At 44.7% G+C, this 56,097-nt stretch carries 65 protein-coding genes and 1 pseudogene (2 of these 66 only partly in view); 12 read left to right on the forward strand and 54 right to left on the reverse strand.

Annotated elements, in window-relative coordinates; translation table 11 throughout:
- From B5G11_RS03405 to B5G11_RS03435, 7 genes and pseudogenes are all read right to left on the reverse strand, one after another.
- Positions 1–195 carry the 5' portion of a MobA/MobL family protein gene (locus B5G11_RS03405; protein WP_204229564.1) on the reverse strand. The gene continues 1,317 nt to the left of window position 1, outside the view, so only the first 195 of its 1,512 coding nucleotides appear in the window; it begins with the start codon at positions 193–195; its stop codon lies off the left edge, out of view.
- 343 nt (positions 196–538) lie between these two features.
- Positions 539–766: a DUF5348 domain-containing protein gene (locus B5G11_RS03410; protein WP_087252184.1), complete on the reverse strand. Its 228-nt coding sequence runs from the start codon at positions 764–766 to the stop codon at positions 539–541.
- A gap of 174 nt (positions 767–940) precedes the next feature.
- Entirely contained in the window at positions 941–1,183 is a 243-nt protein-coding gene (locus B5G11_RS03415; protein ID WP_087252185.1) for a complexin-2, read from the reverse strand.
- 91 nt (positions 1,184–1,274) lie between these two features.
- A complete protein-coding gene (locus B5G11_RS03420; protein WP_087252186.1) occupies positions 1,275–2,429 on the reverse strand; it encodes an AAA family ATPase in 1,155 nt (384 codons plus the stop codon).
- Positions 2,426–2,749 (reverse strand): mobilization protein, encoded by a 324-nt coding sequence (locus B5G11_RS03425; protein ID WP_087252187.1) that lies wholly within the window; start codon positions 2,747–2,749, stop codon positions 2,426–2,428. Before B5G11_RS03425 ends, B5G11_RS03420 begins: the two co-directional genes overlap by 4 nt.
- A pseudogene (locus B5G11_RS03430) lies at positions 2,727–3,827 on the reverse strand (site-specific integrase). Before B5G11_RS03430 ends, B5G11_RS03425 begins: the two are co-directional and overlap by 23 nt.
- A gap of 21 nt (positions 3,828–3,848) precedes the next feature.
- Positions 3,849–4,031, reverse strand: a complete 183-nt coding sequence (locus tag B5G11_RS03435) for a helix-turn-helix domain-containing protein (protein WP_022250156.1) — start codon at positions 4,029–4,031, stop codon at positions 3,849–3,851.
- Between the two features lie 232 nt (positions 4,032–4,263).
- Between B5G11_RS03435 and B5G11_RS03440 the strand changes: the two genes are divergently transcribed.
- The gene (locus B5G11_RS03440; protein WP_087252188.1) at positions 4,264–4,788 is read left to right on the forward strand and encodes a helix-turn-helix transcriptional regulator; all 525 of its coding nucleotides are present in this window, start codon (positions 4,264–4,266) and stop codon (positions 4,786–4,788) included.
- Between the two features lie 365 nt (positions 4,789–5,153).
- Here the strand turns inward: B5G11_RS03440 and B5G11_RS03445 are convergent, their stop codons facing one another.
- The 13 genes from B5G11_RS03445 to B5G11_RS03505 form a co-directional block, all read right to left on the reverse strand.
- Entirely contained in the window at positions 5,154–5,702 is a 549-nt protein-coding gene (locus B5G11_RS03445; RefSeq protein ID WP_087252189.1) for a hypothetical protein, read from the reverse strand.
- A 54-nt stretch (positions 5,703–5,756) separates the two neighbouring features.
- Positions 5,757–7,313, reverse strand: coding sequence for an ATP-binding protein (locus B5G11_RS03450; RefSeq protein ID WP_087252190.1), 1,557 nt, complete (start codon positions 7,311–7,313; stop codon positions 5,757–5,759).
- Positions 7,314–7,334: 21 nt separating this feature from the next.
- A complete protein-coding gene (locus B5G11_RS03455; RefSeq protein WP_087252191.1) occupies positions 7,335–7,979 on the reverse strand; it encodes an MT-A70 family methyltransferase in 645 nt (214 codons plus the stop codon).
- On the reverse strand, positions 7,918–8,646 hold the full coding sequence (locus B5G11_RS03460; protein WP_087252192.1) for a BglII/BstYI family type II restriction endonuclease: 729 nt from the start codon (positions 8,644–8,646) through the stop codon (positions 7,918–7,920). Before B5G11_RS03460 ends, B5G11_RS03455 begins: the two co-directional genes overlap by 62 nt.
- 6 nt (positions 8,647–8,652) lie before the next feature.
- On the reverse strand, positions 8,653–8,871 hold the full coding sequence (locus tag B5G11_RS03465; protein ID WP_087252193.1) for a helix-turn-helix transcriptional regulator: 219 nt from the start codon (positions 8,869–8,871) through the stop codon (positions 8,653–8,655).
- A 111-nt stretch (positions 8,872–8,982) separates the two neighbouring features.
- A complete protein-coding gene (locus B5G11_RS03470) occupies positions 8,983–9,318 on the reverse strand; it encodes a TnpV protein (RefSeq protein WP_158099201.1) in 336 nt (111 codons plus the stop codon).
- A 40-nt stretch (positions 9,319–9,358) separates the two neighbouring features.
- A complete protein-coding gene (locus tag B5G11_RS03475; RefSeq protein WP_087252195.1) occupies positions 9,359–10,651 on the reverse strand; it encodes a plasmid recombination protein in 1,293 nt (430 codons plus the stop codon).
- A gap of 172 nt (positions 10,652–10,823) precedes the next feature.
- Complete coding sequence (locus tag B5G11_RS03480) at positions 10,824–11,063, reverse strand: hypothetical protein (RefSeq protein WP_087252196.1); 240 nt, start codon at positions 11,061–11,063, stop codon at positions 10,824–10,826.
- A gap of 74 nt (positions 11,064–11,137) precedes the next feature.
- Positions 11,138–11,371, reverse strand: a complete 234-nt coding sequence (locus B5G11_RS03485; RefSeq protein WP_087252197.1) for a complexin-2 — start codon at positions 11,369–11,371, stop codon at positions 11,138–11,140.
- A gap of 66 nt (positions 11,372–11,437) precedes the next feature.
- Positions 11,438–12,394, reverse strand: a complete 957-nt coding sequence (locus B5G11_RS03490; RefSeq protein ID WP_343215470.1) for an AAA family ATPase — start codon at positions 12,392–12,394, stop codon at positions 11,438–11,440.
- 147 nt (positions 12,395–12,541) lie between these two features.
- Positions 12,542–12,871: a hypothetical protein gene (locus B5G11_RS03495; protein WP_087252199.1), complete on the reverse strand. Its 330-nt coding sequence runs from the start codon at positions 12,869–12,871 to the stop codon at positions 12,542–12,544.
- On the reverse strand, positions 12,862–13,971 hold the full coding sequence (locus B5G11_RS03500; RefSeq protein ID WP_087252200.1) for a site-specific integrase: 1,110 nt from the start codon (positions 13,969–13,971) through the stop codon (positions 12,862–12,864). The genes B5G11_RS03495 and B5G11_RS03500 overlap by 10 nt, the downstream gene beginning before the upstream one ends.
- A 2-nt stretch (positions 13,972–13,973) precedes the next feature.
- Positions 13,974–14,168 carry a MarR family transcriptional regulator gene (locus B5G11_RS03505; RefSeq protein WP_087252201.1) on the reverse strand — a complete coding sequence of 65 codons (195 nt, stop codon included), beginning with the start codon at positions 14,166–14,168 and terminating at the stop codon, positions 13,974–13,976.
- Positions 14,169–14,350: 182 nt separating this feature from the next.
- On the opposite strand from B5G11_RS03505, the gene B5G11_RS03510 reads away from it, so the two are divergent.
- A complete protein-coding gene (locus B5G11_RS03510; protein WP_087252202.1) occupies positions 14,351–14,863 on the forward strand; it encodes a helix-turn-helix transcriptional regulator in 513 nt (170 codons plus the stop codon).
- A gap of 202 nt (positions 14,864–15,065) precedes the next feature.
- Here B5G11_RS03510 and guaA read toward each other — a convergent pair whose 3' ends face one another.
- The 15 genes from guaA to udp form a co-directional block, all read right to left on the reverse strand.
- A complete protein-coding gene (gene guaA, locus B5G11_RS03515; protein ID WP_087252203.1) occupies positions 15,066–16,613 on the reverse strand; it encodes a glutamine-hydrolyzing GMP synthase in 1,548 nt (515 codons plus the stop codon).
- Between the two features lie 112 nt (positions 16,614–16,725).
- Positions 16,726–17,199 carry a YbaK/EbsC family protein gene (locus tag B5G11_RS03520; RefSeq protein ID WP_087166864.1) on the reverse strand — a complete coding sequence of 158 codons (474 nt, stop codon included), beginning with the start codon at positions 17,197–17,199 and terminating at the stop codon, positions 16,726–16,728.
- A gap of 193 nt (positions 17,200–17,392) precedes the next feature.
- Positions 17,393–18,025 (reverse strand): hypothetical protein, encoded by a 633-nt coding sequence (locus B5G11_RS03525; protein ID WP_087252204.1) that lies wholly within the window; start codon positions 18,023–18,025, stop codon positions 17,393–17,395.
- A gap of 14 nt (positions 18,026–18,039) precedes the next feature.
- Positions 18,040–18,711 (reverse strand): deoxyribose-phosphate aldolase, encoded by a 672-nt coding sequence (deoC, locus tag B5G11_RS03530; protein WP_087201259.1) that lies wholly within the window; start codon positions 18,709–18,711, stop codon positions 18,040–18,042.
- 1 nt (position 18,712) lies between these two features.
- A complete protein-coding gene (gene add / locus B5G11_RS03535; protein ID WP_087201260.1) occupies positions 18,713–19,678 on the reverse strand; it encodes an adenosine deaminase in 966 nt (321 codons plus the stop codon).
- 36 nt (positions 19,679–19,714) lie between these two features.
- Positions 19,715–20,527 carry a purine-nucleoside phosphorylase gene (locus tag B5G11_RS03540; RefSeq protein ID WP_087252205.1) on the reverse strand — a complete coding sequence of 271 codons (813 nt, stop codon included), beginning with the start codon at positions 20,525–20,527 and terminating at the stop codon, positions 19,715–19,717.
- 15 nt (positions 20,528–20,542) lie between these two features.
- Complete coding sequence (locus B5G11_RS03545; RefSeq protein ID WP_087252206.1) at positions 20,543–21,274, reverse strand: Crp/Fnr family transcriptional regulator; 732 nt, start codon at positions 21,272–21,274, stop codon at positions 20,543–20,545.
- 54 nt (positions 21,275–21,328) lie between these two features.
- On the reverse strand, positions 21,329–22,597 hold the full coding sequence (locus B5G11_RS03550; RefSeq protein WP_087252207.1) for an amidohydrolase family protein: 1,269 nt from the start codon (positions 22,595–22,597) through the stop codon (positions 21,329–21,331).
- A gap of 32 nt (positions 22,598–22,629) precedes the next feature.
- Positions 22,630–23,571: an ABC transporter permease gene (locus B5G11_RS03555; protein ID WP_087252208.1), complete on the reverse strand. Its 942-nt coding sequence runs from the start codon at positions 23,569–23,571 to the stop codon at positions 22,630–22,632.
- 17 nt (positions 23,572–23,588) lie between these two features.
- Positions 23,589–24,680 (reverse strand): ABC transporter permease, encoded by a 1,092-nt coding sequence (locus B5G11_RS03560; protein WP_087166856.1) that lies wholly within the window; start codon positions 24,678–24,680, stop codon positions 23,589–23,591.
- Positions 24,681–24,683: 3 nt separating this feature from the next.
- Positions 24,684–26,210, reverse strand: a complete 1,527-nt coding sequence (locus B5G11_RS03565; RefSeq protein WP_087252209.1) for an ABC transporter ATP-binding protein — start codon at positions 26,208–26,210, stop codon at positions 24,684–24,686.
- 25 nt (positions 26,211–26,235) lie between these two features.
- Positions 26,236–27,423 (reverse strand): BMP family ABC transporter substrate-binding protein, encoded by a 1,188-nt coding sequence (locus tag B5G11_RS03570; RefSeq protein ID WP_330680112.1) that lies wholly within the window; start codon positions 27,421–27,423, stop codon positions 26,236–26,238.
- A gap of 34 nt (positions 27,424–27,457) precedes the next feature.
- The gene (locus tag B5G11_RS03575) at positions 27,458–28,648 is read right to left on the reverse strand and encodes a phosphopentomutase (RefSeq protein WP_087252210.1); all 1,191 of its coding nucleotides are present in this window, start codon (positions 28,646–28,648) and stop codon (positions 27,458–27,460) included.
- 7 nt (positions 28,649–28,655) lie between these two features.
- The gene (locus B5G11_RS03580; RefSeq protein ID WP_087252211.1) at positions 28,656–29,081 is read right to left on the reverse strand and encodes a cytidine deaminase; all 426 of its coding nucleotides are present in this window, start codon (positions 29,079–29,081) and stop codon (positions 28,656–28,658) included.
- Positions 29,082–29,095: 14 nt separating this feature from the next.
- Entirely contained in the window at positions 29,096–29,881 is a 786-nt protein-coding gene (gene udp / locus B5G11_RS03585) for a uridine phosphorylase (RefSeq protein WP_087166937.1), read from the reverse strand.
- A 290-nt stretch (positions 29,882–30,171) separates the two neighbouring features.
- Between udp and vanR the strand changes: the two genes are divergently transcribed.
- The 3 genes from vanR (at position 30,172) to B5G11_RS03600 (ending at position 32,987) form a co-directional block, all read left to right on the forward strand.
- Positions 30,172–30,885, forward strand: a complete 714-nt coding sequence (vanR, locus tag B5G11_RS03590) for a VanR-ABDEGLN family response regulator transcription factor (RefSeq protein ID WP_087166852.1) — start codon at positions 30,172–30,174, stop codon at positions 30,883–30,885.
- Positions 30,878–31,987: a HAMP domain-containing sensor histidine kinase gene (locus tag B5G11_RS16955; RefSeq protein ID WP_087252212.1), complete on the forward strand. Its 1,110-nt coding sequence runs from the start codon at positions 30,878–30,880 to the stop codon at positions 31,985–31,987. Before vanR ends, B5G11_RS16955 begins: the two co-directional genes overlap by 8 nt.
- Positions 31,988–32,147: 160 nt before the next feature.
- Positions 32,148–32,987: a C39 family peptidase gene (locus B5G11_RS03600; protein ID WP_087252213.1), complete on the forward strand. Its 840-nt coding sequence runs from the start codon at positions 32,148–32,150 to the stop codon at positions 32,985–32,987.
- 191 nt (positions 32,988–33,178) lie between these two features.
- Here the strand turns inward: B5G11_RS03600 and B5G11_RS03605 are convergent, their stop codons facing one another.
- From B5G11_RS03605 to B5G11_RS03680, 16 genes are all read right to left on the reverse strand, one after another.
- On the reverse strand, positions 33,179–34,108 hold the full coding sequence (locus tag B5G11_RS03605) for a carbohydrate kinase family protein (RefSeq protein ID WP_158099202.1): 930 nt from the start codon (positions 34,106–34,108) through the stop codon (positions 33,179–33,181).
- Between the two features lie 89 nt (positions 34,109–34,197).
- On the reverse strand, positions 34,198–35,421 hold the full coding sequence (locus tag B5G11_RS03610) for an ATP-binding protein (protein ID WP_087166848.1): 1,224 nt from the start codon (positions 35,419–35,421) through the stop codon (positions 34,198–34,200).
- Between the two features lie 291 nt (positions 35,422–35,712).
- Positions 35,713–35,970 (reverse strand): sporulation transcriptional regulator SpoIIID, encoded by a 258-nt coding sequence (gene spoIIID / locus B5G11_RS03615; RefSeq protein ID WP_087166847.1) that lies wholly within the window; start codon positions 35,968–35,970, stop codon positions 35,713–35,715.
- Positions 35,971–36,061: 91 nt separating this feature from the next.
- Positions 36,062–36,376: a type II toxin-antitoxin system RelE/ParE family toxin gene (locus B5G11_RS03620; RefSeq protein ID WP_087166846.1), complete on the reverse strand. Its 315-nt coding sequence runs from the start codon at positions 36,374–36,376 to the stop codon at positions 36,062–36,064.
- Positions 36,366–36,626 (reverse strand): type II toxin-antitoxin system prevent-host-death family antitoxin, encoded by a 261-nt coding sequence (locus tag B5G11_RS03625; protein ID WP_087166845.1) that lies wholly within the window; start codon positions 36,624–36,626, stop codon positions 36,366–36,368. Before B5G11_RS03625 ends, B5G11_RS03620 begins: the two co-directional genes overlap by 11 nt.
- A 196-nt stretch (positions 36,627–36,822) precedes the next feature.
- The gene (thpR, locus tag B5G11_RS03630; RefSeq protein WP_087252214.1) at positions 36,823–37,308 is read right to left on the reverse strand and encodes an RNA 2',3'-cyclic phosphodiesterase; all 486 of its coding nucleotides are present in this window, start codon (positions 37,306–37,308) and stop codon (positions 36,823–36,825) included.
- 34 nt (positions 37,309–37,342) lie between these two features.
- Positions 37,343–37,852 (reverse strand): YkgJ family cysteine cluster protein, encoded by a 510-nt coding sequence (locus B5G11_RS03635; protein ID WP_087166843.1) that lies wholly within the window; start codon positions 37,850–37,852, stop codon positions 37,343–37,345.
- Between the two features lie 60 nt (positions 37,853–37,912).
- On the reverse strand, positions 37,913–38,404 hold the full coding sequence (locus tag B5G11_RS03640; protein WP_158099203.1) for a plasmid pRiA4b ORF-3 family protein: 492 nt from the start codon (positions 38,402–38,404) through the stop codon (positions 37,913–37,915).
- A gap of 10 nt (positions 38,405–38,414) precedes the next feature.
- Entirely contained in the window at positions 38,415–38,909 is a 495-nt protein-coding gene (locus tag B5G11_RS03645) for a hypothetical protein (RefSeq protein ID WP_087252216.1), read from the reverse strand.
- Positions 38,910–39,088: 179 nt separating this feature from the next.
- On the reverse strand, positions 39,089–40,384 hold the full coding sequence (locus tag B5G11_RS03650; protein ID WP_330677532.1) for an ATP-binding protein: 1,296 nt from the start codon (positions 40,382–40,384) through the stop codon (positions 39,089–39,091).
- A gap of 226 nt (positions 40,385–40,610) precedes the next feature.
- Positions 40,611–40,931 (reverse strand): multidrug transporter, encoded by a 321-nt coding sequence (locus tag B5G11_RS03655; RefSeq protein WP_087252218.1) that lies wholly within the window; start codon positions 40,929–40,931, stop codon positions 40,611–40,613.
- Positions 40,932–41,128: 197 nt separating this feature from the next.
- Complete coding sequence (locus B5G11_RS03660; RefSeq protein ID WP_242958905.1) at positions 41,129–42,013, reverse strand: hypothetical protein; 885 nt, start codon at positions 42,011–42,013, stop codon at positions 41,129–41,131.
- 113 nt (positions 42,014–42,126) lie between these two features.
- On the reverse strand, positions 42,127–42,840 hold the full coding sequence (locus B5G11_RS03665; protein WP_087166838.1) for a metallophosphoesterase: 714 nt from the start codon (positions 42,838–42,840) through the stop codon (positions 42,127–42,129).
- 283 nt (positions 42,841–43,123) lie between these two features.
- The gene (locus B5G11_RS03670) at positions 43,124–44,998 is read right to left on the reverse strand and encodes an SEC-C metal-binding domain-containing protein (RefSeq protein ID WP_087252265.1); all 1,875 of its coding nucleotides are present in this window, start codon (positions 44,996–44,998) and stop codon (positions 43,124–43,126) included.
- A gap of 9 nt (positions 44,999–45,007) precedes the next feature.
- Positions 45,008–46,030: a hypothetical protein gene (locus tag B5G11_RS03675; protein WP_087252219.1), complete on the reverse strand. Its 1,023-nt coding sequence runs from the start codon at positions 46,028–46,030 to the stop codon at positions 45,008–45,010.
- A gap of 60 nt (positions 46,031–46,090) precedes the next feature.
- Complete coding sequence (locus B5G11_RS03680; protein ID WP_087252220.1) at positions 46,091–46,765, reverse strand: metallophosphoesterase; 675 nt, start codon at positions 46,763–46,765, stop codon at positions 46,091–46,093.
- Positions 46,766–46,842: 77 nt separating this feature from the next.
- Between B5G11_RS03680 and B5G11_RS03685 the strand changes: the two genes are divergently transcribed.
- The 7 genes from B5G11_RS03685 to B5G11_RS03715 all read left to right on the forward strand — a co-directional run bounded on the left by B5G11_RS03685 (position 46,843) and on the right by B5G11_RS03715 (position 54,108).
- Positions 46,843–47,184, forward strand: coding sequence for a hypothetical protein (locus B5G11_RS03685; protein ID WP_087166834.1), 342 nt, complete (start codon positions 46,843–46,845; stop codon positions 47,182–47,184).
- Between the two features lie 99 nt (positions 47,185–47,283).
- The gene (locus tag B5G11_RS03690) at positions 47,284–48,108 is read left to right on the forward strand and encodes a hypothetical protein (protein ID WP_087252221.1); all 825 of its coding nucleotides are present in this window, start codon (positions 47,284–47,286) and stop codon (positions 48,106–48,108) included.
- 182 nt (positions 48,109–48,290) lie between these two features.
- A complete protein-coding gene (locus B5G11_RS03695; RefSeq protein ID WP_087166832.1) occupies positions 48,291–48,680 on the forward strand; it encodes a YbaN family protein in 390 nt (129 codons plus the stop codon).
- A complete protein-coding gene (locus tag B5G11_RS03700) occupies positions 48,677–49,027 on the forward strand; it encodes a nitrous oxide-stimulated promoter family protein (RefSeq protein ID WP_087166831.1) in 351 nt (116 codons plus the stop codon). The genes B5G11_RS03695 and B5G11_RS03700 overlap by 4 nt, the downstream gene beginning before the upstream one ends.
- A 1-nt stretch (position 49,028) precedes the next feature.
- Positions 49,029–50,762 carry an ABC transporter ATP-binding protein/permease gene (locus B5G11_RS03705; protein ID WP_087252222.1) on the forward strand — a complete coding sequence of 578 codons (1,734 nt, stop codon included), beginning with the start codon at positions 49,029–49,031 and terminating at the stop codon, positions 50,760–50,762.
- On the forward strand, positions 50,759–52,414 hold the full coding sequence (locus B5G11_RS03710) for an ABC transporter ATP-binding protein (RefSeq protein ID WP_087252223.1): 1,656 nt from the start codon (positions 50,759–50,761) through the stop codon (positions 52,412–52,414). The genes B5G11_RS03705 and B5G11_RS03710 overlap by 4 nt, the downstream gene beginning before the upstream one ends.
- Before the next feature lie 362 nt (positions 52,415–52,776).
- Entirely contained in the window at positions 52,777–54,108 is a 1,332-nt protein-coding gene (locus tag B5G11_RS03715) for a hemolysin family protein (RefSeq protein WP_087166828.1), read from the forward strand.
- An 89-nt stretch (positions 54,109–54,197) separates the two neighbouring features.
- Here B5G11_RS03715 and B5G11_RS03720 read toward each other — a convergent pair whose 3' ends face one another.
- From B5G11_RS03720 to nspC, 3 genes are all read right to left on the reverse strand, one after another.
- Entirely contained in the window at positions 54,198–54,620 is a 423-nt protein-coding gene (locus tag B5G11_RS03720) for a hypothetical protein (protein WP_144289668.1), read from the reverse strand.
- Positions 54,621–54,634: 14 nt separating this feature from the next.
- On the reverse strand, positions 54,635–55,228 hold the full coding sequence (locus B5G11_RS03725; protein WP_087166827.1) for a TetR-like C-terminal domain-containing protein: 594 nt from the start codon (positions 55,226–55,228) through the stop codon (positions 54,635–54,637).
- A 75-nt stretch (positions 55,229–55,303) separates the two neighbouring features.
- Positions 55,304–56,097: the 3' portion of a carboxynorspermidine decarboxylase gene (gene nspC, locus B5G11_RS03730; protein WP_087252224.1), read on the reverse strand. Its footprint extends 328 nt past the window's final position; only the last 794 of its 1,122 coding nucleotides appear in the window; the start codon falls outside the window, past its right edge; the stop codon is at positions 55,304–55,306.

Here is a 56,097-nt window from a genome sequence, read left to right on the forward strand (position 1 = left end):
CAAAGCAATGATCAGTTCTCTTGCCTCAATACATTTTCCTTCTGTTCCACTTTTTGCAAATTCTTCCTGATTACATTTTGCAAGTTCCTGCCAGAATTTCCGTTCTGTGGTTTCATAAACTGCATAGAGGTTTTCCTGTTTTGCATGACTGGATATATAAGTGATCCTGCCTTTTACATTGCTTAGTTTTGTCATTTGAATAAATGAATTTCTTCCGATAGGCGCTCCCTCCTTGTCTTCGGCAAAATAAATTCCGCCATTTCATTTGTGAGTGGATGCATCGGCATCCGTTTACGAACTTACTGCCGTTTCTGGCTATAATAGCCCCCTGCAAGGGCGAAATACGCAGAGCATAAACGAAGTTTGTGCGATGGGTATATTTCGCTCTCAAACGCCGAGGGCTTTGTGAGATGCTTCTTACATCTACCACAACTTGGCTTTCGCTTTTCATTTCGGGCGTATCCGCCCTCTTTTTCTGCCCGTATCCGGGCTTATTTTTTCACTAACAACAAACCGACTATTACTCTTCCTGTCTGCTTTATTCCGGTATCCTTGCCCGTACATATTCCAGATCTCCACAATATGGTGTTCCAACCAAATACCATTCTCTCTCCAGATTCATTTCCATTCGTGTCTTTACCCACTGATCATCAACTAGAACTTCCAGACATTCTCCGCAGTGAAATCCTGGATCAATCCATAAGTCTGATGACAATAATCCATATCTTTTGTTATAACTGTTGTAACCTAATCTTCCTTCTCTCATGGTGTCACTCTCCCTTCATTTATCATTTCCGCAGGGACGCCCTGAATCAGGGCTCCCTTTTGAAAAGTTTTTTCTTCGCTAATCAACTACCGGCTACACCTTACAGACCTTCTCTTTGTTTGCTATCTACAGGTGCGTGGCACGCTCCTGTCATAAGGTCATCAAGCAGAATCCTTACCAACGAAAGTCCTCATGCATTCCACACTTATCCAAGTACTCTTGTCTTGCCTTTTCCCGTTCTTCCTCGGTTGGTGCTGTTTTGAATGTTGTATATAACTGACGTTTTACCATACTGTCTAATTTTTCCATCAATGCTTTTTCTATCTCCGGCAGATATTCTTTGTTCCCGGCAAGATGATACTGGAACAATGCCAGTAATAAATCTTTTGGTATCTGTACCTGTAATTTTCTTTCCATGTTTCTCCTTTCCGTGACGGTCGTGACGATAGTGACGATATTTTCACTACCGTCACACTATATAAAATACCGTCACAACCGTCACATATCATCACGCTTGTTTTCCGACAAAGGTTAATCTAATTTTTCTTCCGTCGTGTCCCCGCTCTGTTTTATACTGGATTCCATATTCTAGAATCAGACGTTCCAGGCTGACATTTAATTTTCGTGATAATGCGTTCGGCTGCATTTCCACCTGCAATACTTCCACAAGATCTGTTGCTGTTCCTACCCACTCTGGCGTAGTTTCTGTTACAAGTTCTTTGATTTTTTCCAACACTGGATCTTCTGGTTCTTTCCAAAGCTCTGTCTCTGTTTTGGTAAGTTCCCAGACACATCTCTCACGGTTAAAGTTCAGCCACAATTTCTGATCCTGCTGGTCTCGCCCTGCCACTTCCAGAACTGCCTTATTATCTGTCCGTTTTTCTTTCTGCATGACGAATGCTCCATCCGCAGCTCCCAGCAATCCATTCGTGCCAGAAATCATATCAAAGCTATCGGAAGATTCCATTTTTCTTGTATGATGCACAACCAGAAAGCAGATACCATATTTATCACTGAACGCTTTCAGCTTCGTTACAATCTCATAATCACTGGCGTAACTGAATTTATCTCCACCAACCTCACGCACTTTCTGAAGAGTATCAATGATAATCAGTCTTGCGTCTTTATGCTCCGTCACAAATGTTACAAGCTGCCTTTCCAGTCCGTCATTGAGCGATTTTGATTTTGTAGCGAAATAAAAATTCTCACTGCCTTCCATTCCAAACATCTGTGATAACCGCTTTTGCAACCTTGCATAATCATCTTCCAGTGCCAGATAAAGAACCGTTCCCTGTCTGACCGAAAAGCCCCACAATGGAAGTCCTTTACTGATGTGATACCCGATCTGTGCCATAAAGAATGATTTTCCAATCTTCGGTGAACCGACAAACAGGTAAGTTCCGTTATACAGAAGTCCATCTACAATTGGCAGTTTTGGTGGATATGCGGTATCGTATAATTCCATCATAGAAACTGTTTCCAAATCATCTGGATTCTTTTTATTTGCTGATTTTGCTGTATTTTCCGCATTATTTGTGGCTTGCAGATTGCCCTTACCGGGCAAATCTGCTATACTTTGGTTGGTTTTTAAATTTTGTAATGGCTGTTCCACATCTGCGCCAACAGATGCAATCGGAGCAGTCTTTTTTTCTTTTACTGTCATTCATTATCCCCTTTCAATCCATACAGTGTCTCTGCAACCAATCTCAGGGTACTCAGCAACTCTTCGTTTTCCTCACTGCATTTTTCCAGACGTTTCAATTCTTCATAAATCTCTGCCATCTGATTTCGCAATGCTTTATACACTCTTGGATTCCCCTGTACCACAATTTCCCGATCAGTTAATCGTTTTGTGATATAGTCCTGCTTGCTAAGTCCTGACAATCGGACACATACATCAATCTGCTCTGCTTCTTCCGGTGATACCCGGAATGCTACGATTTTGTTTCTCCATCTTCCTTTACTGTCCAGATTTTTCTCCATTTAATTTTTCCATCCTTTCAATATCCAGCTGTTCTGCCATCTGTGTCTGCTCACTTGGAAACAAATGTGCATATCGGTAAGTGATATCAATGCTCTCATGTCCCATTCGGTCTGCGATTGCTAATACCGTAAATCCCATATTGATTAATAACGATACATGGGAATGTCTCAAATCATGCACACGAATTCGCTTTACCCCAGGCACTTTTGATCCTCTGTTCATTTCATGATGCAGATAAGATTTGGAAATTGTGAAAATCCGTTCGTCCTCTTTCGGCTCATACAGCATTTTCAGATAATCCTGCATCTCATCACACAAAAACTGCGGCATCTTAATGGTTCGATTACTTTTTAATGTCTTTGGTGGTGTAATCACATCTTCCCGGTGCAGTCTCTGATAGGATTTGTTAATCCGTAGTGTATGCGTTTCAAAATTGAAATCTGCCGGTGTAAGTGCTAATAACTCGCCCATGCGAAGCCCACACCAGTAAAGTATTTCAAACGCATAATAGGAAACAGGCTTGTCCATCATGGCATCTGCAAATTTCAGATATTCTTCTTTTGTCCAGAACAGCATTTCCCTGTGTTCCTCTTTTCCCATATTTCCTGCTTTCTGCGCTGGATTAGATGGAAGATGGTAAAAATTAACTGCATGGTTGAAAATAGCACTTAACTGACTGTGAATTTTCTGCAGATAAGAGGCGGAATACGGTTTTCCATTTGGCTGCCGGATCGCAAGCAGTTCACTCTGCCATGCAATAATATCCCTTGGCTCAATTTCCCCTATCTTACGCTTTCCGAAATAAGGAAGAATTTTGGTTCTGGCAATATTTGTCTTCGTTCCCTAGGTATTATCACGAATTCGATTTTGCATATCCTCCACATAAATCTCATAAAAACTTTCGAAGGTCATATCCAGTTTGGCTTCTTTCTTCAGCAATAGCTCTCGTTCCCACATCTGTGCTTCTCGTTTTGTAGGAAATCCTCTTTTGGATGACTGGTGCGTTTCTCCTGTCCAATCGGTATAACGATAGACTACTCGCCACTTTCCAGTGGCATTATCTTTATGAATACTCATACAAATTCTCCTCTCTTTCTCTTACATTTCGCTGTAACATACTTTTTTGCGGAAATAATTGGTGTTTACTCTGCCAGCTACCGTAAGATAACCCAGCTTCTGTAATTCTTCATTTAGCTGTTTGACAATCTTATAAGCATAAGACTTAGAAACACCCAGTTCCGCTGCAACTTCTTCTACTGTCATAAAAGTTCTGTTCGTCACATCGCATCTCTCCTTTCTTCTTAACGCAATTTGTTTAGGTTTCTACATTTGCATGATACTAAACATTTTTATTTAAGTCAAGTAGTTTTATGAGGATATTAAATTTTTTTGTTTAAGTTCTTCTTGCTATCCGAAATTGCTCATGCTATACTGAACCTAAACAGAATTGTTTTATTTTCTATCACAATTAATTACGGCAACACGAATGACCACTATAAGGAGGCAAACAAGAATGGCAATCGGACAACGTATCAAATTTTTTCGCAACCGCAAAGGCATGACACAAAAGCAACTGGGAGAACAACTGGGATTCATGGGAAAAACCTCAGATGTCCGCATGGCTCAGTATGAATCTGAAGCCAGAGTTCCTAAAATCGATCTTGTAAAACAAATGTCTCAGATCTTCGATGTCAATACTCATGCTTTAACAGTTCCGGATATTGATACTTATATAGGTCTGATGCATACACTGTTTGCACTGGAAGATATGTATGGTCTGAAAGTACAAAATATAGACGGGCAGCCTCATCTCTGTCTTGACGCTTCCATATCTGCTCCCAGCTCCTCTGTCGATGAAATGCTTCGTGCATGGATGGAACAAGCTGACAAACTGGAAAACGGTGAAATCAGCAAGGAAGAATATGATGAATGGAGATATAAGTACCCGGAACTGGATACTTACCAGAAACGTGCCAAGGTACCATCTCAGGAACTGAGTGATTACCTCGTAAAAGAATTGACTAAAAAAGAAAAATAAAAGAAGAAAATAGAAAAACCTTACCGATATTCAGTTTTTTACTTCTGAAAATCAGTAAGGTTTCTTTATATACATTATGAAATAAAATTTTTATCTCTTGAATAATCGTAAAATGTTGCCATTTTGTTGCCAATCACTAAACAAATTTGCTTGCAACCCGCATAAATACTTGGTTCTTGTGATTGTGTGGATTATTCGAACTCGCAAAATCAAATTTAGTTCTATACAGTTTTGTATAGGATATTTGATTCCATTTGTTTCTATTTGGTTCCAACTGTCATGTTTGCATGGTCTGTCTCTGCTAGTGTTATCAATTTGTTATCATGAAATTGTTATCATAGTTAAATTTATACTACTTTATCCCTCTAATCCTTTATCTTCCTTCTCGCTAATTCACGCATTTTCATAATCCATTCATTTCCATAATGCGCATAAAACTCATTTTTACATTTTTCTAGGTCAGCCAATTGATGAGAGTAGAACGCATCAAAATAACCCTCTGGTATGCACAAAATAGTAGCGAATTGTTTTTTACGTTTTGGTATAGTTCCTCTACAAACCGCATATCCTATCACAGATGTCTTAACGCCTAATATTTCTCCCAACTCCCACCAAGGAATATTATATACTTTTGCTATCGCATCATAAATGTTAATTTGCGTTCCTTTTGGCGTTTCATCTTCTTCTAGCTTTCTTAATGCATCTTCAAAATATATTTTCCCTCTATCGTAAGCATCTTTAATATACCACGGCATTTTTTCGGTTATTTCTGTGAAATAATCAAAGGAAATCCCCCAACCATCACATTCTTTATTGAAATCCTGAATTTTTTGTCCGTAACTATAATTTCCCTCGCCAGTACATACCCCTTCAACATTAAACTCACATGTTTCGCACGTTTTATTAATCCGCATTTTTCCCTCATACAATAAACAACTGTTTATGTTGCTTTATTATCAGTTTTATATCTATGGCTCATTTATTCCACTGGTTTGAAGAGTAACTTGAATAAATTGTCGCATTTCATCTATGGATTTCTTTAATTCATCTCTAGTATACCTTACATTATTTTGGTTTTCAGGATGATGAATTTGATGCCTGATATATTCCGTCAAAACTTTTTGCTCATCAACCACTCTTCCGTCTTTTAATTGCCTCTTATACAGTCTCGTCTGCTTTCCAGAAATATAATTATTTTTCCAGCCCTGAAATTCAATGAAAGAGTATAATTCGTCATGGTATTCCTCCGTAGCCTCACCAAATGCCACGTAATTAACTTCATTTAAAGATGGATATTGAAGTTGCCCCGGTAATACCCCTAATACTTCCTTTTGATGATTCTCCCCATTTTTTATTAAACGAAGATTTGCAAAATCAAGTTGTTTTACAATAAAAGAACTATGCGTTGTTAATATAACTTGTGTATGCTCTGTTGCTGCCAGAGTCTTAAAGGCTTCTATTAATAATCTCTGATTATCCGCATGCTGTGATGTTTCGGGTTCTTCTATTGCATATATTACACCAGCATTATCATCTTCATTTAGTCTGCGCTCAGCTTCAGCTCTGAAAAAACTTAACAATACTAGCCTTTTTACTCCGCTTCCTCTTTTATTAATAGGAATATTACTATCACCAGAAATAGAAACATTCTTGAATACATCCTGCCATTTCAAACTCTCTGGTGATGGGATTACTGGCATAAGGCTATCTGCAATATCAGGATCAATTTCTCTTAATTTTTGTAAAGTTCTGCTTGATACCTGCTGTAATTTTTCCTTAACCTCATTAGCAATTTCGCTTAATGTTTCTTGTAGCTGAGTTTCCCCCAATATCTGTTTTACCGCTTCCTTTAATGGATCTTGTACCTCGTTATCGCCATCACTATTCTTTCTATCGGACTGGAATAAAGAATAGACCGGCAAATATCCTGAAATCTTTTCCCATATTTTTTTAGCATCTTCCTTTGAAGCATCAATTTCAACATCTGTTAACTGCAAATCATCCTTATATTTGTCCCAAATACTCTTTCTTAATATTGCATTAACAGATTGGTTTTCACAATCTATCGCTTCATTATTTACTATTTTTTTAAGATCACTATTTTTCTTTAAAAGCAGATCAGAGCACTTCGGATTACATGGGTGATTAGCTTTTATATATACCTTAGGTGATCCGCCATTTTTATACTTTTTAGCAATTTCTAATTGTCCCTGAGAATTAAGCATGTACTCGTCATGTAAAGTTGTTTCTACAGATGAATCTATAACAATTCTTGCAGGTAATTCTGTAAAACAAACGGTAATGATAGAATCTTGACTTCCACTTTGCTGTTCATACACGTTTACATCTGTCTTATCAATCTTAACAGCTCCTTTTCCCTCATTAAAAAAGATGTCCAATGCTTCTAATATTGTAGATTTCCCAACATCATTTTTCCCAACTAACACTGTTAAATCATCAAACTTTATTTCTATTTCTTCTTTATATCCTCTAAAATTCTTTAATTTCAATGATTCTATTTTCATATGTAAACCTCTTTTTCAAAATCATTTTGCAGGAGCAACTGTATGATTAGCATATGTATCCCAAGTTGGTTCATAATCTTCTGTGGCTTGATTTCCCCACATATCCCAGCCTTCTCTGACTCCTCTTGCAAACAATTCAATTCTAGGCCCCTGACTGCAAGCCTCAATAATTGGTATGATTTCATCTGGTTTACGGCTGTGCTCCCGTTTCATTGCTCTGATAATATTCACCTGTGAGCGAGCAGGCTGAAGAGTTCTATTTGGGGCACTTTTTTTCTTAATTCCAAACAAAATCAACTCTGTAACATTTCTAAAGTAAAAACCAACTCCACGACCATCCGGGCCTCCGTCTTTTCTCACTTTTTCCCACACAAGATTCCCCTTGTACTCAAATCCCCATGCATCCATTACAGCTAAACCATCTGGAAGTAGCGCATTAGGAACCCATAAATATAAATGAGCTTTATCACCTGTAATATCAGCAATAGGCAATGCCTTGATGTCCTCTATTGTCATAGTTTCATATCGAGTTAACCGTTTATGCTCTGGAGCAACCTTCCCTGTTCTATTCTGGAACTGCCATGGCGGATCTGCATAAATTGTATTATATTTCTTCCCGTTTGTGAATTTCTGTAAGTTTTGTATAGTACTCGCTAAGTCTGCCATATTCTTCAATACATTCCTTTCCAATCCCTATTGCTAAAATAGGACAACCACCATTTCGCCGTGAATCAAGTCTATATGTCAGTTTCCCCATCCATGTAGTACTTGCACCATATTTCTTAATCAGCGGCTGTCCATTATTGTCTTTTTCTTGCTTAAAAATGTCATTAAGCGCCTCTGCTCTTGTTACGATAACTCCTACATCAATTAAGCCACAATCAAAATACGTTCTCATAGCCAGCAAATCACGATCAAAAGTTTGATCTTTGCTATTCCATTCAAGGTCAAAAGCAACTCTATTTTTCAAAAAATCAATATTATGGCCGTCAATATATCCTTCGATTGTCTCAACTTCATATGGTTCATCTGCGAAACGCCCCCTACGCTGTGCTGTCTGCCGAGGATATTTCTTAACAATCAAATCACCGCTTATTCTGATTTCTCTCCATCCGTAAGGATATAACACATCATCAAACTTCTTTGGTATCGGCGATTCATTCCCACCTGCTTTTTTGATATCTGCCAGCGTAAGCTTCAGTTTTCTTAAGCATTCCTGCAATTCGTCCCATTCCACTGGGAAAGCATCATGAAGAATTTCTAAAGCGTGTCCATAATTATAAAACTCAAATCGATCCAAAAGATCGCTGTCTATGTACTTTTCTATATCCATATAGCATTATCCTTTCACTGTTTTTTCTGGAAGTACTTCGATTATTTCATCCATTGAACACCCCAGTTCTAAGCATATTCTAGTCAAAACTTCTACTCGTACATCTTCATTCCTGCCGAGTCTCGCCATAGCATTAGTACTGATTTTGGCTCTTTCACATAACTGAGTCTTATTCATTTTCTTATCAATAAGCAACTTCCAGAGTTTATCATAGCTGACAGCCATATATAACCTCCCTATTTCACGCATAAAATCTTCTTTATTATATTACCATGAGTTAATATCTGGTTCAAGATGTTCTTGAGTTTCTCAAGTACATCTTGAACTTATTACTGCTTAAACTTTTGGAAGGATATAAACAAATTCTTTCTTTACAATTTTTTCTGCTTTATCTGTCACCGCTTTCATAGCTGCTCTCCATTCCATTGGAGAAATTTGCTTCATATCATCACTCAATCCCTCAGCTTGTCTGATTTCTTTAATCAAAAAACGATACCTACAGTCTGCCCGTTTATCTAAAACTGTTAAATATTCTCTCAGCTCACCATTTTGTATCATTTTCAATAATGCTAAAGGATATTTCTGCTTTAAATATTCTCTATGGAGCATCCCCCATTTTCCTATATGTGTACTATTTTTTATCTCCTCAGAATAAATACAACTTATTACCATTCCTATCCAACTCCTTTTCATCTAACAACTAACAACACATTTACCTTGCCCCTCTGTCCATTTTTCGTCTTTTCACCCGTTTCTGCTCCTTCTCCGCCTGCTCCAACATTCTCTCCCTCTGAGCTATATTCTCAATCATATCCTTTCCTAACGCCCGTTCTATCCGATTAAAATCTCCCAGCCTTTCCTTTAGTATTCTATTCTCATTCCAAAGTTCTTCTACACGAGCTGTAAGAGAATTAACCTTACTCCATGCCCTCTCATATGACCTCTGCATATCGTTAAATCTTCTGGAAAGATCGAGGTAAGCCCGGTAGACTGACCGCAGTACCGTCACGACCTTCTTAATCAATGGCTTTGCCTTTTTCTCCCGGTAGGATTTCCCTGTTTCCAGCGTTCCCGCCTCCGGCAATACCTCTTCTGGATCAGCAGAATATTTCTCTGCAAATCGCTCCATCTCTTTTATCATAGGAGCAATCTCTGTCAGCTTTTTCTCATATTGCGCCGCCTTTTTCTTTGCCTGTTCTGCCTGCTTATTGGCTTCTTCCTGGCTTTCCTGCGCTGAGAAGATATCTTTCTCAAAGTTCTCCAACTGATCAAGATATTTTGCATTGACTTCCTGCATAATAGCATTGTGCTCTTCTAACTCAGCTTTTTGTTTCTCAAGCGCAGACACTTCCTTTGCCCGTTCTTGTTTTTCAAAATCCAATAGAGACAGATGCTTTTCATGCGTGCCTTTCTGCTCCCATTCAATCCCATGCTCCAGCATAATTGAGGCAAGCTGCTTCTTTTCAGCCGCCACCCACTGATTTAATTCTGTCTCATGCCTCGTTCCACCTTTGAAACCAAGAGCTGACAACGCCTGTTTCAAGGATACTCTTGTATCCAGTCCACGCTTACTTCCTGTCGTATATGGCACAAAATCTATATGCAGATGGGGCGTTGCCTCGTCCATATGGAGATGAGCTGAAAACACCCTTAATGTAGGATTTCTTCTCTGGAAATCCTGCATATATTCATCCAGTATCTTTGCCGCCAGCCGTCCTTCTTCTGTTTCCGCTCCCATTGTCTCCCTGTCGCCAATCTGCAGAATGATCTCATGAAATGGCTTCTCCTGTTTCCCAGCGTGGATTTTTTCATAATAGTCATCAATCCGGCGGTCATTCCTCGTCTGTTTTTCATTATAACGGGCTAAAGCTTCATCAAATAATTCATGATAAACGTCTTTGATATTTTCATTGCAGTATTCCACATTCAGATAACTTCTCTCTGGATCTGTATTCTTTGCATGGAATTTTCTGCTATTGTGATTGACAGAACCTTTCCCTGTCATAAAGCTGATTGTCCTCTTCAATAACTCTCCTTTCTCCCTCTTCGGGTAGTATTCAGCGCCGGATACGGCGCATAAGCTTTGTTACTTTCGTCGAAAGTAACGCAAAAGCACTTTTGACAGCCGTTCCGTCCATCAAAAGCTGCCTTTGCGCCCTGCCGGGAGCTTATCCGTCCTATGGACGGAGCGGCTGTTCCAGCCGCTTTGTTTCCGCTGCTATCGCTTTTCTCATTGCAGATACCACATTTGCCACTGTGCTTTCCTCCCATCCCGCAAGCCATACCAACGTCTGCATTTCTCCTTTTGTCAGCTCTACCTCTCCAAAAATTTCATTAAGCATAGCAATCTGTCTCATCTCCATCTCATAAAATTTTTCGTTAATATTCCGTGTCCCACGTTCCGGCTGGATAATCATAAAATTCCTCCTTCCGCCTTGTCCGCTATCACAGGAGCGTGCCACGCTCCTGTCCTATATCCCCAAAGAAATCTTTACCAACGAAAGCTGTCCGGTATCCCCCTCCTGTCCAGATATTCCTGCCGGGCTTTTCCCCGTTCTGTCTCTGTCAGTGCAGTCTTAGACTTACCATATAATTCACGCAGTACCATCGCATCCAGTTTTTTCTCCAATCCTATCCGTATCTCATCCACATGGCTGTCTTCCTCCATCAGATGATAGCGGAGCAATAATATGAATAATTCCTGCGGTATCTGAACCTGCTTCATCCAAATCTCCTTTCAAGGTGGCAACATTACCTATTCTTAAAGAAATGGTAATCTTGCCATGTTGACTTATTGTTCCGGCAATCCCCACGACCAGTGTCCGCCGGTTTTTATCGACTGAACGCCAAGAGCCTTCTTCGCATTCCAAAGCGTTTTCCCTTTAATGCCATAGCTTTCTGACTCCCTAATAATCAGATTCTGTTCGACTGCTCCATCCGCCAATATCTCTAGCAGGAACTCTTTTGCCTCTTTTATCTTCTGTCCACGATTATTGCCGCTCAGCAGATCATCCGCACTGATGTCATATTCCCCGATCCACTCAAATCCGTTGTCTTTATCCAAACGGAAAGCGATTGATTTTCCTTCTGGCGCAAGGGAACTTTTTACATGGCATACTACTCTAATCTCCGGCTCGTTCTTCACACGCCCTACGATCAGAACGCTCCTTGCCGCCGCCTGAAAGTCGATAGAACCAAGCCCTCTATATGAAGATTTCCCAGTGCTGTTCTTATTCATATGACCGATCAGTACGATCGCACAGTGGTATTTTTCTGCCAGCACAGATACCCGTTTCATCAGTGGACGGATTTCATTTGCCCGGTGCATATCTACTTCCGCTCCAACAAAACTCTGAATCGGATCTAAGACTACAAGACGGGCGTTTGTCTGCCGGATTGCCTGTTCCAGACGTTCATCTAACATTGTTAACGGCTGTTCACTATCGTCAATGACAAGCACTTTAGAACAATCCGCGCCTGCCGCCAGAAGACGGGGCTTTATGGTATCACCCAGCCCATCTTCTGCGGTCTGGTAGATCACATTGACTGGCTCACCTATCTGTTCTGTTGGTTTTTCCTCACCATCTTTTTCTGGCAGCACAGGCTCCCCTTTTGTCAGTTTTGCTATGATCTGCAATACCATTGTTGTTTTGCCTTCTCCGGGATCGCCCTGTATAATCGTCACTTTCCCATAGGGAATGAATGGATAGAGCAGCCATTCCACCTGCTCCACCGCAACATCTTCCATATTGATCAGCCGGAGTCCCGGCTCTGCTTTTCTGTTTTTCAAAATTACCTCCATTTCTGGTTGAAAGTATTATGGGACTCTGGTAGAATACAGATAGATTGAATTTGGTATTTTACCAAGTCTCTGCCTTTAGGTGTTTGCCGACACTTAAAGGCTTTTTTCATCTTTCATACCCTGCATTGTATTTGTGATTAGTTCAATTGTATCTAATAAATCTCTGGAAACGCCGACGCCTGCCTCTATGCGTTCCAATTGTTCCAGTACTTTCGCTAATTCATTTTTCAAAGCCTTGTACACTCTGGGATTTCCGACCACTACAATCTCTTTCTCCTGCAGACGGCGGATAATATAATCCTGCTTTGTTAATCCCGACAGCCGTACAGCCGCTTCGAGCTGCTCATCTTCTTCCGGTGATACCCGGAAAGCCACAATCTTATTTCTCCAACGCCCTTGCCTATCCAAAACCTTTACTGACATACTTTGTTTTCTCCTTTCTCTGTCTCACTTCCAATCCGTTCAATATTGAGCTTATCTGCCATTTCTGTCTGCTTTGAAGGAAACAGGTGGGCATATCGGTAAGTAATCTTTTCGCTTTCATGCCCTACCCGATCTCCAATTGCTAATGCTGTAAATCCCATATCTATCAGCAGGGAAACATGGCTGTGACGAAGGTCATGGATCCTGATCCGTTTTACCCCGGCAGCTTTACAGCCTCTATCCATCTCATGAGATAAATAGTGTTTTGTAACCGGAAACAATCGATCTGTGGGTTTCAAACTGTAATACAATTTCATACAGTCCTCCATTTCCTCCGAGAGAAACTGGGGCATTTTTATTATTCGGTTACTTTTCTTTGTTTTTGGACTGGTAATTACATCCCTGCCCTTTAATCGCTGATAGGATTTATTGATCGTTACTGTCTGGTTATCGAAATCGAAGTCCGCTGGTGTCAATGCCAACAGTTCTCCCTCCCTGATGCCACACCAGTACAACATTTCAAATGCATAGTAGGAAAGAGGTTTATCCATCATCTCTTCTGCAAATTTCAGATATTCTTCTTTCGTCCAGAACAACATTTCTTTGCTTTCCTCCGTCCCCATGGTTCCTGCCTTTCTCGCCGGATTGATATTCAGATCGTAATAACGAATCGCATGGTTGAAAATAGAACTCAACTGTCCATGAATCGTTTTCAGATAGGTGGGAGATACGGTTTTTCCTGTTTTCCCTTTTTGGCTCCGCATTGCATTCTGCCAATCAATCACATCTTTTGCCGTGATCTCAGACATTTTTCTCTGCCCCAAATAAGGAAGAATTTTGCTTTGAATAATGCTTTCCTTTGTAAGCCATGTGTTTTCTTTTAATCGTGGACGCACATCTGCCTCATACAACTTGCAGAAACTTTCTAACGTCATATCCATATTTGCCTGTTTCTGCAACTGAAACTGCCGTTCCCACTCCTGCGCCTCTCGTTTGGTGGTAAATCCCCGCTGGCATTTCTGCTTGCGTTCACCTCTCCAGTCCTTGTAACGAGCCATCACATACCACGTTCCGTTTTTCTCATTTTTGTATACCGGCATTTTTAATCCCTCCCTTCATATGACTGTGTACCGTAAAACTGTTCGTAAAAGAACTTGCGGTCAATCCTGCCGGGGATTGTAACACACCCTGTCTTTTCCAGTTCTTTGTTAAGTTTTCGGATCAATTTGTAAGCATAAGACTCGGAAACATCCAGAGCCTCCATAACTTCGCTTACTCTCATAAACATTTTCTCCATAGGCTACCTCTCTTTCTTTGTTTTCTATACTTTTTTGTATAGTCACATATTACTATACATTTTTGTATTGGTCAAGTGGTTTTACAGAAATTATTAAACTTTTTTGTATGGGTTTTTCTTGATTGTTTCTATACTTTTATGTTATACTCAACCTATCAATAAACAGATAGGAGAGCATGATTATGGCTATTGGCGAAAGAATCCATTATTTTAGGATACTCCGTGGCTTTACGCAAAAGTATTTAGGGAAAATGCTCGGTTTCAGCGACTCTCAAGCTGATGTCCGAATCGCCCAATACGAAAAAGGCACCCGCAGTCCCAAAGAAAAATATTTAAATGCACTGGCACAGATTCTTGAAGTATCTCCCCATGCATTAGATGTCCCGGACATTGATAGCAATATAGGATTGATGCACACTCTCTTTACCCTGGAAGATACCCGTGGTCTGAAAATCGGAGAGATTGACGGTGAACTCTGCCTCCGACTGGACAAAAGCACTGGGATGGACTATGTGGAACTCTACGACATGCTTTATCAATGGTTTCAACAGGAGCAAAAGCTCCAATCCGGCGAGATTACAAAAGATCAGTATGATCAATGGCGTTATACCTATCCCAAAATGGAAGTCGAACGAACTCGCCGGGAACGGGCAGCGCTGCGCGAAAAACGAAAAGCTGAACAAGATATGCAATAAAAATACCAACAAAAAAGGTCTTGCTAAATTGATTTCACTCAATTCAGTAAGACCTTTTCTATTGGTTTCAGTTGGATTTTACCTGATAACCTCCGGCGAAATATGAATAAACTCTTTTCAGCCAGTGTTATCAATTTGTTATCAAATAGAACCTTGATAGGCTTCAAACGCCCTGTTTATGCGGGTTCTCAAATTTTTTTACTTACTCAAACTCAATCGTTCCTGGTGGTTTGCTTGTCAAATCGTAGAATACTCGATTGACTCCTTTCACCTCGTTGATGATTCTGCTCATGACTTTCTGCAGTACCTCAAACGGGATATCCGCTGCTTCAGCTGTCATGAAGTCGATCGTTTTTACTGCTCTAAGTGCTACTGCGTAGTCATAGGTTCTTTCATCTCCCATAACTCCTACAGAACGCATATTTGTGAGCGCTGCAAAGTACTGATTGACTTCTCTTGCCAGTCCTGCGTTTGCAATCTCTTCTCTGTAGATTGCGTCTGCATCCTGCACGATCCGTACTTTCTCAGCTGTAACTTCTCCGATGATACGGATTCCAAGTCCCGGTCCCGGGAATGGCTGACGGAATACCAGATCTTCCGGAATGCCAAGCTCCAGTCCTACTTTACGAACTTCGTCTTTGAAAAGATCGCGGAGCGGCTCGATAATTTCTTTGAAATCAACAAAGTCCGGAAGTCCTCCTACGTTGTGGTGAGATTTGATCACTGCGGATTCTCCGCCAAGACCACTCTCTACAACGTCCGGATAAATCGTTCCCTGTGCGAGGAAATCTACGGCTCCGATTTTCTTTGCCTCTTCCTCAAATACACGGATGAATTCTTCACCGATAATTTTACGCTTCTGTTCCGGTTCTGTCACACCTGCAAGTTTGTTGTAATATCTTTCCTGTGCGTTGACACGGATGAAGTTCAGGTCAAAGTTTCCTTCCGGTCCGAATACCGCTTCTACTTCATCTCCTTCGTTTTTACGAAGAAGTCCATGGTCTACAAACACGCATGTCAGCTGTTTTCCGATCGCTCTGGAAAGCAGTCCTGCTGCTACGGAAGAGTCAACACCTCCGGACAGTGCCAGCAGAACTTTGCCGTCTCCCACTTTATTTCTGATATCTGCAACTGCATTTTCAACAAACGCATCCATCTTCCAATCGCCTGAACATTCGCAGACACCGCGTACGAAATTGTACAGCATCTCTTTTCCACGAACTGTATGAAGTACTTCCGGATGGAACTGAATTGCGTACAGCTTTTTCTCTGCATTTTCAGCTGCTGCAACCGGGCAGTCTGCTGTGTGCGCTGTGATCTCAAATCCCGGCGCAACCTGTGCGATATAATCAAAATGACTCATCCAGCAGGTCGTAGCATCTTCTACACCTTCAAACACTTTGGAATCTTTCTTATCAATCAAAACCTCGGTCTTTCCGTACTCTCTGACTTCTGCTTTTGTTACCTTTCCGCCAAGCACATGCATCATCAGCTGTGCTCCGTAGCAGAGTCCGAGAACCGGGATGCCGAGTTCAAATAATTCTTTTGTATATGTCGGAGAATCTGCCTCGTAGCAGCTGTTCGGGCCGCCGGTCAGGATGATTCCCTTTGGATTCATTGCCTTGATCTTTTCAATATCAATACGGTAGGAATAGATCTCGCAATATACATTACATTCACGAACACGTCTTGCCACCAGCTGGTTGTACTGTCCGCCGAAGTCAAGCACAATTACTAATTCGTTTTTCACGGGTTACCCTCCTTCTTTTCCTTTGTGGTTCTTCTATTATAGAATAGCACCCTCTGATTTACAAGTGAATTTTCCGAAAATGGGCGAAATGGGAAGTTTACTCTATTTTCTCTCACTCCCCGCTCCTTTTCCCCACATCAATCCATTTTTCACACCCCGAATACTTCTCCAGCTCCTCCACCGTCAGATCCACGGCGCTGTGTCCGCTTCCTGCCGCCGGATACACCCGCTCGAAGCGTTTCAGGGATTCATCCAGATAAACCGGGATGCCCGGTTTGGTCACAAACGGGCAGACGCCGCCCGGCTGATGGCCTACAGCCTCTTCCACCTGATCCCAGGGAATCATTTTGGCTTTCTGGTGGAACTGGGCTTTGTACTTCTTATTATCGATTTTTGTGTCGCCAGCCAGGACAATAAGAATCGGGGCGTCATCCACGAAAAAGGACATGGTCTTTGCGATCTGACATGGTTCACAACCGATCGCCTGTGCCGCCTCTTCCACAGTAGCACTGGACTGTGCAAGATCCATGACCCGTTCTCCCATTCCATCCTCTTCAAAATATTGCTTAACCAGTTCAAAAGACATTGGTACTCACCTACTTTTCCTTTTCTTTTCCTCTCTTCATTATAGCCAATCCTTGTCCGGAAGTAAATCCGCTTTCCCAGGAACCAAAACAGGTACGAAAGGCCAGCTTCCTCGCCAATCCTTCCGCACCTGTTCTTTTGCTTTCCTGCTAAGTAGATTGTTCTATTTTAATTCCCTTTTCTATACTCTGCTTTTAATTCTCATTCTGATCCAGTTCCTTGACATATGTTCCGTCTTCTTTTACAAATCCCATAGTCTGCAAATAGGATTCGTGAGGCCCCGGAGTTTCTGTAAAACTCAGTTTCCGGATTCCCTGCTCCTTCAGGCGGGAATACAGATATTTCCCCACCGAGCAGTCCCGGTATGCCGGGGTAGAATAGTCCAGGATTACATCCAGCTCTCCGTCCGCCCGACGGTTTCCGATCAGAATTCCTGTCGGAGCATCGTCATGGCAGACGATGTAGGCGGCGTTGCAGCCTTCCATTGTCTTGGCCGATGCATTAAAATCCGGAAAGTATTTCTGAATGTCCGCCGCATATCGTTTTACAAAATAACGCAGCATGGATTCTTCCGGAGTCCCTTCGATCACATCGTAAGCTCTCTCCGTTTTCCGGATCCGCATCAGATAGTAAAAGTTGATCAGCACGAGACAGGTATTCATGATTGCCGTCGGGTATGCATGGATCACGAGAGAGTAGATCGTACAGATCACGCCGCCAGCCATGTTGATGATCCTAAGCTTCACCACCGAAGTCATCAGAAATGACAGCAGTACAAGGGCAGAGCCGAAGTACCCGACCAGCTCCACAATCATATGGATATCCAAGCCGTCTCCTCCTTTTAGTATCCGGCTCCTGCGTCCGGACTGTTTTTCATGATTTTCACCAGTCTGCTTGTTCCAAGACGCTCTGCTCCAAGGCGGATGAATTCTTCCGCGTCATCGAAAGAGGAAATGCCTCCTGCCGCTTTGACTTTAACGTCTGCTCCGACATGCTTTCGCATCAGTTCCACATCCGCAAATGTTGCTCCTGCGGTGGAAAATCCGGTGGATGTCTTGATGTATTCTGCGCCTGCTTTTGTGACAATCTCGCACATCTTAATCTTCTCTTCTTCGGTCAGCAGGCACGTCTCGATGATCACTTTCAGAATACGGCCGCCGCATGCCTCGTGGATCTGGCGGATTTCGTCTTCCAGCGCCTCATATTTCTTATCTTTTAGCCAACCGATATTGATAACCATATCAATCTCGGAGGCTCCGTTTTCGATGGCGTCTTTTGTTTCAAATACTTTGACTGCCGTTGTGCTGTACCCGTTAGGGAATCCGATCACAGTGCAGATCGGAAGTTTCCCTTCCACATAATCCGCTGCCTGTTTTACATAAGATGCCGGGATGCAGGCGGACGCCGTCTCATATTTCATGGCGTCATCCAGAATCTGGCGGATCTCCTCCCAGGTTGCTCCCTGAGTCAGCAGGGTATGGTCTACATATTTCAAAATTTCTTTCTTTTCCATCTTATATCCCTTTCCATTTCGTTTCCAGTATCTCTTTGATTTCCGGGTCAAATGCCGTTTCCGCGGCGTTGCGAAGCAGGGTGAGAATCAGTTCGTCATCCTGTCCGTACTGCTCATAGACTCTCGTCAGCTCTTTTGTCATGGTTGTACCGCTGACTGTCCGGTTGTCTGTGTTGATGCTGACCTTGATTCCTGCATCTACAAACCGGCGAAGCGGATAGTCTTCCCATCCTGCTGCCGCCTTCGTCTGAAAGTTGCTGGTCGGACACATCTCTACACCGATTCCGGCCTTTGCATAGGCTTTCATCAGTTCCGGATCCTTGCGAAGCGCGATGCCGTGTCCGATCCGTCTGGCTCCCAGTTGGTAGGCTTCCCGGACATTTTCCAGATTTCCGGTTTCCCCGGAATGAATGGTAAACGGCATGCCCAGACGTTTTGCTTCCACAAAAATGTCACGGAACTCCGCGGTCGGAAATGCGGATTCATCCCCTGCCAGATCCAGGGCACAGACACCGTGTCCCAGATATTCCCTTGCACATTTCAGCATGGACAGGTTCTGCTCCGGGCTGTGATTTCTCATGGCACAGACGATGATCCCGTACTGTACCTGAAAATCGGCCTTCGCCCGCTCCATTCCTTTCCACACGGCCTCAATTACCTTTGCGCAGCTTAAGTTTTCGTGAACCGAAAGCATCGGAGCAAACCGGACTTCAATATATTCTACATGTTCCTTTGCGATCTCTTCTATAAAGGTATACGCACCGTCTTCCAGTCCTGCCTCGTCCTGCAGGCACTGTACCGGAAGATCAAATTTTTCCAGATATTCTGTCAGGCTTGTGCAGTCTTCTGAGACGGTCAGGGCATCTTCCGGGATCGTTTTCCCAAGATGCCGTTCCATCATGGCTTTTGTCAGAGAGCCGTCCAGATGACAGTGCAGATCCAGTTTTGGAATTGTTTTGATATCCATATCGTTACACCTTTCTTCCGTTTCTCGAACTCCGTTTTATATCGTTTCGATAATCTTTGTTACCAGTCGTTTGAAGTCTTTGGAAACGCGGTCTGCAGTCTCCTGCACTTCTTTGTGATCCAGTTTTTCCTTACTGATACCGGCTGCCAGGTTGGTGATGCAGGAGATTCCTCCGATCTCCATGCCCATATGGCGTGCGGCCATTGCCTCGCAGGCCGTGCTCATGCCGACAGCGTCTCCGCCCCAGATTTTGCACATCCGTACTTCGGCCGGTGTCTCATAGTTTGGTCCGGTAAGCTGAACGTACACGCCTTCTTTTAAATCAATCTCGCACTCGGATGCGGCGTTTCGGATCACATCCTGGATTCTGTGGCTGTACACTTCGCTCATATCCGGGAACCGAGGTCCCAGTTCGTCCAGGTTCGGTCCAATCAGCGGACTTGGCACGCCTGTGGCAATGTGGTCGGTCAGCATCATGAAATCGCCCGGGCGGAAGTTTTCGTTGATTCCGCCGGCCGCATTGGTAAGGAGCAGCTTTTTCGCCCCCAGAAGGCCCATCAGGCGGGTAGGAAGAACCACGTCGGACATCGGGTAACCTTCGTAATAGTGAACCCGGCCCTGCATGATGACAACCGGCACATCTCCTACATATCCAAAGACGAAGCGTCCTTTATGTCCTGTTACTGTGGATACCGGGAATCCCTCGATTTCGGTGTAATCCACGGTCGTTTCAATCTGAATTCCGTCTGCATAATCTCCCAGTCCGCTTCCGAGAATCAATGCCACTTCCGGTTTGAAATCTGTCTTTTCGCGAATACTTGCAAGACAGGTCTGTAATTTCTTTTCCATCTTTGATCCACTCCTTTATAAGTCCTCCGCCAGAATTCCGGAGATCATCTCCTCCATTCTGCGGTATTGTTCATAGTTAATCATGATATTGCTTCCCTGTGTCGTAATCATCCCGTTTTCCTTGAATTTCTTGATGGAACGGCTGATTGTCTTCACACAGAGTCCCGTGAAATCCGACAGTTCCTGCCGGTCGCCCTTCATCCTCAGGACGCCGCCCTGGGCATATTTGCGGTACCGTTTCATCAGAAGGAAGGCTACCCGGTCCGCTCCCTGTAAAAACAGAAGCATCCGGCTGTCTCTGGCCTGTTCCAGAAGATATTCGCCCATCAGCCGGCTCTCCTGCTGCAGAGCGACTATATCCGAATCCAGCCATTTCTTGAACCCTTCTTTCGGTATTTTCAGTACGGTACACTCTGTCACCGTCTGGAGGGTTGTCTGGTACTTGTCCAGATTGATGATGACTTCCATTCCGCCGAATGCATAGACCTTGTCAAACATAGTAAAATCGTAGTTGATTCCGTAAATCCGATAATCAGTGGCTTTGATCAGACCTTTCCCGATAAAGAAAATCATGTCTGCAGGCTCTCCCTCCTGCACGAAAACCGTCCCTTTTTCCAGCTCTTCCACCACAAAAGTGTCCATCAGCCACATGGGTGCTGTCCGGAAATACTCTTCAAACTGTTTTCTTCTGTCTTTTTCAATCTCATCTAAAAACGGCAGAATCTTCGCCAGATACTTGTTTTCCATTCCTTCTCACCTACCGTTCTCCTTTGGTAAATCGTCACACATGATCGTGCTCTGTCAGATTACCTGTTTCCCTTTGATATATTTTGCTTCCACCCTGGCATCCCCGTCCAGATAGATCAGTCTCTCCAGCCTTTCCCGGACGGAAAGCGGACGGGCGTGCCGGATCTTGCGGTCGTCGATCACAACCGCGTCAAACTCGTACCCTTCTTCCAGGCTTCCAGCCTTTCCAAAGAAAGCACCGCCGCCTTTGGTCGCCAGGTAAAAGACTTCTTCCACAGTCAGAGGCGCCAGACTTTGATCGATGAGTCTCCATCGAAGCTTCGAACACTGGATGGCCATGGCCATCGCCCGGAACAAAGAGATCGAGGAGCCGGCCGCCACATCGGTGCCAAGTCCCATCTGCATCCCCAGTTCCATGTATTTCCTAGCCGGTGCGATTCCGGAGGAGAGGTTTGCATTGGATTCCGGACAGTGGGCGATGAAGACGCCCTGCTCTTTCATCATCCGGATTTCCTCTTCCCCACTGTACACGCAGTGTGCCATGATGGTCGGGCAGTCTCCGCCAAACAGACCGTGGATCCGGTAGGCATCCCCGTAGCAGGACGCCTTTGGCTGCAGTTCTTTGACCCAGTCGATTTCGCTTAAATTTTCCGAGAGATGGGACTGCATCGGCAGATCGTATTGTTTCTGAAGCCCGGAGAGCAGTTCCATCAATTCATCGGAACAGGTTGGAATAAATCTTGGCGTCAGGATTGGTCTGACATTGGAAAGATTCTTTGCGGCCAGAATCCAGTTCTCTGTCGCTTCCGCGGATGCTTTGGCGCTTTCCTCACACAGACCTTCCGGGCTGTTCCGGTCCATATTGACCTTTCCTACATAGCCCGCAAGTCCTGCCACCTCCATCTGTTCCATGAGCCAGAGTGTAGCGTCCGGATGGCAGGTGCCAAAGACGCAGGCTCTCGTTGTCGCGCTGTGAAGCAGATCATCCAGAAAAATTTCATACGCCTTTTTTGCGTATTCCGGATCCTGATACTTTTCCTCTTCCGGGAAGGTATGGGTATTCAGCCAGTCGATCAGTTCCTGATCCATCCCCAGTCCCCGGAAAGGGTACTGGGGTGCATGGACATGCAGGTCAATCAGTCCCGGAATGATCAGCCGGTCGCCGTAATCGTGGCAGGGAATCCCGCTCCATTTTTCCGGAAGCGTTTCAAATACTCCGATGCTTTTTCCGTCTTCGCACACAACGTAACCATGCTCGATGGTGCGGATTGTCTTTTGATTTTCACTATAGCAGATCTGTCCTCTGATCGCAAATCGTTCCATGTTGTTCTCTCCTTGCTCTGAATTTCCGTCTGTTATCGTTGTCCCTTATCGTAAGGGATACCTTCCGCTTTTGGTGCCCTGGAGTTCCTTGAGAACAGGGCCAGTACCACAAGGGAAATAATGTATGGAAGCATGTTGTAAACGGCGCTTGGGATATTGAGCGCTTCCAGAATGTCGAATCCGGAGTACACGTTGGACAGTGCACGGAACAGACCGAACAGAAGCGCTGCCAGTCCGATCAGCTTCGGCTCCCACTGTCCGAAGATCATAACCGCAAGGGCAAGGAATCCGAATCCTGCCACACCGTTTTCAAATTTCCATTCGCTGACACCTGCTGTGATGTAGACGATTCCTCCCAGACCTCCGAAGAATCCGGAAATCAGGACGCCCGCATAACGCATTTTGTATACGTTGATTCCAACGGAATCCGCTGCCTGCGGATGCTCGCCGCACGCCCGCAGTCTCAGTCCAAACCGGGTTTTATAAAGAACCACGTGCGCAACGATCAGAAGGATGACAGCCAGGATCATAAACCAGCTTACTTCAAAGTTTCCGATTTTAAATGCCGAGAATGCTTTCCTCTGATCGATATACTGAATGGAAGAGGAAACATTGTTTACATTTTCTCCCATGTTGATTGCCTTCACAATGACAGTGGCCGCCGCTGTTCCAAGAAGGTTCATGGCTGTTCCGACCAGTGTCTGGTCCGCCTTAAAGTTGATGGCCGATACTGCAAGCAGAAGGGAGTAGATCATACCAAAGATCACACTTCCAAGGACAACCGTCAGAATCATCAGCGCTGCCGGAAGATCTCCCATGTACTTCATCACCAGGGCACCGCCAAGGGCACCGATGACCATGGTACCTTCCAGCCCCAGGTTGATCACACCGCTTCGTTCAGAAAAGCATCCGCCAAGGGCCACAAGCATCAGTACTGATGCATAGATCAATGTATATTGTAATAAGAGTGCCATATGTTCTTCCTCCTTCCCTATTTCTTTGCTTTTCTGTTCATGCAGTATTTAAAGAATAATACAAAACCGCAGAAGTAAATGATGATTGCCGAGATCAGATCGGAGATCTGCGCACAGTATACCATCTTGTCCACATAGGATCCGCCGCTTGTAATGTGCTGGATGAAAAATGCTGAGAAAATACTTCCGATCGGGTTCAGGCCTCCGAGGAAGGCTGCCGCGATTCCGTTGAATCCCATAGCCGGAACTGCCGTCTGTGCACAGGACCACTGCTCGATTCCGCTTAAGTAAAGGAATGCAGCTCCAAGACCTGCGAGACATCCTGCGATCACCATGGTAAGGATCATGTTTCTCTTTTCTTTCATACCTGCATATTTTGCAGCATTTTTATTCAGTCCGGTTGCTTTTAATTCGTATCCAAGTTTTGTCTTGCTCATCACTACCCATACGAGGATGGCGATGATGACTGCAAGCGGGATTGCAATGGTCACATACCGGTTGTCAGAAAACAGCTTGTCCAGGCCAAGACTCGGAATCAGGGCGTCCGGGCTGTTTGTCTTAAGCGCCATCGTATAGGTCGTACTGGATTCCTTGACGTTCGTCAGAAGCATGTTGACGCTGTAAAGGCTGATCCAGTTGAGCATGATTCCGGCGATAACTTCGTTTACATTTAAGTATGCCTTTAAGATTCCGGCGATTCCTCCGAGCAGTCCTCCGCCGATCATGGCTGCGATCATGCAGACATACCAAGGCATCTGATACGCAAGCGCCAGGTAAAGGGCAAGTCCTGCTCCTACCGCGTACTGTCCGGAAGCTCCAATGTTAAAGAGCCCTACCTTGTAGGCAAAAAGGATGGACAGGGTACACATCAGAAGCGGCGCCGTTTTGGCAAGGGTGCTTCCGAAATATTCCAGTGCAACTTCCGGTCTCGGGAAATACAGGAAGTTCTTTAAAATGGATGTCATCGCATCCCAGGCTCCGGCCGGATTGATGCACAGCAGCACAATATAACCTACCAGAAGGCCAAGGATAATACAGATCAGAGACGCTATGACCGTCTGTACGCCGCCGATCTCCAGGAACCGTTTCTTTTCATTTTTTGTATTCATATGCTACACCTCCTGTTTCTTGGCGCCGGTCATATAAAGACCAAGTTCTTCCACCGTCACTTCATCCGGTTTGAATTCCCCGACAAGTCTTCCTTCATACATGACGAGAATCCGGTCCGGCACATCCATGACTTCATCCAGTTCCAGGCTGACCAGAAGGACTGCCTTTCCGGCATCCCGCTGCTCGATCAGCTGCCTGTGAATCGATTCAATTGCTCCGATGTCGACTCCCCGTGTCGGCTGCACCGCAATCAGAAGATCCGGATTCTTGTCGATCTCTCTTGCGATAATCGACTTCTGCTGATTTCCCCCCGACATGGAACGTACGATAGTAGAGGATCCCTGTCCGGAACGGATATCGTACTCTTCGATCAGGCGGTCCGAGTATTCCCGGATTTCTTTTCGCTTCATCAGTCCGGCCTTGCTTGTAAACTGCGGTTCAAAGTAGCGCTGCAGCACCAGATTGTCCTCCAGAGAATAATCCAGAACCAGTCCGTGCTTATGCCGGTCTTCCGGAATGTGACTCATTCCGGAAGTGGAGCGTTCCCTGACAGATGCTTTTGTAATATCTTTTCCGTTCATATGGATGCTTCCGCTCTTTAACGGCTCCAGACCGGAAAGTCCGTAAACAAGTTCTGTCTGGCCGTTTCCGTCGATTCCGGTAATGCAGACGATCTCGCCTTTACGTACCTGGAAGCTGACATCCTGCACCGCATCCTTTTTATTCTGTCCGGCAACGGTCATGTCCTTCACATCCAGCACCACGTCGCCAGGCTCGGCCGGTTTTTTCTCTACTTTAAAGGAGACATTTCTTCCTACCATCATGGCGGAAAGCTTCTCCGGCGTCGTGTCTTTTGTTTCGACAGTTCCGACGTATTTTCCTTTTCTTAAAACCGTACAGCGGTCAGAAACTTCCATGATCTCGTTGAGCTTGTGGGAAATGAAGAGGATACTCTTTCCTTCCTTTGCAAGACCTTTCATGATCTGCATCAGTTCCTCGATTTCCTGCACGGTCAGCACTGCCGTCGGCTCGTCAAAAATCAGAATTTCATTGTCCCGGTACAGCATTTTTAAAATTTCCGTTCTCTGCTGCATTCCGACCGTGATATTCTCCACTTTGGCGTCCGGATCAATCTGCAGATGATACCGGTTTGACAGTTCCATTACCTTTTTCCTTGCGTCATCCTTTTTCAGAAATCCGCCCTGTACCGGCTCTGCGCCGAGAATGATATTATCCAGCACAGAAAAACATTCCACCAGTTTGAAGTGCTGGTGCACCATTCCGATTCCAAGTGCGTTGGCGTCGTTCGGATTTTTGATTTCTACTTTTTTCCCGTCTTTGCGGATTTCTCCTTCTTCCGCCTGATACAGTCCGAATAACACGCTCATCAACGTGGATTTCCCCGCTCCGTTTTCACCGAGGAGCGCGTGGATCTCGCCTTTTTTCAACTGAAGCGTAATGTCATCGTTTGCCACAATCCCAGGAAATCTCTTGGTGATGTGAAGCATTTCCACTGCATATTCTCCCATTTTTGCTTCCTCCTTCCGGTATCTTTTACATGATCGATCCTTGTCTTTCGTTTACCTTGACAGATACTTCCGGCATCTTTTCGGTGGAATTATCAATAGTAATTTCCCCGTCATAGATTTTCCGTACCAGTTCATGGTAATCGTCCACGGTAAAGTTTTCGTTCCACTGTGTCGTATCTTCCGGAAGCCCTACGTAATTGACATCCATATCCGTTCCTGACACAAGTCCAAGATTTTCGATCTTTCCGACATGTTCTTCCCAGGTATTTGTCACAATGATGGAATCCAGCATCGCCTTTACGGTTGCTCCCAGCCCTTTCATTGCGGATGTTACCGTCATTCCTTCTCCGTACGCATCAATAATCGGGGACTGGTCGCTGTCCACGCCGATCATCTTTCCGCCCACTTTTGAAGCAGCTTCTGCCGCAGAGGTAAAGATACCGCCGCCGCATGCAAAGACGATCTCCGTTCCCTGGCTGTACCAGGTATCCATCGCCGCTGTTACCTCTGTGGAACCATAGAACTGTCCGCCGTACGCATACTCAACTTCAATCTGATCGGTAATTCCAAGTTCTTTTGCCGCATCATTGATTCCCTGTACATAACCGAATCCGTATCTCATAACTGCCGGTACCGCCTGACCGCCGAGGAAACCGAGTTTCCGGTAACCAAGCTTCACAGCCGCGTACCCTGCCATATATCCAGGGATTTCTTCCTGATACACCGCGCAGTATGTGTTTTCAGTGTTGTAATAATCGGCTGCTTCATATGCGTCCGGATTGTCATAGTATTTGCTTCCGACTGCTGCCGCAATGATATCTCCTGCCGTCATATCCAGCGCAATAAATTTGACATCAGGATATTTGTAAGTAACTTCTACCAGCGCCGGAGCAAAAATGTATCCCGGCATGACGATGATGTTGTAGCCTTCCGCTACCGCCACATCAATCATGGCAATCCGGGCATAATCCGTATCTCCGTCCGGCTTTTTGTAGGTAAAGTCAATGTTGTTATCCGTACAGTACTCAAGACATGCTTCGTAAGTTGTCTGGTTAAAAGACTGGTCTGTTATGTCGCCGCTGTCCGTGATCATGGCCACACGGTAATCAGAATTCCCGGTACCCTGGCTGGACTTGGAAGGTCCGCATCCGATCACGGAAACCGCCATGCAGATTACCAGAAACAACGCGGCAAGCTTTTTCATTCTTTTCATGTCTTCTTTTCCTCCTTTTTTTGTAGAATGGTGTTTATTTTAAACAGGAAAGCAGGGAAGTTCCGATTGTCTCCTCCGGCATGGACAGCCCGAAATTGTCCAGGATCGTCGCGCCGATCACCGCAAAGGTATCCTGTTCCGGCAGCATTCCGTTTCCTTCCATGGATCTGGAATACGCAAGGAACGGTACTTTCTCCCGAGTGTGGTCGGTTCCTGTGTAAGTCGGGTCATTTCCATGGTCCGCCGTGATGATTAAAAGATCGTCTTCTCTTAGCTTTTCCAGTAAAACCGCTAATTTTTCATCAAACATCTCCAGCTCTTTCGCATATCCTTCCGGATCTCTTCTGTGTCCCCATTTTGCGTCGAAATCTACCAGATTGACAAAGCAGAGTCCGCGGAAATCTTTGTCTGCAAGCTCGATGGTCTGCTCCATTCCGTGGACGGAGGATTTGGATTTGTATGCTTCCGTGATGCCTTCTCCGTCGAAAATGTCCTTGATCTTTCCAACGGAAATCACATCGAAACCATTGTCCTGAAGTACATTCAGCGCCGTCTTTACCGGAGGCTTCAACGCATAGTCATGACGGTTGCTCGTCCGTTCAAACTCGCCCCGTTTCTTTCCGACATACGGTCTTGCAATGACTCTTCCGACTCTCCACTCTTCTTTCATCGTCAGTTCTCTTGCAATTTCGCAGCAGCGGTACAGTTCCTGTAAATCAAAGGTCTCTTCATTTCCACAGATCTGAAGCACCGAGTCCGCTGAAGTATACACAATCATATGTCCGGTTGCGATTTCTTCTTCTCCAAGTTCCTCTATAATCTCCGTTCCACTGGCACTCTTGTTTCCAATCACTTTGTGTCCGGTCCGTTTTTCCAGTTCGTCGATCAGTTCCTTCGGAAATCCGTGTTCTGTAAATGTCTTGAACGGCTTTTTCGTCTCCACTCCCATGATCTCCCAGTGTCCGGTCATCGTATCCTTTCCGTTACTTCTTTCCCGGAGTGCCGCCTGGTATCCAAGTGGATTTTCTACTGCCGGCACCTGGCGAAGCTGTGTCAGATTTGCGATTCCAAGCTTTTGCAGCGCCGGAATCCGGAAGGTCTCCACTGATTCGGAAATGTGTCCGAGCGTGTTGACTCCTACATCTCCAAACTTTTCCCCGTCCGGCATGACGCCGATTCCCAGAGAATCGATCACAATTACAAATACCCGTTTTGCCTGTTTCATATTCCTCCTACCTTTCTTCCAGATTGCCCGGTCCAAATCCCTGAGGCATCAGATCTTTCAGTTTATAAATCCGATAATCATCTTTTCCCTTTGCCAGGATAATCTGAAATTCGTCCGGATGACAGAATTCCATCATGACCTGCCTGCACACTCCGCAAGGTGGTGTATAATCCAAAAGTTCTCCGTCCGGTCCGCCTACAATACAGATTGCTTCAAATTCCCGGATCCCTTCGCTGACTGCCTTGAAAACGGCTGTCCGCTCGGCACAGTTCGTCGGCGTGTACGCAGCATTCTCTATATTGCATCCTGTGTAGATCTGTCCGTTTTTTGCAAGCAGAGCCGCCCCGACTTTGAAATGGGAATACGGTGTGTAGGAGAAGGCAAGTTGAGCAATGGCTGTTTCAATCAGTTCCTTAATCTGTGTTTCACTCATCTGTGTACCCTCCTTTATTTTCCTGCCTTTTTGTCCGCTTCAATCAGTTTCCGGATTGCTCCCACTGCTACCCGGACTGCCATATCGGTATCATGGACTACCGGATTTTCCAGTCCTTCCTTTTCCCGTTCCTGGTTTGCCACAACGAGGAAGCAGGATCCTGCCCGCACTCTTAAGTGGCTTGCTACAACAAAGAGGGCCGCCGATTCCATCTCGGAAGCCAGGCATCCAAGCCGCTTCCATGCTTCCCATTTATTCAGAAGCTCATAGCTGACCGGCATCCGCTCCGGAGAGTGTTGTCCATAGAAGGAATCTTTACACTGAACGATGCCGACATGGTACGGCGCTCCCATTTCCCTTGCTGATTCCATCAGTGCGTTGGTAAGATGGATGTCCGCCACAGCCGGAAACTCGATCGGTGCGTATTCCCGTGTCGTCCCTTCCATACGGATCGCCCCGTTTGCGATTACCACGTCCCCGCTCTTTACATCCAGCTGCATTCCTCCGCATGTTCCGATCCGGATAAAGGTATCCGCCCCGGACATAACCAGCTCTTCCATGGCGATCGATGCGGACGGACCGCCGATTCCTGTAGAGGTCACGCTTACCTTCACACCGTCCAGATATCCGGTATAAGTCACATATTCTCTGTTGTCTGCCATCAAAACCGGAGCATCAAAATATTTTGCGATCTTTGCACACCGTTTTGGATCCCCCGGAAGAATCACATAACGTCCGACATCTCCTTTTCCTACCTGAATGTGATATTGTTTATTCGGGTTTTCTGAATAATTCATAATCATACCTCGCTTTCCCTTACCTGTAATATGGACATCCGTTCTCATTTTTACACAAAAAAAATACCGGCTTGTCCTCATTTCGTTCGTCTTTACTTGCATCTTAACCGGAATTTAACATATAAAAAAGGACTCGAGTCCCTTTTTGTTCATTTACGTAACTTTTCACAATTTCGTACCATGGTTTTTGTCTACTTTTTCTATATTCCTCACCTCTTTTTTTCTCTCTTCTTGACAGTTTTCTATTTCTGTGTAAGGATTTTATCAGTATAAAAAACAGGAGATGGAATGTTATGAAGAGGAAAATACTGATTGTGGACGACGAACAGGCCATTGCCGATCTGGTGGAAGTCTATCTTTCCAATGAGGGGATGGAAGTCCTGAAATGTTACAATGGAAAAGATGCGCTTGACTGTATCCGGAAAGAAGAACTGTCTCTTGCGATTCTGGATGTCATGCTTCCCGACATTGACGGCTACAAACTCTGTCAGGAGATCCGGAAGGAGCATTTTTATCCTGTCATCATGCTGACCGCAAGAACAGAGGATACTGACAAGATTCTCGGTCTCACCATTGGAGCCGATGATTATATTACAAAACCGTTCAATCCTCTGGAACTGGTGGCAAGGGTCAAGACCCAGCTCCGCCGCTTTGAGCGCTACAATCCAAAAGCCGCGCCGGCGGATTCTTCCTTGGATGCAGCCGCCGATTCCTGTATCGACATCCGGGGATTAAGCATTGATAAGGATTCTCACAAATGTTCCTTAAACGGCAGCCCGCTGTCTCTGACACCGATCGAATTTTCCATCCTATGGTATCTGTGCGAAAACAAAGGTCGTGTCGTTTCCTCTGAGGAACTCTTCGAGCAGGTCTGGGGAGAAAAATTTCTTGATAATAACAATACGGTCATGGCTCACATCGGCCGGCTCCGTGAGAAGATGAAAGACTCCGGCCGGAAGCCGAAATACATTAAAACTGTATGGGGAGTGGGGTATCAAATTGAATAAACAGACAACGAATCAACTTTCCGAACAGCTCCGCCGCAGACTTTTATACCGCTTTATTTTTTCCTGCCTGCTCTATGCAGGAATCGGCGGGTTTCTGTTCCTTCTTATATACTGGTATTATCACACGAGAATATGGTACGGGTATGAGACTTTTTATATCGTGATATCCACATTGGAGCGTTTCCATGAACTCTTTATGATTTTATATCTACTCATCGGCGCTCTTATTTTCGGATACCGTTATCTCTCTAAATCCTGTGCCTATCTGGATGAGCTTCTGACAGCCTCCGACAGCCTCTGGAAAAATCAGGAGGAACCTGTCGTTATGTCCGATGACCTGCGGGAAGCCTCCCTTCATATGAATGAGGTACGGCTTGATATCATCGAAAGCAGGAAGGCCGCCAACGAGGCTGAACAGCGAAAAAACGACCTGGTCGTCTATCTGGCTCATGACCTGAAGACGCCGCTCACCTCCGTGATCGGATATCTGACGCTTCTTCATGATGAAAGGGAAATTTCCCCTGCACTTCAGGAGAAATATCTGGGCGTTGCTCTTGAAAAGGCAGAGCGGCTGGAGGACCTGATCAATGAGTTCTTCGACATTACCCGGTTTAATCTGACCCATTTGACGCTGGATCTTAGCCGGATCAATCTGACAAGGATGCTGGAGCAGACTCTCTACGAATTTGCCCCAATGTTTGCGGAAAAGAACCTGGAATATTCTTTCCACGCTCCACAGAATCTGGAGTTCCTCTGTGATCCTGACAAACTGCAGCGTGTCTTTGACAATCTGCTGCGAAATGCGGTCAACTACAGTTTTTCGGACACGGTCATTGATGTCCGGCTTTCCGTCGACATGGGCGTTCTGACTTTCACCGTAGAAAACGAGGGCCGCACCATTCCGCCGGAAAAACTGGAGCGGATCTTTGAACAGTTCTTCCGTCTGGACTCTTCCAGAGGCTCCGGAAGCGGCGGAGCAGGCCTCGGTCTTGCCATCGCAAAAGAGATTGTAGAACTGCACGGCGGCCAGATTTTTGCCGAAAGTCACGACAACCGTGTGATCTTCCGGGTCGACCTTCCATATTCGTCAGGAAATCGTTAGAATTTCGTGGGATAAAATACAGATTTCCGTCTATGAATCCGAGAAAATCAAATCGACCATTCTGATATAGTAAAAGCGTGCCAGGGAAACCGCTTCCGATTTTCCGACACGCTTTTTCCATGTGAACTTTGGGTACTTTACCAGAAAGGAATGATCTCTCATGAATACAAGAACAAGAAAACCAATCCGTTATCGCAGGAAACACCGGAGGCACCTGCTGCACTTTGTCCTTCCTATGCTCTGCATGATTCTGGCTCTTTGTGCCTGCGCCTCCTATATACTGAACCGTTCTGCCGGCGCAGACTCCGGACTGGTGTCCGGCATCATCTCCCTCCTTGGCGGCTCCGCCGAGGAAGAAATCAGCCGGTATGCTTCTGCCAACGGATACGACATCAGCGACTATCCGCAGTCACTGATCGATCTGTATGACCGGAATAAAGAAACCAAAGACTTTGTCTTTGAATATCCGGCGAAAAAGGATGAAACACCTGCCATCGACCTGAGCACGTTGAATACGTCTTCCGTCCCGCTTCTCATGCAGTGGGATCAGCGCTGGGGTTATAAGCAGTACGCCGGAGATCTCTTCGGTTTAAGCGGCTGCGGCCCAACCTGCCTTTCCATGGTAGCCATCTACCTCACCGGAAACACGAATATGAATCCTGCCTGGATGGCAGATTTTGCCTCCTCCCACGGATATGCCTCCGATGGAAGCGGCTCCTACTGGACTCTCTTCTCCGAGGGAGGAGTATCCCTTGGATTTGATGTCACGGAGATCCCGCTGGATGAGCAACGGATCATCGATAACCTGGAAGTAGGAAATCCGATTGTCGCTGTCGTAGGTCCTGGAGACTTCACAACGACCGGACATTTCATCGTTCTGACCGGGTATCAAAACGGACAGATCAAGGTCAATGATCCGAACAGCCGGAAAAATTCCAAAAAGCTGTGGGATTACGATCAGATCAGCGGACAGATCAAAGATCTGTGGGTGTTCCGATAAATAACAAAGAGTTCCGTTTGCGGAACTCTCGCGCCGAGCGCGGTCGCTTTAGCGACAAATTTCTGCTTTGCGCGAGTGCGCATCTCGCGGAGCGTTTTTGTTTAACAGGGAACGAAGTTTCCTGTTAAACAAAACACACTTCGATACGGGGAAAATCAGCATCTTCCTCCGTATCGAAGTGACTTTACTTTCTATCTCATTCTTCTCCTCACATCTTCCAGCGAATGAATTCCTCCTGCTGCCCCGTAGGCTTCCACGGTACAGGAAGCTGCCGCGCAGGCAAACCTTGCACACTCGTCAATCTGCCATCCGTTCGCAATTCCCCAAAGGAAGCCTGCCGCAAACGAATCGCCCGCTCCGGTCGTATCCAGACATACCTTCACAGGAACCGCCGGGATTGCCCGGACGCCCTGCCTGTCCGCTACAACACATCCGTCGGCCCCGCATTTGACAACCGCTGTCTTTACTCCGCATGATACCAGACGCTTTGCGTTTTTAAAAGGATCCCGCTCGCCCGTCAATAAAGCGATTTCTTCTTCATTCGGAAAGATACAGTCTATATAAGGAAGAAGTTCTTCAATATCCTCCAGCGTTTCTCCGTTTTTCGCCTTTGTCATGTCCACCGCCAAAAATCGATCTTTCCCCTTGATTCTGGCAAATAACTGTTTCATTTTTGCGATGTTCAGCAGCGGAGAAACGAACATCCCCGCAAAACTTACAATCGGAGCCGCATCATCGAGACAGCCGTTGATATCTTCAAATGCCAGCTTTCTTAAGCTTCCATGCGGATTCGTCAGGAAATGCCGTTCCCCTTTTTCGTTGATCAGAACGATATTGATACCCGTTGCCAGGTCTTTCTGTATTTTCACACTCTCCACAGAAAGCCGGTTCTCTTCCATAAAATTCAGTACCCGCTTTCCGGCTTCGTCTTCACCAACCTTTGTGATCAGCTGTACCTTTTTTCCCAGTCTGCTGAGGATCACCGCCTCATTCAGCGCATCCCCTCCAAAAGACATCTGAATCGTGTCCATCGGACAAGAGCCGGTGGAAAATACTGTTTCACTTACCGGTGCAGCAAGAATATCAATAATCGCAGCACCTATAATAGAGATATCATACACCTTGCATTTCTCCTTTCGTATTTTTACAAATTTTCATTTCCAAGTGCTCCTGGCGACGCTTTTTTCTCCAAGATTCCGTTCTGGCTTTTTTAGGCATTAACCTTCCCCCAATCTATGATTCGCTTAAGATACGGATCTGCACCATATTTACCTTCCAGATACTGCTTATCAAATTTTGCGTCTTTACGGACAGATTCACCTTTTTCATTTTTAAACTCTACCAAGGAGTACAATTGGGAATTCTGAGAATTTCCTTTTGCCACAAACCATATTTCATCCCGGCGAAATACCTCACTATTCATTGTGGATAAATCATGAGAGGTAAAGATTAATTGTGCCTTCTTTTTATTAATGCTCATATTACTGAACATCATAATAATATAGCGTAACAATACCGGATGTATCTTGGCATCTAATTCGTCAATTACCAGGGTAGTTCCTGACAATAAACTATCTGCAATAAAAGGCATCAAACCGAATAATTTCTTTGTTCCACTGGACTCTTCCAGCAAATTTAATTCCGTTTCACGGTCTCCTACCATATGTTTTGTATATACATCAATTCTATCATTTTCATCCTTGACTACACGAAAATCTACAATATCTAAATCCATCTCCTGGATCATCTGCAACATCAAGTGTTTTACAGCTTCCGAACTGGATACTGCCATACGAAGTTCTTCCATTGGATTCCCATAGTTCAAGAAATCGATTCCATATTCAAACCATTCCAAAACGTCTTTTACTACCTCATTCTTTTTATAAGTAATTCCAAGATAAGATAATAATGGAAGTGTTTCAGACAGCTCATCACTGATCTTTAACTTCGCAAACGCACCTTTTAACATAATTTCTTCGCCACGTTCAAAAAGAGCCGACCGCCTACCTGTATCCATTTTTACCCGATCAAGTCTTTCATAGACAACCACCTCTCTTTTCACATGCAGTATATATCTATATTCTGCTAATTCTGTGCGAAAAAAGATTTCAAATTCCGTGGGCTCGCTTTTAGTTTCCTCTGAAAAGGCAAATGGTTCTATTATCATTTTTTTCTGAAGAAAAATACGTTCTTCATTGTCTCCAGTTGCATATAAAGGACGAAGCACTTTTACTGCTAATGTATGCAGCGCTTCCAATACATTGGATTTTCCTCCGCCATTTGGGCCATATATTGCAAAAACAGGCAAAAATATTTCTCCATCTTTATCTCTTATTATTCTATCTTCATGTTCAGAAATAGCCGCAGCCTGCATGTCGAATGTTACTTCATCTCGAATACTCTTGTAATTTTTGACTGTAAATTGGCATAGCATAACAGTTACCTCCTACATTTCATATTTCTTTTCACCATCTATTATATTCCATTTTGCATTTTTGCAAACAATATATGAGAAATTTTCTCATATATTTACTTATAAATTATAAAATTGATAATTACGAAACCATTTCTATTCCATTCTTTTATCTTTATTGTAACTTTTTCTCACCTCGCTAAAACTTCCATCTCTTATCATCCGGCTTCTTGTCCATCACCACAAGTCTATTTGCAAAAAGAAAAGAGCCAATGCCTTTGACCCTATTTAGCCAAAAACATCAGCTCTCTTTTAATACATATGCTTTCCTTTATATTTTTCGCGCGTTGCCATGCCTCCCCGGATATGGCGCTCAGATTTGTTTAAATCCAGTACCTTTCTCGCTTCACCGGCAAGCTGGGGATTGATCTGCCGCAGACGCTCAGTAACATCTTTATGTATGGTACTTTTACTCACTCCGAACTCTTTTGCCGTCTGCCTCACTGTTGCATTATGATCAATGATGTAATGTGCGATCTCTACCGCCCTCTCCTCGATATATTCCTTCATAGATTTCCTCTACACTCACTATTTTTACAATGTATGCAGAGAAAATCGTCATCATTCATACATTCGGATAAAAGAGACTTCCTCGTTATTTCTACAAATATCTGTCCGTATCTCTTGCTCCATAAAGGAATCTCCGAACTTCCATTACATCTCCAATAACCACATAATAAATCACATAATTCCGCACATAAATCCGATAATATGGATATTTTCTCTTTTTTGCAGAGGGATAAGGTTCAAACATCAATGGATGATCCAAACGTTCCAATATTGCCGCTTCTACATCATTCGCAAGTTTTTCCGCTGCATCGGGATTTTTTAGCACATTTGTAATGTAACTCACCGTCTGCACCAAATCCTGCTCAAATAAAGGAAGATATTGGAGTCTGTATTTTTTATTTGCCATGGATTGCACCTCTAACGTTTCTGAACACATCCTCATGGCTTAGTCTTTCTTCCTTAGTTTCTGCCATTTTGTCCGCCTCATCCAGTTTCATCTCCACATTGTCTACAAGACTTGCATATTCCTCCAAACTAAGCACAACCATTGCCCCATATCCATTTTTTGTCAAATATACCGGCTGCCCCTCATTGACAAGCATTTCAATCTCAGGAAATTTATTTCGCAAATCCGAAACAGGTCTGATCTGTATCATAGTAACCTCTCCTTTCTTATCGCAATTTCCATCTTTTATTATCTTAATCTTATCATTATTTTATCATTTCTGCAAGGCAATATAATATTCATATACTATTTTTTAGGGCATCATTCATAAGGACTTGCCAACATTAACTCAAACCAAAACCTCTTTTGTCATCTGCTCCACTCTTGTATTATGATCAAGACCGCTCCTATATCTCCCGATATACCATCTTCCCATTCTTTCTCTCCGACTTCATAAGCACTACTCGTTCTACGTTCATCTCCACTTTTCTCAAATGCACCTGATATGTTTCCTTCGATGCGGACTTTCGGATCAGAGTGATGTGCGGGATAAACTTATCATGCGCATACGGAATTCCTGCTTCTTTCAAAGCCGCCCGCAGGTCCTTCACATATGTATTCAATTTCTGGTTTTCCTGAATTCCCGCCCACAGAAGATCCCCAAACTTTCCTTTCTCGGAAAGTTTCAGACGAAGCCGGGGCAGCGGAATACTGTTTATAGCATCCTTTATCCGCTCCGGCTTATCATATTCTCCAATAAATGCCAATGTCAGATGCAGGTTCTGCGCCGGTACATAATTGCCGGTCACTCCCTGTTTTTTCAAATCGTTCATGCAGGCTGTCAGAGCCCTTTTCATGTCCTCTGATAATTGAATCGCTATAAACAATCTCATATACTATTCCACTCTTCCCTTTTCCTGCAAACTTCTACCTCTGATACTTCCACCCATATTCTTTTTTCAACCTTTCAAAAATCTCAAATGCCACCGGGCAAACTTCAATCACGTCTAACACGCTGAGCAAACTGTAAAGCCGTTCCGGCTGATCTGTATAGGGAAAAGTTTTGCAACTCTGCGGTTTACAACTCCCTAATCTGCAGTCCCCATTCTGATCCAGAAAATCACAAGGTACATGTTTTGTTTCATATCCATCTTCCGTTTCACTTTTCTCCAGATATTTTTCTATGAGTTCTTCCTTTGTAAGCCCAAGTACTCCTGCGTCCTGCTCCAGGTCTTCTTTCGGTATACTGCCACGATACATCTTACAGCAATTTCTGCACCTGCTACAGTCATAATTTCTGAATAACTCCTGATGCAATTTTTGAAATTGCTCATCCAATTTGTCTTCCTCCGCATTGCATTTCAAATAAGTACGAAATGCAAAGTTTTCATTTCTTCTTTTTCCTGCTTCAAAACGTATTTTTCTCGGTGCAATCATTGTTCATTCTCCTCTTTTATCCTGTTATCTAAAACCTATGTAACCATAATACCGGTTCAGCTACCGATTAATCTCCTCAATTGTCCGTTGGTCTGCTCTTGTATTTTCCGACCATTGAACCATGAACTCATACTCTGGATTTTCCGGATCAGATACGATTCTCATATATTCTTCAAAACCGCCTTCTCCTCCTACATCTTCCGGAGGCCGTTCACCTTTTTGTTCCAACAGATACGGAATACGATTATGGCTGTTCCTTTCTACTTTTTCCAGAATAATCTCGTGTTCCCAGTTATCACCAAAATCATAGGTATAAATACACCGATCTGTTTCCTGAAAAATCCCTCTCAAGCTTGTCTTCGTATCATATTTTACTTCATACCGATCCCGCTCCAAAAACTGTTCCACTTCAGGATCTTCTCCATCCACAATCCTGATCTTCTTTGGATATGCATACAGCGGTGTCCCTTCTTCTGCTTTGTAATTCTGATCCACTACAGAAAATTCATGTAAGTGATAACCAAACCATCCAAAAGTGTATTGAATCGCCATATGTAGTTCTTCAAATGTACGCCGGGCATTCATACTGCCCTTCAAATTTTACCATATATCTTCCCAACTTCAGACTGGCTCTGTTCTGTACCACCGTATCTTCATCCAGCAGTTCTGCGTAATACTGAACGATTTGACAAGTCTGATTTAGCTTTGCCAATAATTTTCTATCCTTCGTTTTTGAAAACCTTACATCTCCGCAATTCCTGAAATACTCCTCCACTAACTCCTGAGGAATACCTTCTTCCAAAAATGCAGTACGGATTCCTTCTTTGATTCTTGATTCAAGATGTGCAATATCCTTTGCTTTCGGGCGATATAGGATAATTGGATATCGGATCAGATTATTCATGCATACGATAACCTTTCTCCGGTTAATCGTAATATAATTCACATGCCAGGAGTAAAAACCATCTGCTCCATCATCACATTCATCTGCCGAAACCATCCTGATTTTTTCAGAATCCAGTTTATCAAGTAGCTTTTTTGTACATTGAAGATACATTTCTTTCCACCACCTTATCCCTTCTTCATCTTACGCTCTACATAAATCAGCTTCGCCGTGTCAATTCCTGATTATGATCAAGAACACTCATAATGTTTGTTTTTCTTTACTTTTATAATTTCCTTTACCATCTGTTTCTTTCAAACAGTACACTTATGCCTGGAAAATCTATGTTACGGTTACAGTTCAAGACTATTTTTTTTCAACAGAAAATCATAAATACTCATAGTTGTAATCCCGTTTTCATCCCTGGTCACATTCATTACTTCCTTAACTATTATAATCTTCTTAAAAGAATCTTGAACCTGTAACAGAGATGCCTTCTCCTGTCGTTTTTTTTCCTCCGTTGACATAGCAAATGCAGATTGAATATAATATCTTCGGCTTCCCATATTTGCAACAAAATCAATTTCCAACTGCTTTCTCTCCATTTTCCCGTCAGCATCCCGTTTACGTTGTTCCACTAACCCAACATCAACAGAATACCCCCGGCTGCGCAGTTCATTATAAATAATATTTTCCATCAAATGTGTTTCTTCCACCTGACGGAAACCCAATCTGGCATTTCGGAGGCCTACATCTTCAAAATAATATTTCACAGGTGTACCTATATATTTCCTTCCCTTTACATTATAGCGATTTGCTTTGTGTACAATAAAAGCATCCTCCAAATATTCAATATACTGGCGGATTGTATTTCCACTAATGTTTGATCCAAGCACACTTTTAAATGTTGCTTCAATTTTAGGTACATTAGTAAGCGAACCGATAGCTGAAGCCAAAATATTAACCAAGTCCTCCAGTTCTTGTGTTTTTTCAATGTGATGTCGTTCTATAATATCCTTCAGATATGTCTCCTCAAACAGCCGTGTTAAATAGGAAACCTTTTGTTCCTCTGTCTTCATAGTCACAGTCAAAGGCAGCCCTCCATACAGGATATAATCTGCCCACCCATGGTACATATCCCCTTCATATACCTGCATAAACTCCCAAAATGTCAGCGGAAAAATATGAATCTCATCTCCCCGGCCCCGAAACTCTGTTATAATATCTTTGGAAAGGAATTTGGAATTGCTGCCCGTCACATAAACATCTGCATTATCAATATGCAGCAGAGAGTTCAGCACCTCTTCAAATTCATTTAAAAGCTGAACTTCATCCAGAAGAATGTAATACATTTCCTCATCCTGAATACAGGATTCGATATATTCAAGAATTACATCCGGATTCCTGTATTGTCTGTGCTTTCTTTGATCCAGCTCAATGCTGATAATGTGAGATTCCGGAATACCCTGTTCCAAAAGATAATGCCGGAAAATGTGAAAGATCAGATAAGATTTCCCCGATCTTCTGACCCCGGTCACTACTTTGATCATATGATTATGCATTCGATTTATTAGAGCTTCTAAATAATTGTCTCTCTTAATTTCCATATGCCACCTCGTTTTATTGAATATTTTTGACACATTTACCATTTTTACTCATTATATTATGCTTTGCATCAACCATTTGCAACCCTCCATTGAATATTTTTGACACATTTTCCATTTTTATTCATTTACATAACATTAGCATAGAAGATAGACTCCAGGTAAGCATTTTCCAATTCGCAAAATAATTATCATAGTATAAGAAACTTGTAAATATAGAAAATATGGGAGATTATAGGACTATAATTCTATAATCTCCCACAAACTTTGTTTATGTATTTCTGTAAAAAAATTTAATTGTATCTTTCAAATCATCACTAAAATCATCAAGATCCTCCAACACAATCGCACCTTCATTCAACAAAGACATTATAATATAGAACTGATTGGACCTGCTCATTTCACACTGTACTCCACAATTCTTTTTATCCTCTTTGATTCGCTTCTCGAGCTTCCAGAATTTATCAGATGGATCTCCCTCACCGCTAAGAATTTCGATATATTCTTTATTCAATTTATCCATATATGCTTCCTGCCATCCGACAATTTTTCTCCGAAATAATTTCCAATCTTTTTCAGAAAATCTGTTCATATCAGACACCTCTTTCTTACGTTTAAGATAGCATAGATCGTTTGTAAAATTAATACAAAATATATTTTATCACACCCATACTACTAATTCTACTCTGACTCGATATCACTATCACTGTCTCCTGCGAACCTTTCCAATTGCCCCTGATATCTTTTGCCGCAAAATCAAATGTCATTTCTTTCATCGTTCCATCATAGCTATGCATCCGTCCTTCCATCTGTCTCTTCTGAAGCACTGACCTTATCCTGCAATTTGGCACCCACCTTTTTCTGTCCCGGGACTTTTGACGCGATCCGTTTTGGCATATCTTTTGGCACATTGATCTGGATTCCGAACAGCATCTTTATGAACCAGAGCATAAAGACGAGTACAAGAATCGGAATCAGACAGGATGTTACCAGCATAACGGCAATCGTCTCAATAAACTGATTCAGGATCTGTTCCCCTTTATCCAGCAGTCCGGTTACTCCGTCTTTGATCTTTGACAGCGCTTTCTCGATGATATTGCCTTCGGAATCCGTGTTCTCATTGATTTCATCTGTGAGATCCTCCGCCCCTTTCACTGTTTCTTCCATAGATATCTCGTATGTGTCTTCTATAATCGAAGAGACCTTCATGCTAAATGGAATTACAAGAAAGATCACGGCAGCAAACAGTGCGATTTTTGCTGCCAGCATTTTCAGTACCGCCTTATTTGCACAGATTCCGGCAGCAAGCAATACGCATGCAATCGGAATCAAAATGGTAAATGCGGCATAGCCGGTCAGAGTGACCAGATATTTTTCCAGAAAGACTACCATCAAAATAATCAGAAAATACGATGTCAGATCCGCCAGCTTATTTGCCACCGGTGTTGTCGCATCACCAGGAATGGCGGCGAGAGCTGTCGATGCCGCTGCGGATGTTGCTGTCAGTTTCAGAACATCTTCCTTCTTTTCATCCAATGATTCGATCGTCTTCCTATGATTTTCCGGATCACCTGCCACTTTTGAAACGACTGTCATAGACAAAATCATGACTACGAGCAGTACGATGACTGCCGTTACTTTTTTTGCGTTCATCTTTCTCATAAGATTTGTCACTTTTTCTCTCTCCTTTATCCTTTGTTTCCCCGCCCGTTCAGGGAGTTCAGAACTTCCAGACACCTGGTACACTTTCGTCCTGCTCCTACATTAGTCCTGCACGCTGCGTGCAGTCAATGTTTTACTCCATGAAATTCCCATGTCTTTGTATCGATAATTGGAAATTCCCGGGATCCGATCGGGCTTCCGTCCCGGTATGTGGAAAAGACATCACACGATATCACATTTCCTCTTCTGTAGATCGCTTCTACCGGAGTGTGCCCAACCACCTGAAGCACCTGATCCTCCCCGTACATTTTCCAGCTGGAATACTGCGGTCTGTACCAGATCGGAGAGATATCATTCCACATCAGGTCGTGGTGAAACTCATTGATCGTGCGCACCACTTCGTCCACGTCATCATACTTTTCCGCTTCTACCGTTCCCTTTACAAATTCGTCCCGGACGCCGCCATGGCAGAACAGCACCTGGTCAATCTTCTGAATGTACCGGATCTCGTTTCCTTCCGGCAGTGCACGTCTTAGCTCCATCAGCTTTTCTCTTACTGTCCAGGCAGCCGCTACACTGTATCCACTTTCCCGTTCGTTCCACATATAACACAGATCGTGATTTCCATAGGCCCAGAGTGTGTCCGGATACTTCTTTGCAAATGCGATCGCAGCATCATACGTTTCTACATATCGTTCAATATGATGTTCCTGTCCCCAGTCGTCCGGAATATCCATCAGGCAGACCGCCTGGTCGGCAGCACCGCTCTCCAGAATGGATGACGCCTGAGTAAACAAATATGGTTTCAGGTGAACATCTGGTATCACTAATACTTTCATGACAATCCCCTTTTCTGAGTTATTTTCTGACACAATCCCAAAGCATTTTCCCTAAAGGTAAATTATATAATAGCCTTCTGACTTATTCCATTCTTTTCGCTAAATTTGTGTAGAATGTCTACACCTGTCTGGTTTCCGGTGTCTTATTCTTATAAGAAAGAAGAACATAGCATGACCCTGAGAAAAGTGCTGATGTTTCCAGCCGCATTTGTCATCAAATAAAGCAGAAAAGGCGTATTGACTTCGGTGTGCCACCTGTACAATACGCCTCTATTTCTCTTCTTTATCCCTTCTTACTTTTCCCGCAGCATTTCTTATATTTCTTTCCGCTTCCGCACGGGCACGGATCATTCGGATAAATCTTTTTTGTCCCTTTCACGGTATGTCCAGCAATTCCATCCGGCATAAAAACAGTTTCCACTTCATCTGCTCCGGAATCCAGATCAACGGTAAATCCCATCTGCTGAAGTTCATTCGATGCCTGCTTAAGCTGTTCCGCTGCCAGACTGCTCATCGGGACAATGGTCGGTTTCTGCCCTTCGGGAAGTACCGGCCTTTTCTTTGTCATCTCGCTCGGAGTCCAGCCTCGGTTTTGGATCATTCTTGTGCTATTATTCAATTCTATCAGCAAAGCTATGAAATCCCTGACCGTAGTTTCATCCGGAAATATGATTCCTTCTTCCTCAAAAATCTCTGTCACATCAGATGGCCCGCCACCTAAAGATATCTTGCTATATATACCTTGCATCAGATTTTCTGTCTGTTCTTCCTCGATCTTCATCCGTTTTATGAGAAACTCTTTTACCTTCCTGCAGCAGGTATCTCTGGATGGATATCCATGTCCTGTATAATCCAGAATCTCTTCCTGTTCCGGAATATAATATTCCAGGTCTCCCTGGCTTTCTTTGATCTTATTATAAAGCCCCTGCGGTAGAACTTCTTTGTATATAACCCACTCTCCACGGATGACACAAGGATTCTGATAATCTGGAATCCATGCAAAAATCTCCCGAAATTCCTCTTCACTGATATCTTCGCCCAGACATTTCACCAGCATTTCCTTTATAACAGAGATAGGTGCCAGGACGTAGAGAAAAATTACCATTGTAAGACACCGTATCATCCAAAAGGCTCTTTTCCTCTTTTTCCGGAATTTTGGTGTATTAACCTTTTTGTATATTTTCTTTACCTCATCCGGAACTGCGGAGAAATTGTCATTATAAATTCCCGCATAGGCCAGATTATAAAATCCCTCCAGCAATTCCAGATCTTTTCTGACCGGGTAATATCCCGTTGTTTTCAGTACGCTTTCAAATGCAGCAATTTCCTCATCACTGAACATCATCATCTGTCTCTCCATCACAGACGGCTTCAAAAGTTCTTCCTTGATTTTGCCGACCAGAATATCCTTTTTTAAAGAATGATATCCTTTTAATTCCAGGTCTTCTGCCAGACTTTTAAGTTCTTCTTTCGTCCAGGAGGACATAATTTCTGCCATCTCAGGATTTCGTGTATATCGTTCCTGCGCATTCCTGTTTTCTGCAAGATGCTTCTGCAAAAGATCCGCAAACTCCCGCAGCTTTGTCTCTGAGGATTTCTCATTGCGTTCTGCACGGCTCACAGGTTTTTCTGCTCCCCTGAGTCCGAAACTACCCGTTTTCATCTCCTGTTTCAACTCGTCAAATGTCCGGTAATCCGGATCTCCATAAGTCACCTGAAACTGTCCGCGAAGCTCCTGATTCGCTTTCTCCACGTCCATCCATGTCCTGCTGTCCGGACTTTCTTTTTGTTTGAGAATATATGGATATGGTTTCTCGTCCGTGACACATTTTTCAATCGTAACACGATATTCCTTTTCTTTTCCTGTCCGGAATGTAAACCATGGTTCCCTCCCCATGAGATCGTCAATATAAGTATCAGAAGAACACCAGTAATCAAAATTATATCTTCTGACTGCCTGTTCGCCCTCTCTCCACTCTCTTAACTGAATTCCGGCCTGGTAAAATTCAAATTCATACTGTTCTGAAACTTCTGTCTCCGCTATTGCCTCCAGAATCACGGCAAGCTGTGAAAAGGTAATGCCTCCCGGCACAATACACCGCTTCCATACCGGTGGTTTTGTTTTCTTTTCCGCCAATTTTATCTGAAATGTTTTCATCTGTATCTCCTACATCCGGTTTTCAATCTTCTTCATCAGTTCCTCAAGCACTTCCGTTCTTCCTAATTCCGTCTCAATCCCCAGCTCCTGGCAGATCTGTTCCAGCGCCTTGATGATCCACGGATTTCCGGAAGTGATCTTTCTCATTCTTCCCTGCTGTTTCAGATGGCTTAAGAGGAAATTGGATACCACAGACAGCTCTGTCTCCTCCGGTTTGAGGAAATACCGGGTTATGATTTTTCCGGTCTTTTCGTCCGCCGCAACGAACAGAAATGGATTTCTCGGTCTTCCCGCCTCTTCGTCGCTTTCTGCGATATGAGTATAGTAAAAATCAATCTGAACATTCTGCTCTTTTTCCGGAGTATTTTTCAGTTCTTCTTTTAATTCTTCTTTCTGAATCTGCATTCCCATGTATGGCCTGGTCTGTTTCGAAATCTTTGCCGGGAACATGTTCCAGAGTCCGGTCTCTACATTGAAAATCCGGCAGAGCCGTTCATTTTCCTCCCACTTCATTGGAAGCTTCTTTTCTTCCAGCGCCCGGATGCACATAAACAGGTTTCGGATGGCCTCTGTCATCAGAAGCACCTCGTCCTGATCCGGTGAAAATGGAATGTATCTGGAACGGTAAGAGATAAAATTCGGCCACATCTCTTCTTTTGCCATCGGAAGATTCAATGCCTTTGAAACCTCCTGCTGTGAATACATCATGTCTGACTTCTTTCCGTATCTGCAGATCAAAGCGCGGCGGTCCGCCATGGCATAATCTTCGGAAAGATATTCTTCCATTCCGGTTCCCAGTTCCGCAATCATGGTCAGATCCTGCCATCCTTTGAATCCCGGATAAATCTGGATCTCTTTTTCCTCTCCCTGTCCGTTACCAAGGATACGGAGAAAGACCGGTTCTTTCTCATCTTTTAACTGAATGACGACATACTGATCCTTTGTCAGGTACTCCCATGGTTTCAATTCTTCTATCCGGCAGGCTGCTTCGTACAGTTCCCACCACATCTTTAAAGCTGCTTCTTTGCGCATCGTTTTTTTCCTCCGTCTGCTGCTTTCTGATCGCTTGATTTTCGTTGTCTTCCTCATTTACTATACCATTCTTTTTTCCGGCGCGCCATCCCCTTGTGCGGTTTCCTCGCTGCCTCCCTGTTTTGCCCTCCTGTTTCTGTTATGTTCTATCCATTCGTCCAGAGAGAGAGGTTCGTAGTCGGAATACATGCAGAAGCAGTTCAGCATGTTGCACGGAATCGTCTCCTCCTCTTTTGTGTACATATTGACCCTTTTTGTCTCCCCGGTTTCCCGGACAAATCGGGATACCAGTACTTCATCAAAGCTGTCATGGACATGGCCGTACATCATGTAGGTACGCGCGTTTCCTTCCTGGTCTTTCCTGTACTGTCCGTGATAGCAGAAGACCGGATAATGGCAGAGAATGACTTTCCGTTTGTTGTCTTTCATTTCTGCGTAAGGCCGGATCCATACGAAACGTTCTCGTTCAAAGTCAGAATCCTTCAGATAATAATCGTGATTTCCTTCGATCAGATACAGCCTTCCGTGAAGTCTCCGCAGAATCTCATTAGTCCGTTCTCCTTTTTCCATGGAGAAATCTCCCAGAATGACAACTTCATCTTTCGGCCGTACTTTCTTGTTCCATTTCTGGATCATATATTCATTCATCTCTTCCGCATCCGCAAAGCCTCTCTTGTCCATCTTTTCATTCAGGCCCCGATGGAAAAAGTGGCAGTCCGCAATGTAATACCTCATCGTATCGCCTCTTTTCCTTGCACTCTTCTGTTGTTCATATTACAATAAAGTCACCTATTTTTAAAGGAGGTTTTTCCATGGCTGACAAAGAAAATTCATTTGATATGACGGACTGGGAGCTGTCCGAAGAATATTACAAGGAAAACGAGGAGAATAAAGAGCTGAAACTGGAAGATTTCATGCTCCCTGAAGACGAAATTCCATCCGCTAGTTCAGATGAGACTCAGGATCCGGCGCTTGCCAGAACCATTTCTGATGTTCAACAGGTTCTTTCTGTCTATGGAGAAGGAAAATCTGTAGAAGAGATCGCACTTGCACTGTCTTTGGAGGCAGACTATGTCCACACGATTTTATACTGTGCTCAGGGCTTCTCTGAGGATGATCCGATTGCTGTGGCCCGGCTTGTAATGATGTCATAGTCCACAGTATGTTGCTTTCGGGCAAAAAAGAATTGACATCCGGTTGTTTCAATGCTACTGTTTTGGTTAGATATTGCTAACCAAATGAGGTGAGACGGCATGGCCAAAAATCTTACAGAAGAGAAAATCAAATATCTGCTGTTTTTATATGACAGGAAAACTCATCCCCTGTCCGTAACTGCGGCTGCAAAAGCCTGCGGTGTTGCCAAATCCACGTTCAGCCGGACATTGGGTGCCTTTTTTGAGATGGGCTACGTGGCGGAACCTGGGAAAACAATGTTATCCCCTGACGGCGAAAAGACAGCCCGTGCTCTCCGGCAGGAAGTTGACCAGATGAAAGAATGGTTACAGTCGGAGATTTTTCTGCAGGGTGACCTGTTAGAAGCGGAAGCCAGACGGACTGTCTGTGCGCTTTCGACGGACACCCGAAAAAAACTGTATTCCCGGCACCGTCTTTCCATTTTCTTTGCTTCCCTGAAATCTGTTACTGAAATTCCGGGAGACCGGCTCTGCTTCCAGCTTCCGGACGGGGAGTACGAATTCGCCTTTTCTATCTACAAGGTTTGGAAAGAAGAAGCACAGCTTTCCATGGCGGATCAGGGTTTTTTCCATCCCGGGCTGCTCCGGATTCAGGAAGGAAAAGGCGAGGTCTTTTTGAAAATCCGGGAGGTGGAACAGGATTCCCGTGTCCGCGGCATGCGGATGCGTGGGCAGGTGGACAGCCTCTCCTGTCTCATCCACGGCGTTTCCCGGCCATGCGGACGCCGGGAGGATGCATTTGTCTTTCCGATCCAGCCTCTGGATTTCTTTTACCGGGAGGAGGAGCGGATCCTGCAGGCCAGTGTGGAGATGGAGTTTACCTGCTCTGTCGGACCGGTGCATATGCCAAAGAGCCGCGCTCGAATGATCATGATTTTTAAATAAACAGCCTTTTGTTCCAGGGGTGGAACAATCAGGACCCGCAGAAAACAGACTGTTTTCCAGATCCTTTTCCAAAATGTTCCGTCCCCGGAACATTTTTTTTGCTTGAAATCCTGTTGCCTCCTATGCTAGGATAGGTTCGCAAGTTAGTTGAGACTATCCGCTAAGTAAATCAGGAGGTATTTATGAAACGAAATCCTTTTCGCTTTTTGTGGCTGATCGCAGCCTTTTTGTCACTCGCTCTCGGCGCTGTGGGCGTCGTACTTCCGGTACTGCCGACCACACCGTTTCTTCTGGTAGCCTCTTTTTGTTTTGCAAAAGGCTCCGAACGGTTCCACCGCTGGTTTATGGGAACACGTCTGTACCAGAATCATCTGGACAGTTTTGTAAAGGAACGGGCCATGACGTTGAAGACGAAGCTCTGTATTCTGCTTCCGGCTTCTGCCATGCTTCTGATCGCCATGTATATGATGTCAAATCTGCCGGGCAGGCTTTTCATCGTTTTCCTGATCCTCTTTAAATACACCTACTTTTTTACAAAAATCCGTACTATCCCGCAGGGTGAGCAGTCATGAGGAAGAATCTCAGCACGGCAGACAAAAGAGAGCGTGAAAAGCAGGTCGTCGATCTGATGATCGCTCTCTACTGCCGTAAAAAGCATCATACAGCAAAGGAACAGCTCTGCCCGGAATGTCTGGAGCTTCGTTCCTACTCGCACCTTCGCTCGGACCATTGTCCGTTCATGGAATCAAAAACCTTTTGCAGCAACTGCCGCGTGCATTGCTACCGCCCGGAAATGCGGGAACGGATCCGGGAAGTCATGCGGTTTTCCGGTCCAAGGATGCTGCTGCACCATCCCGTTATGGCAGTGGATCACATGATCTGCTCGATGAAAGAAAAAAAACTAAAAGGAGAACAATGATATGATCAAGACAAGGCTCATGAAGCTTTTGAAGGGATCTGAAAAATATATTATCCAGAATATTCTCTGGCAGTGGATCGCTCTTTTGTTTCAGATTGCGGCTATCTTTGCGGCAGGCACGTTTCTGCAAAGTCTGATGGACGGCACACTGAATCAGGGAATCTGGATCCGGACCGCCGTCATTGCGGTTCTTTCGCTTCTTGTCCGCTTTGGCTGCGAAAAAATGGCCGCCATCGCTTCAGGAAAGGCAAGTTCCGATGTCAAACTTGTACTGCGCCGTCAGATTTATGAAAAACTTCTGCGGATCGGTGCATCGTATAAAGAAAAGGTACCGACTTCCGAGGTCGTACAGGTAACCACCGAAGGGGTGGAACAGCTGGAGATCTACTATGGAAAATATCTTCCGCAGCTGTTTTACAGCCTTCTGGCTCCGGTCACACTGTTTCTTGTGCTGGCGCCTGTCAGCCTCAAGGCAAGCCTCATTCTTCTGATCTGTGTGCCGCTGATTCCGGTATCCATTGTGGCGGTGCAGAAATTCGCCAAAAAACTGCTGAATAAATACTGGGGAATCTACACGGAGCTCGGCGACAGTTTTCTGGAAAATCTGCAGGGACTGACAACTCTGAAAATCTATCAGGCAGACGGAATGAAATCCTGTGAGATGGACGAGGAGGCCGAGCGCTTCCGCAAGATTACCATGAAGGTACTGACCATGCAGCTGAATTCTGTCAGTGTGATGGATCTTGTCGCCTACGGCGGCGCGGCCATCGGAATGATCGTCACCGTACTGGAATACGCGGACGGACACGTCAGCTTTGCCGGAGCATTTACCATTATCCTTCTGGCATCGGAATTTTTCATTCCTCTCCGACTCCTTGGTTCTTTCTTCCACATTGCCATGAACGGAATGTCGGCAAGTGACAAGATTTTCCGGATTCTGGATCTGGAGGAAGGACAGAGCGGAACAAAACATCTGGAGGCCGGTCCGGTACAGGTATCCTTTGACCACGTAGAATTTTCCTATGAAAAAGAGAAACCGGTATTAAAGGATATTTCCCTGACCATTCCGGCAGGCAGCTTTATCTCCCTTGTCGGTGTTTCCGGCTGTGGAAAAAGTACTGCCGCCGCTCTTCTGACCGGGAAGATCCAGAACTTCCGCGGCCGGATCCGGATCAACGGAATTCCGGTATCCGAAATCCGTGAGGAGAATCTGATGCATGCCGTCACCTTGATCCGCCACAACAGTTATCTCTTTAAAGGAACGGTCCGGGACAATCTCCGGATGGGAAATCCTGATGCGTCCGATTCCGAGATGAAAGATGCGCTTCAGAAAGTGCGTCTTCTGGAATTTCTGGAAAACCAGAACGGACTGGATACGGTGCTTGAGGAGCAGGGAAGCAATTTCTCCGGCGGTCAGAGACAGCGTCTTGCCATTGCAAGAGCCCTTCTCCATGATACGCCAATGTACATTCTCGACGAAGCGGCGTCGAATATTGATGTAGAAAGCGAAGACCAGATCATGGAAGTGGTCCGAGAACTCGCAAAGACAAAGACCATTCTCTTTATTTCCCACCGTCTGGCCAATGTGACGGCATCCGACTGCATCTACATGATGGAAAAAGGGGAAATCTCCGAGAGCGGCACACACGAAGAACTGATGCTGCAAAACGGCAGTTATGCGGCCATGTTCAAAAAACAGCAGGATTTATGCAGGATAAGGGGGATTGAATCATGAAACGACGAAGCGGAATCAAAATCATGGGACAGCTGATCGGACTGGTACGTCCTCTGCTCCATGTCATGCTTGCGGCCATCCTTCTGGGAGTGGCAGGCTATCTGTGCGCCATTTTCCTTACGGTCATGGCCGGCGCCGGAATTCTGAAGCTTTCCGGTCTGACGGGCGGATTTTCACTGAGATTTCTGTTTCTCTGTCTTGGGGCTGCTGCCATTCTCAGAGGCATTCTCCACTACGGTGAACAGGCATGCAACCACTATATTGCGTTCAAGCTGCTGGCGCTGATCCGTCATAAGGTCTTTGCCGCCCTCCGCCGTCTCTGTCCGGCAAAGCTGGACGGGAAGGATAAAGGAAACCTGATTTCCATCCTGACGACGGACATTGAACTTCTGGAAGTGTTTTATGCCCACACCATTTCACCGATTGCCATTGCCGTGCTGACCTGCCTGATCATGGAAGTTTTTTTCTTCCGCTACAGCATCCCGGCAGGAATCTTTGCGCTGTGCGGCTATGTGGCAGTCGGCGTTCTCATTCCGGTGTGGAATTCACGGAAAGGTGCCGGATCCGGAATGGCATTCCGGAATGAATTCGGTGAGCTGAACAGTTTTGTTCTGGACAGCCTTCGGGGACTGGATGAGACAATCCAGTACGGCTGCGGTAAAAAACGGATGGAAGAACTGGAAGCGCGGAGCAAGGAACTCAACCGGAAACAGACTGTGATGAAAGAACTGGAAGGAAAACAGAGAGGACTGACAAGTCTTCTGATCCTGTTCTTCTCTTTCGGGATGCTCTTCTTATGCGCATGGATGTGCATGGAAGGCCGGATGGATATGGAAGGCGCTTTTCTGTGTACGATTCTGATGATGGGCTCCTTTGGCCCGGTCGTGGCGCTGTCCGGACTTTCCAATAATCTGATGCAGACACTTGCAAGCGGCGAACGTGTTCTGTCTCTTCTGGAAGAAGAACCGGAAATTGAAGAAGTCACCGGAAAAGAACCGTCTGAATTCGGGTCTGTCGAATGTCAGAATCTTTCCTTTGCGTACGAGGAGGAACAGATCCTCTCCGATTATTCCATTTCCATACCAAAGGGAAGCCGGATCGGTCTGCATGAAAAGAGCGGTTCCGGAAAATCCACGCTTCTCAAACTTCTGATGCGCTTTTATGATACGGACAGCGGTTCCATCCAGATCGGCGGACGAAAGCTTGCTTCGATCAACACGAAAGACCTCCGGGATATGGAAAGTTATGTCACTCAGGAGACAAGTCTCTTCCACGATTCCATTGCCAACAATATCGCGGTCGCAAAGCCGGGCGCGTCCCGGGCTGAAATCGAGGAAGCCGCGAAAAAGGCATCACTCCATGAGTTTATCATGAGCCTTCCGAATGGATATGACACCATGGTCGGAGAACTCGGAGATACTCTCTCCGGCGGAGAAAAGCAGAGGATCGGGGTGGCAAGAGCCTTTCTCCACGATGCTCCGCTCATCCTTCTGGACGAGCCGACCAGCAACCTGGATTCCCTCAACGAAAGCATCATTCTGAGATCTCTCAAAGATCTGGGCAGGGACAAAACAATCGTCATCGTCTCCCACCGCGAGTCCACCATGGCGGCTGCCGAAAAGGTCTATGAAATGTCCGGTCGGGTTTCCTGATGCCTGAACCTGAACCGGTTCCGGATACGCGTCGTATGAGAACTCTCAGACTGCGCTATTGACATTTTCACCGCCATCCTATATAATCATCTCGACATCTGTCAGTAACAGATGATTATTTTCAGAAAGGATGTATTACATTTTTATGGACGACTCAAGCGACGGTGATTCTGAGCATCATAATTTTGTAAAAATGAACATAAATCCGGATATGAGGTATAGTCTGTCGTTTCATGAAACAACAGGCTATGCCTTTTTGTGTTTTTTTATCCGGCTTCGGCTATGACAGCGCCTGTATTTTACCGGCATTTGAAGCTTTTACATTTTTACAGACAATATGATGAATAAAGGAGAACTGATTTATGAATTCTATATTACCCCAGCTTTTGCTGCAGGTCATTCTTATCTTTTTAAATGCATTTTTTGCGGCGGCGGAGATCGCAGTGATCTCACTGAATGCCTCCAAACTTCGGAAATCGGCGGAGGACGGCGATAAAACCTGTGCCCGTCTTCTGAAACTGGTGGAAGAGCCTTCCGGATTTCTCTCAACCATCCAGATCGGAATTACATTGGCAGGATTCCTCGGCAGTGCGTTTGCCGCGGACAACTTTTCCGGCTATCTGGTAGACTGGGTATACAAAGACCTGGGATTTCATTCTCTCCCGGTCTCAGTACTGGATACACTCTCCGTTATCGTGATCACCATTATTCTTTCCTATTTCACACTGATTTTCGGTGAACTGGTTCCAAAACGGATTGCCATGCAGAAATCCTTTGCTGTAGCAAAATTTGTCTATCGTGTAGTTTCTTTTGTTGCTCTGATTATGAAGCCGGCAGTTGCCTTTCTTTCTCTTTCTACCAATCTTGTACTGAAGATGTTTGGTATGAAGACGGAAGCGGAAGAAGAGACCGTAACGGAGGATGAGATTCGTCTCATGGTAGAGCTCGGAGAAGAGAACGGATCGATTGACAGCGATGAGAAAGAATGGATCCAGAATGTGCTGGAATTTAATGACACCATTGTCCGGAACTGTATGACACATGAATCTGAGATCATCGCCATCTCAGCGGATGCTACCGATGAAGAAATCACGCAGCTTATTACGGAATCCGGTACTTCCCGTTACCCTGTATACCAGAATGATCTCCACGACATTATCGGTGTACTTAATGCGCGTACATTCCTGCTTTCCCGCGCCAACGGTGAGAAAACGAACATCCGTAAACTTCTGCGTCCGGCATACTTTATCCCGGAAACGGTTCATGCATCCACGCTCTTCCGTGATATGCAGAAGCAGAAACTGCACATTGCAATCGTGGTTGACGAGTACGGCGATACTTCCGGTATTGTAACACTGGAAGACCTGGTGGAAGAAATCTTTGGAAATATCTACGATGAATTTGATGAAAACGAACCGGCGGAGATCGAACAGCTCAAAGAAAATCTCTGGAGAGTCACCGGAACCGCAGATGTCGATGACATCGCAAAAGAACTGGACATCGATCTCCCGGAATCTTCCGACTATACCACACTTGGCGGAATGGTGTTCAGCAACCTGAAGACGATCCCGAAAGATGGTACAACTGTCGATCTGGATGTCGGGGATATTCACATCCACGTAGATGCGATCTCCAGAAGAAGAATCCAGTCCGCACTTGTATCAAAGGTCGAAAAAGAACCGGAAGAAGAATAAAGAGTCACAGACAGAAAGGACATGGAGCCGGAAAATGCTCCATGTCCTTTCCTTATCTGTTTTTTCTATTCACTCTCATCGCTGCTTTTTCATTTCTTTTCCCGGAACACCACATAGTTTTTCCGGTAATTTCCCCACCAGGTGCTTGCCGGATTAGTAAAGTAAAAGGTGGAAAAGAGCATCTCGGTCTCATTCAGCTTCGCAAGCAGCCTCAGAAGCCGTTCCTCCAGCGGAAAAATGATACCGTCTTCCTCCGCTTCCAGCTCTTTTAGGTACCTGTTTTCCTCTTCCGTCAGGCTTTCCCTGATCTTTTCCTTCGCCTCATCGGGAAGAGTGAAGTAATAAAAATCCGCCCAGGCATTCTCTTTTCCACATGCCTCCCATTCTGCGGACAGTTTATCCACAGCTTCCCCGGCATCCAGTATGAATTCTACCCAGTCGCACTGATCAAATCCTTCCTGGATCTGTTCCAGATAAATGGCTCCCGCCTGTTTCAACGTCTCAATCTGCATCTTCGTCCCCCCTGTTATCTCCGGACTCTTGGGTGCGTATCGCGGATCACGCTCATAATAAAGCGGAATGCAATATCTGCCATCTCTTCCGGCGTTTCCGATTCCTCCGGATCTTTCTGGAGCCAGTAGCGGATGAGCCCGACACAGCCTGACAGACAAAACCGGTAGGAATATTTCAATACATTCATCTCATTCGGGAACTGGCGCTTCAGTCCGGTCAGGCACTTCTCTCCGACAAGATCCTCTACCTCCTGAACAAAGGCCGGATCCCCGTTTTCTCCCATAAGAGATCGATACAGTTTGCGGTTTCTCCCGAGAGAAAAGAAGATGTCCTTCATAAACAGAACACTCTGCTCGGAAAATGGTTCCGGCGGATAAGTTTCCATCACTTCGGCAATCTCCTCTATCAGCTCCTGCTTCACATTTTCAAGCATGTTGGAAATATCAGAGTAGTGCAGATAAAAAGTAGAACGGTTGATGTGGACATGGGCCACAAGCTCTTTTACCGTAATCTCCTGAATACTTTTTTCCGTCATCAGATCTGCCAGACCTTCTTTTAATCTTGTCTTGGTTCTCGCAACTCTTTTATCCACTTTCTGTCCTGTCATGCCGGCATCCTCCTCTTTTTCTTCTTTCACTATAATATAAAAAGACTTGAAATGCAACACTATGTCTATTATTTTTTAGAGTCTACGTTTAAATTCGTCGTATCCAAAGCTTCGGATGATCTGATAGTCTCCCTGATCTTCCAATACGATATCCGGAAGTTTCATCCCGTTAAAGGTATTGTTTTTTACCATCGTATAGATTGCCATATCCTGAAATTCCAGCCATTCCCCTGGTGCGATCGGATGGTCAAAAGAATAATCACCGATCACATCTCCCGCAAGACAGGTCGGGCCGGCAAGACGGAATGTGTAAGGCTTCTCATCCGGAAGGCCTGCATCTTTCAGCGGCGGACGGTACGGCATTTCCAGTACATCCGGCATATGGCATGCTGCGGAAGTGTCCAGAATGGCGATCCGGATGCCGTTTTCCATTGTCTCCAGCACCTCCGTCAGAAGCGTCCCCGCATTCAGCGCGACGGCCTCCCCCGGTTCCAGATAGACTTCCAGTCCGTATGTTGCCTGCATATGGCAGATGCACCTCTTTAACCGTTTAATGTCATAATCGCTTCTTGTAATATGGTGGCCGCCGCCAAAATTGATCCACTTCATCTTTGGAAGCCACGCCCCGAACTGCTCCTCCACCGCCCGCAGCGTCACTTCCAGATCATCGGAATTCTGCTCGCAGAGCGTATGGAAATGAATGCCTTCAATACCGTCCATCAGTTCTTCCGTCAACTGTTCCTTCACTGTTCCAAGGCGTGATCCCGGCGCACATGGATCGTAAATATCATGCCCCTCCTGGGTGGAGCACTGTGGGTTTACCCGGATTCCCGGACTTTTCCCTGCTTTTTTCACCCGGTCTTTATATT

Origin of the sequence: Drancourtella sp. An57, assembly GCF_002161525.1 — a bacterium.
In the GTDB taxonomy this organism is placed as follows: Bacteria; Bacillota; Clostridia; order Lachnospirales; family Lachnospiraceae; genus Sellimonas; species Sellimonas catena.

What these genes read in the sequence shown, in the direction of transcription:
- B5G11_RS03410 (WP_087252184.1), bottom strand. Translation starts at nt 766, where the DNA reads ATGAGAGAAGGAAGATTAGGTTACAACAGTTATAACAAAAGATATGGA.
- B5G11_RS03415 (WP_087252185.1), bottom strand. Translation starts at nt 1,183, where the DNA reads ATGGAAAGAAAATTACAGGTACAGATACCAAAAGATTTATTACTGGCA.
- B5G11_RS03420 (WP_087252186.1), bottom strand. Translation starts at nt 2,429, where the DNA reads ATGACAGTAAAAGAAAAAAAGACTGCTCCGATTGCATCTGTTGGCGCA.
- B5G11_RS03425 (WP_087252187.1), bottom strand. Translation starts at nt 2,749, where the DNA reads ATGGAGAAAAATCTGGACAGTAAAGGAAGATGGAGAAACAAAATCGTA.
- B5G11_RS03440 (WP_087252188.1), top strand. Translation starts at nt 4,264, where the DNA reads ATGGCAATCGGACAACGTATCAAATTTTTTCGCAACCGCAAAGGCATG.
- B5G11_RS03445 (WP_087252189.1), bottom strand. Translation starts at nt 5,702, where the DNA reads ATGCGGATTAATAAAACGTGCGAAACATGTGAGTTTAATGTTGAAGGG.
- B5G11_RS03450 (WP_087252190.1), bottom strand. Translation starts at nt 7,313, where the DNA reads ATGAAAATAGAATCATTGAAATTAAAGAATTTTAGAGGATATAAAGAA.
- B5G11_RS03455 (WP_087252191.1), bottom strand. Translation starts at nt 7,979, where the DNA reads ATGGCAGACTTAGCGAGTACTATACAAAACTTACAGAAATTCACAAAC.
- B5G11_RS03460 (WP_087252192.1), bottom strand. Translation starts at nt 8,646, where the DNA reads ATGGATATAGAAAAGTACATAGACAGCGATCTTTTGGATCGATTTGAG.
- B5G11_RS03465 (WP_087252193.1), bottom strand. Translation starts at nt 8,871, where the DNA reads ATGGCTGTCAGCTATGATAAACTCTGGAAGTTGCTTATTGATAAGAAA.
- B5G11_RS03470 (WP_158099201.1), bottom strand. Translation starts at nt 9,318, where the DNA reads ATGGTAATAAGTTGTATTTATTCTGAGGAGATAAAAAATAGTACACAT.
- B5G11_RS03475 (WP_087252195.1), bottom strand. Translation starts at nt 10,651, where the DNA reads ATGACAGGGAAAGGTTCTGTCAATCACAATAGCAGAAAATTCCATGCA.
- B5G11_RS03480 (WP_087252196.1), bottom strand. Translation starts at nt 11,063, where the DNA reads ATGATTATCCAGCCGGAACGTGGGACACGGAATATTAACGAAAAATTT.
- B5G11_RS03485 (WP_087252197.1), bottom strand. Translation starts at nt 11,371, where the DNA reads ATGAAGCAGGTTCAGATACCGCAGGAATTATTCATATTATTGCTCCGC.
- B5G11_RS03490 (WP_343215470.1), bottom strand. Translation starts at nt 12,394, where the DNA reads ATGGAAGATGTTGCGGTGGAGCAGGTGGAATGGCTGCTCTATCCATTC.
- B5G11_RS03495 (WP_087252199.1), bottom strand. Translation starts at nt 12,871, where the DNA reads ATGTCAGTAAAGGTTTTGGATAGGCAAGGGCGTTGGAGAAATAAGATT.
- B5G11_RS03500 (WP_087252200.1), bottom strand. Translation starts at nt 13,971, where the DNA reads ATGCCGGTATACAAAAATGAGAAAAACGGAACGTGGTATGTGATGGCT.
- B5G11_RS03505 (WP_087252201.1), bottom strand. Translation starts at nt 14,168, where the DNA reads ATGGAGAAAATGTTTATGAGAGTAAGCGAAGTTATGGAGGCTCTGGAT.
- B5G11_RS03510 (WP_087252202.1), top strand. Translation starts at nt 14,351, where the DNA reads ATGGCTATTGGCGAAAGAATCCATTATTTTAGGATACTCCGTGGCTTT.
- B5G11_RS03520 (WP_087166864.1), bottom strand. Translation starts at nt 17,199, where the DNA reads ATGTCTTTTGAACTGGTTAAGCAATATTTTGAAGAGGATGGAATGGGA.
- deoC (WP_087201259.1), bottom strand. Translation starts at nt 18,711, where the DNA reads ATGGAAAAGAAAGAAATTTTGAAATATGTAGACCATACCCTGCTGACT.
- add (WP_087201260.1), bottom strand. Translation starts at nt 19,678, where the DNA reads ATGGATATCAAAACAATTCCAAAACTGGATCTGCACTGTCATCTGGAC.
- B5G11_RS03540 (WP_087252205.1), bottom strand. Translation starts at nt 20,527, where the DNA reads ATGGAAAAGAAATTACAGACCTGTCTTGCAAGTATTCGCGAAAAGACA.
- B5G11_RS03545 (WP_087252206.1), bottom strand. Translation starts at nt 21,274, where the DNA reads ATGGAAAACAAGTATCTGGCGAAGATTCTGCCGTTTTTAGATGAGATT.
- B5G11_RS03550 (WP_087252207.1), bottom strand. Translation starts at nt 22,597, where the DNA reads ATGGAACGATTTGCGATCAGAGGACAGATCTGCTATAGTGAAAATCAA.
- B5G11_RS03555 (WP_087252208.1), bottom strand. Translation starts at nt 23,571, where the DNA reads ATGGCACTCTTATTACAATATACATTGATCTATGCATCAGTACTGATG.
- B5G11_RS03560 (WP_087166856.1), bottom strand. Translation starts at nt 24,680, where the DNA reads ATGAATACAAAAAATGAAAAGAAACGGTTCCTGGAGATCGGCGGCGTA.
- B5G11_RS03565 (WP_087252209.1), bottom strand. Translation starts at nt 26,210, where the DNA reads ATGGGAGAATATGCAGTGGAAATGCTTCACATCACCAAGAGATTTCCT.
- B5G11_RS03570 (WP_330680112.1), bottom strand. Translation starts at nt 27,423, where the DNA reads ATGAAAAGAATGAAAAAGCTTGCCGCGTTGTTTCTGGTAATCTGCATG.
- B5G11_RS03575 (WP_087252210.1), bottom strand. Translation starts at nt 28,648, where the DNA reads ATGAAACAGGCAAAACGGGTATTTGTAATTGTGATCGATTCTCTGGGA.
- B5G11_RS03580 (WP_087252211.1), bottom strand. Translation starts at nt 29,081, where the DNA reads ATGAGTGAAACACAGATTAAGGAACTGATTGAAACAGCCATTGCTCAA.
- vanR (WP_087166852.1), top strand. Translation starts at nt 30,172, where the DNA reads ATGAAGAGGAAAATACTGATTGTGGACGACGAACAGGCCATTGCCGAT.
- B5G11_RS03600 (WP_087252213.1), top strand. Translation starts at nt 32,148, where the DNA reads ATGAATACAAGAACAAGAAAACCAATCCGTTATCGCAGGAAACACCGG.
- B5G11_RS03610 (WP_087166848.1), bottom strand. Translation starts at nt 35,421, where the DNA reads ATGCTATGCCAATTTACAGTCAAAAATTACAAGAGTATTCGAGATGAA.
- spoIIID (WP_087166847.1), bottom strand. Translation starts at nt 35,970, where the DNA reads ATGAAGGAATATATCGAGGAGAGGGCGGTAGAGATCGCACATTACATC.
- B5G11_RS03620 (WP_087166846.1), bottom strand. Translation starts at nt 36,376, where the DNA reads ATGGCAAATAAAAAATACAGACTCCAATATCTTCCTTTATTTGAGCAG.
- B5G11_RS03625 (WP_087166845.1), bottom strand. Translation starts at nt 36,626, where the DNA reads ATGATACAGATCAGACCTGTTTCGGATTTGCGAAATAAATTTCCTGAG.
- thpR (WP_087252214.1), bottom strand. Translation starts at nt 37,308, where the DNA reads ATGAGATTGTTTATAGCGATTCAATTATCAGAGGACATGAAAAGGGCT.
- B5G11_RS03635 (WP_087166843.1), bottom strand. Translation starts at nt 37,852, where the DNA reads ATGATTGCACCGAGAAAAATACGTTTTGAAGCAGGAAAAAGAAGAAAT.
- B5G11_RS03640 (WP_158099203.1), bottom strand. Translation starts at nt 38,404, where the DNA reads ATGGCGATTCAATACACTTTTGGATGGTTTGGTTATCACTTACATGAA.
- B5G11_RS03645 (WP_087252216.1), bottom strand. Translation starts at nt 38,909, where the DNA reads ATGTATCTTCAATGTACAAAAAAGCTACTTGATAAACTGGATTCTGAA.
- B5G11_RS03650 (WP_330677532.1), bottom strand. Translation starts at nt 40,384, where the DNA reads ATGGTAAATGTGTCAAAAATATTCAATAAAACGAGGTGGCATATGGAA.
- B5G11_RS03655 (WP_087252218.1), bottom strand. Translation starts at nt 40,931, where the DNA reads ATGAACAGATTTTCTGAAAAAGATTGGAAATTATTTCGGAGAAAAATT.
- B5G11_RS03665 (WP_087166838.1), bottom strand. Translation starts at nt 42,840, where the DNA reads ATGAAAGTATTAGTGATACCAGATGTTCACCTGAAACCATATTTGTTT.
- B5G11_RS03670 (WP_087252265.1), bottom strand. Translation starts at nt 44,998, where the DNA reads ATGAAAACATTTCAGATAAAATTGGCGGAAAAGAAAACAAAACCACCG.
- B5G11_RS03675 (WP_087252219.1), bottom strand. Translation starts at nt 46,030, where the DNA reads ATGCGCAAAGAAGCAGCTTTAAAGATGTGGTGGGAACTGTACGAAGCA.
- B5G11_RS03680 (WP_087252220.1), bottom strand. Translation starts at nt 46,765, where the DNA reads ATGAGGTATTACATTGCGGACTGCCACTTTTTCCATCGGGGCCTGAAT.
- B5G11_RS03685 (WP_087166834.1), top strand. Translation starts at nt 46,843, where the DNA reads ATGGCTGACAAAGAAAATTCATTTGATATGACGGACTGGGAGCTGTCC.
- B5G11_RS03690 (WP_087252221.1), top strand. Translation starts at nt 47,284, where the DNA reads ATGGCCAAAAATCTTACAGAAGAGAAAATCAAATATCTGCTGTTTTTA.
- B5G11_RS03695 (WP_087166832.1), top strand. Translation starts at nt 48,291, where the DNA reads ATGAAACGAAATCCTTTTCGCTTTTTGTGGCTGATCGCAGCCTTTTTG.
- B5G11_RS03700 (WP_087166831.1), top strand. Translation starts at nt 48,677, where the DNA reads ATGAGGAAGAATCTCAGCACGGCAGACAAAAGAGAGCGTGAAAAGCAG.
- B5G11_RS03705 (WP_087252222.1), top strand. Translation starts at nt 49,029, where the DNA reads ATGATCAAGACAAGGCTCATGAAGCTTTTGAAGGGATCTGAAAAATAT.
- B5G11_RS03710 (WP_087252223.1), top strand. Translation starts at nt 50,759, where the DNA reads ATGAAACGACGAAGCGGAATCAAAATCATGGGACAGCTGATCGGACTG.
- B5G11_RS03715 (WP_087166828.1), top strand. Translation starts at nt 52,777, where the DNA reads ATGAATTCTATATTACCCCAGCTTTTGCTGCAGGTCATTCTTATCTTT.
- B5G11_RS03720 (WP_144289668.1), bottom strand. Translation starts at nt 54,620, where the DNA reads ATGCAGATTGAGACGTTGAAACAGGCGGGAGCCATTTATCTGGAACAG.
- B5G11_RS03725 (WP_087166827.1), bottom strand. Translation starts at nt 55,228, where the DNA reads ATGACAGGACAGAAAGTGGATAAAAGAGTTGCGAGAACCAAGACAAGA.